General features: G+C 41.3%; 59 protein-coding genes and 1 riboswitch (2 of these 60 cut by a window edge). Of the genes, 20 read left to right on the forward strand and 39 right to left on the reverse strand.

Annotated elements, in window-relative coordinates; translation table 11 throughout:
• The 4 genes from ABD930_RS00200 to ABD930_RS00215 form a co-directional block, all read left to right on the forward strand.
• Positions 1-639, forward strand: partial view of a BNR-4 repeat-containing protein gene (locus ABD930_RS00200; RefSeq protein WP_345229649.1) — the end only. 834 nt of this gene lie to the left of the window's left edge; only the last 639 of its 1,473 coding nucleotides appear in the window; its start codon lies off the left edge, out of view; its stop codon occupies positions 637-639.
• Positions 636-2,249, forward strand: a complete 1,614-nt coding sequence (locus tag ABD930_RS00205; protein ID WP_345229650.1) for an L-lactate permease — start codon at positions 636-638, stop codon at positions 2,247-2,249. The genes ABD930_RS00200 and ABD930_RS00205 overlap by 4 nt, the downstream gene beginning before the upstream one ends.
• Positions 2,250-2,359: 110 nt before the next feature.
• A complete protein-coding gene (locus ABD930_RS00210; RefSeq protein ID WP_345229651.1) occupies positions 2,360-2,728 on the forward strand; it encodes a response regulator in 369 nt (122 codons plus the stop codon).
• Between the two features lie 175 nt (positions 2,729-2,903).
• A complete protein-coding gene (locus ABD930_RS00215; RefSeq protein ID WP_345229652.1) occupies positions 2,904-3,056 on the forward strand; it encodes a lmo0937 family membrane protein in 153 nt (50 codons plus the stop codon).
• A gap of 63 nt (positions 3,057-3,119) precedes the next feature.
• Here the strand turns inward: ABD930_RS00215 and ABD930_RS00220 are convergent, their stop codons facing one another.
• The gene (locus tag ABD930_RS00220; protein ID WP_345229653.1) at positions 3,120-3,569 is read right to left on the reverse strand and encodes a ferritin-like domain-containing protein; all 450 of its coding nucleotides are present in this window, start codon (positions 3,567-3,569) and stop codon (positions 3,120-3,122) included.
• Positions 3,570-3,801: 232 nt separating this feature from the next.
• Here ABD930_RS00220 and ABD930_RS00225 point away from each other — a divergent pair, with 232 nt between their 5' ends.
• A complete protein-coding gene (locus ABD930_RS00225; RefSeq protein ID WP_345229654.1) occupies positions 3,802-5,331 on the forward strand; it encodes a PAS domain-containing protein in 1,530 nt (509 codons plus the stop codon).
• Positions 5,332-5,337: 6 nt separating this feature from the next.
• Positions 5,338-5,700, forward strand: a complete 363-nt coding sequence (locus ABD930_RS00230) for a response regulator (RefSeq protein WP_345229655.1) — start codon at positions 5,338-5,340, stop codon at positions 5,698-5,700.
• Positions 5,701-5,915: 215 nt separating this feature from the next.
• On the opposite strand, the gene ABD930_RS00235 is transcribed toward ABD930_RS00230, so the two are convergent.
• From ABD930_RS00235 to ABD930_RS00280, 10 genes are all read right to left on the reverse strand, one after another.
• Positions 5,916-6,143 carry a hypothetical protein gene (locus ABD930_RS00235; protein WP_345229656.1) on the reverse strand — a complete coding sequence of 76 codons (228 nt, stop codon included), beginning with the start codon at positions 6,141-6,143 and terminating at the stop codon, positions 5,916-5,918.
• Between the two features lie 54 nt (positions 6,144-6,197).
• The gene (locus ABD930_RS00240) at positions 6,198-6,428 is read right to left on the reverse strand and encodes a hypothetical protein (protein WP_345229657.1); all 231 of its coding nucleotides are present in this window, start codon (positions 6,426-6,428) and stop codon (positions 6,198-6,200) included.
• A gap of 25 nt (positions 6,429-6,453) precedes the next feature.
• Positions 6,454-6,897, reverse strand: coding sequence for a DUF5675 family protein (locus ABD930_RS00245; protein ID WP_345229658.1), 444 nt, complete (start codon positions 6,895-6,897; stop codon positions 6,454-6,456).
• 3 nt (positions 6,898-6,900) lie between these two features.
• Positions 6,901-7,539: a DUF6266 family protein gene (locus ABD930_RS00250; protein ID WP_345229659.1), complete on the reverse strand. Its 639-nt coding sequence runs from the start codon at positions 7,537-7,539 to the stop codon at positions 6,901-6,903.
• 76 nt (positions 7,540-7,615) lie between these two features.
• Positions 7,616-8,254: a DUF6266 family protein gene (locus ABD930_RS00255; RefSeq protein WP_345229660.1), complete on the reverse strand. Its 639-nt coding sequence runs from the start codon at positions 8,252-8,254 to the stop codon at positions 7,616-7,618.
• A gap of 414 nt (positions 8,255-8,668) precedes the next feature.
• Entirely contained in the window at positions 8,669-8,998 is a 330-nt protein-coding gene (locus ABD930_RS00260; protein ID WP_345229661.1) for a helix-turn-helix domain-containing protein, read from the reverse strand.
• Positions 8,999-9,069: 71 nt separating this feature from the next.
• A complete protein-coding gene (locus tag ABD930_RS00265; RefSeq protein ID WP_345229662.1) occupies positions 9,070-9,792 on the reverse strand; it encodes a LytR/AlgR family response regulator transcription factor in 723 nt (240 codons plus the stop codon).
• A 23-nt stretch (positions 9,793-9,815) separates the two neighbouring features.
• The gene (locus ABD930_RS00270) at positions 9,816-10,877 is read right to left on the reverse strand and encodes a histidine kinase (RefSeq protein ID WP_345229663.1); all 1,062 of its coding nucleotides are present in this window, start codon (positions 10,875-10,877) and stop codon (positions 9,816-9,818) included.
• A 71-nt stretch (positions 10,878-10,948) separates the two neighbouring features.
• Positions 10,949-11,983: an LpxL/LpxP family acyltransferase gene (locus ABD930_RS00275; protein WP_345229664.1), complete on the reverse strand. Its 1,035-nt coding sequence runs from the start codon at positions 11,981-11,983 to the stop codon at positions 10,949-10,951.
• A gap of 321 nt (positions 11,984-12,304) precedes the next feature.
• Positions 12,305-12,436 (reverse strand): hypothetical protein, encoded by a 132-nt coding sequence (locus ABD930_RS00280; RefSeq protein ID WP_345229665.1) that lies wholly within the window; start codon positions 12,434-12,436, stop codon positions 12,305-12,307.
• A gap of 382 nt (positions 12,437-12,818) precedes the next feature.
• On the opposite strand from ABD930_RS00280, the gene ABD930_RS00285 reads away from it, so the two are divergent.
• The 3 genes from ABD930_RS00285 (at position 12,819) to ABD930_RS00295 (ending at position 15,708) form a co-directional block, all read left to right on the forward strand.
• A complete protein-coding gene (locus tag ABD930_RS00285) occupies positions 12,819-13,364 on the forward strand; it encodes a cyclic nucleotide-binding domain-containing protein (protein WP_345229666.1) in 546 nt (181 codons plus the stop codon).
• Positions 13,365-13,447: 83 nt separating this feature from the next.
• The gene (locus ABD930_RS00290; protein WP_345229667.1) at positions 13,448-14,617 is read left to right on the forward strand and encodes an ATP-binding protein; all 1,170 of its coding nucleotides are present in this window, start codon (positions 13,448-13,450) and stop codon (positions 14,615-14,617) included.
• Between the two features lie 176 nt (positions 14,618-14,793).
• Complete coding sequence (locus tag ABD930_RS00295; RefSeq protein ID WP_345229668.1) at positions 14,794-15,708, forward strand: pirin family protein; 915 nt, start codon at positions 14,794-14,796, stop codon at positions 15,706-15,708.
• Between the two features lie 50 nt (positions 15,709-15,758).
• Here ABD930_RS00295 and ABD930_RS00300 read toward each other — a convergent pair whose 3' ends face one another.
• Positions 15,759-17,210 (reverse strand): ATP-binding protein, encoded by a 1,452-nt coding sequence (locus ABD930_RS00300; RefSeq protein WP_345229669.1) that lies wholly within the window; start codon positions 17,208-17,210, stop codon positions 15,759-15,761.
• A 563-nt stretch (positions 17,211-17,773) separates the two neighbouring features.
• Here ABD930_RS00300 and ABD930_RS00305 point away from each other — a divergent pair.
• The gene (locus ABD930_RS00305; RefSeq protein WP_345229670.1) at positions 17,774-18,145 is read left to right on the forward strand and encodes a hypothetical protein; all 372 of its coding nucleotides are present in this window, start codon (positions 17,774-17,776) and stop codon (positions 18,143-18,145) included.
• A gap of 29 nt (positions 18,146-18,174) precedes the next feature.
• Here ABD930_RS00305 and ABD930_RS00310 read toward each other — a convergent pair whose 3' ends face one another.
• The 3 genes from ABD930_RS00310 to ABD930_RS00320 are packed head-to-tail and all read right to left on the reverse strand — an operon-like array spanning position 18,175 to position 24,218.
• The gene (locus tag ABD930_RS00310; RefSeq protein ID WP_345229671.1) at positions 18,175-19,662 is read right to left on the reverse strand and encodes a TlpA family protein disulfide reductase; all 1,488 of its coding nucleotides are present in this window, start codon (positions 19,660-19,662) and stop codon (positions 18,175-18,177) included.
• 25 nt (positions 19,663-19,687) lie between these two features.
• On the reverse strand, positions 19,688-21,094 hold the full coding sequence (locus ABD930_RS00315; RefSeq protein ID WP_345229672.1) for a RagB/SusD family nutrient uptake outer membrane protein: 1,407 nt from the start codon (positions 21,092-21,094) through the stop codon (positions 19,688-19,690).
• A gap of 10 nt (positions 21,095-21,104) precedes the next feature.
• Positions 21,105-24,218, reverse strand: a complete 3,114-nt coding sequence (locus ABD930_RS00320; protein ID WP_345229673.1) for a SusC/RagA family TonB-linked outer membrane protein — start codon at positions 24,216-24,218, stop codon at positions 21,105-21,107.
• Positions 24,219-25,011: 793 nt separating this feature from the next.
• Here ABD930_RS00320 and ABD930_RS00325 point away from each other — a divergent pair.
• Both ABD930_RS00325 and ABD930_RS00330 read left to right on the forward strand, forming a co-directional pair.
• A complete protein-coding gene (locus tag ABD930_RS00325) occupies positions 25,012-25,563 on the forward strand; it encodes a hypothetical protein (RefSeq protein WP_345229674.1) in 552 nt (183 codons plus the stop codon).
• A gap of 138 nt (positions 25,564-25,701) precedes the next feature.
• Entirely contained in the window at positions 25,702-25,830 is a 129-nt protein-coding gene (locus ABD930_RS00330) for a hypothetical protein (protein WP_345229675.1), read from the forward strand.
• 64 nt (positions 25,831-25,894) lie between these two features.
• On the opposite strand, the gene ABD930_RS00335 is transcribed toward ABD930_RS00330, so the two are convergent.
• Complete coding sequence (locus ABD930_RS00335; RefSeq protein WP_345229677.1) at positions 25,895-26,188, reverse strand: hypothetical protein; 294 nt, start codon at positions 26,186-26,188, stop codon at positions 25,895-25,897.
• A 267-nt stretch (positions 26,189-26,455) separates the two neighbouring features.
• On the opposite strand from ABD930_RS00335, the gene ABD930_RS00340 reads away from it, so the two are divergent.
• Both ABD930_RS00340 and ABD930_RS00345 read left to right on the forward strand, forming a co-directional pair.
• Entirely contained in the window at positions 26,456-26,776 is a 321-nt protein-coding gene (locus ABD930_RS00340) for a DUF2975 domain-containing protein (protein ID WP_345229757.1), read from the forward strand.
• Positions 26,777-26,779: 3 nt separating this feature from the next.
• On the forward strand, positions 26,780-27,010 hold the full coding sequence (locus ABD930_RS00345; RefSeq protein ID WP_345229678.1) for a helix-turn-helix domain-containing protein: 231 nt from the start codon (positions 26,780-26,782) through the stop codon (positions 27,008-27,010).
• Here the strand turns inward: ABD930_RS00345 and ABD930_RS00350 are convergent.
• The 3 genes from ABD930_RS00350 to ABD930_RS00360 form a co-directional block, all read right to left on the reverse strand.
• The gene (locus ABD930_RS00350; protein ID WP_345229679.1) at positions 27,004-27,879 is read right to left on the reverse strand and encodes a TraB/GumN family protein; all 876 of its coding nucleotides are present in this window, start codon (positions 27,877-27,879) and stop codon (positions 27,004-27,006) included. The genes ABD930_RS00345 and ABD930_RS00350 overlap by 7 nt on opposite strands.
• A gap of 80 nt (positions 27,880-27,959) precedes the next feature.
• Positions 27,960-28,151 carry a carboxymuconolactone decarboxylase family protein gene (locus tag ABD930_RS00355; protein WP_345229680.1) on the reverse strand — a complete coding sequence of 64 codons (192 nt, stop codon included), beginning with the start codon at positions 28,149-28,151 and terminating at the stop codon, positions 27,960-27,962.
• A 27-nt stretch (positions 28,152-28,178) separates the two neighbouring features.
• On the reverse strand, positions 28,179-28,607 hold the full coding sequence (locus ABD930_RS00360; RefSeq protein WP_345229681.1) for a VOC family protein: 429 nt from the start codon (positions 28,605-28,607) through the stop codon (positions 28,179-28,181).
• Positions 28,608-28,851: 244 nt separating this feature from the next.
• Between ABD930_RS00360 and ABD930_RS00365 the strand changes: the two genes are divergently transcribed.
• Together ABD930_RS00365 and ABD930_RS00370 are read left to right on the forward strand one after the other, a co-directional pair.
• Positions 28,852-29,073: a hypothetical protein gene (locus tag ABD930_RS00365; RefSeq protein WP_345229682.1), complete on the forward strand. Its 222-nt coding sequence runs from the start codon at positions 28,852-28,854 to the stop codon at positions 29,071-29,073.
• Entirely contained in the window at positions 29,063-29,401 is a 339-nt protein-coding gene (locus ABD930_RS00370) for a type II toxin-antitoxin system RelE/ParE family toxin (RefSeq protein ID WP_345229683.1), read from the forward strand. Before ABD930_RS00365 ends, ABD930_RS00370 begins: the two co-directional genes overlap by 11 nt.
• Before the next feature lie 116 nt (positions 29,402-29,517).
• Here the strand turns inward: ABD930_RS00370 and ABD930_RS00375 are convergent, their stop codons facing one another.
• From ABD930_RS00375 to ABD930_RS00440, 14 genes are all read right to left on the reverse strand, one after another.
• Positions 29,518-30,645 (reverse strand): PKD domain-containing protein, encoded by a 1,128-nt coding sequence (locus tag ABD930_RS00375; protein ID WP_345229684.1) that lies wholly within the window; start codon positions 30,643-30,645, stop codon positions 29,518-29,520.
• Positions 30,646-30,673: 28 nt separating this feature from the next.
• A complete protein-coding gene (locus ABD930_RS00380) occupies positions 30,674-31,519 on the reverse strand; it encodes a cyanophycinase (RefSeq protein WP_345229685.1) in 846 nt (281 codons plus the stop codon).
• Positions 31,519-32,568 carry an isoaspartyl peptidase/L-asparaginase family protein gene (locus ABD930_RS00385; RefSeq protein WP_345229686.1) on the reverse strand — a complete coding sequence of 350 codons (1,050 nt, stop codon included), beginning with the start codon at positions 32,566-32,568 and terminating at the stop codon, positions 31,519-31,521. Before ABD930_RS00385 ends, ABD930_RS00380 begins: the two co-directional genes overlap by 1 nt.
• 204 nt (positions 32,569-32,772) lie before the next feature.
• Positions 32,773-33,828 (reverse strand): cyanophycinase, encoded by a 1,056-nt coding sequence (locus tag ABD930_RS00390; RefSeq protein WP_345229687.1) that lies wholly within the window; start codon positions 33,826-33,828, stop codon positions 32,773-32,775.
• Positions 33,829-33,836: 8 nt separating this feature from the next.
• A complete protein-coding gene (locus tag ABD930_RS00395; RefSeq protein ID WP_345229688.1) occupies positions 33,837-35,270 on the reverse strand; it encodes a RagB/SusD family nutrient uptake outer membrane protein in 1,434 nt (477 codons plus the stop codon).
• A 27-nt stretch (positions 35,271-35,297) separates the two neighbouring features.
• Positions 35,298-38,717, reverse strand: coding sequence for a SusC/RagA family TonB-linked outer membrane protein (locus ABD930_RS00400; protein WP_345229689.1), 3,420 nt, complete (start codon positions 38,715-38,717; stop codon positions 35,298-35,300).
• Between the two features lie 91 nt (positions 38,718-38,808).
• Complete coding sequence (locus tag ABD930_RS00405) at positions 38,809-39,957, reverse strand: FecR family protein (RefSeq protein WP_345229690.1); 1,149 nt, start codon at positions 39,955-39,957, stop codon at positions 38,809-38,811.
• 450 nt (positions 39,958-40,407) lie between these two features.
• Positions 40,408-41,028 carry an RNA polymerase sigma factor gene (locus ABD930_RS00410; protein ID WP_345229691.1) on the reverse strand — a complete coding sequence of 207 codons (621 nt, stop codon included), beginning with the start codon at positions 41,026-41,028 and terminating at the stop codon, positions 40,408-40,410.
• Positions 41,029-41,120: 92 nt separating this feature from the next.
• Entirely contained in the window at positions 41,121-42,155 is a 1,035-nt protein-coding gene (locus ABD930_RS00415) for a cytochrome-c peroxidase (RefSeq protein WP_345229692.1), read from the reverse strand.
• A gap of 84 nt (positions 42,156-42,239) precedes the next feature.
• Positions 42,240-43,106 carry an MbnP family protein gene (locus ABD930_RS00420; protein WP_345229693.1) on the reverse strand — a complete coding sequence of 289 codons (867 nt, stop codon included), beginning with the start codon at positions 43,104-43,106 and terminating at the stop codon, positions 42,240-42,242.
• Positions 43,107-43,140: 34 nt separating this feature from the next.
• Entirely contained in the window at positions 43,141-45,126 is a 1,986-nt protein-coding gene (locus tag ABD930_RS00425; RefSeq protein ID WP_345229694.1) for a TonB-dependent receptor plug domain-containing protein, read from the reverse strand.
• Position 45,127: 1 nt separating this feature from the next.
• Entirely contained in the window at positions 45,128-46,048 is a 921-nt protein-coding gene (locus tag ABD930_RS00430; RefSeq protein WP_345229695.1) for a hypothetical protein, read from the reverse strand.
• A gap of 167 nt (positions 46,049-46,215) precedes the next feature.
• On the reverse strand, positions 46,216-46,530 hold the full coding sequence (locus ABD930_RS00435; RefSeq protein ID WP_345229696.1) for a hypothetical protein: 315 nt from the start codon (positions 46,528-46,530) through the stop codon (positions 46,216-46,218).
• A 144-nt stretch (positions 46,531-46,674) separates the two neighbouring features.
• A complete protein-coding gene (locus tag ABD930_RS00440; protein ID WP_345229697.1) occupies positions 46,675-48,798 on the reverse strand; it encodes an alpha-L-fucosidase in 2,124 nt (707 codons plus the stop codon).
• 510 nt (positions 48,799-49,308) lie between these two features.
• Between ABD930_RS00440 and ABD930_RS00445 the strand changes: the two genes are divergently transcribed.
• The gene (locus tag ABD930_RS00445; protein ID WP_345229698.1) at positions 49,309-49,977 is read left to right on the forward strand and encodes an FAD-binding oxidoreductase; all 669 of its coding nucleotides are present in this window, start codon (positions 49,309-49,311) and stop codon (positions 49,975-49,977) included.
• A 1-nt stretch (position 49,978) separates the two neighbouring features.
• On the opposite strand, the gene ABD930_RS00450 is transcribed toward ABD930_RS00445, so the two are convergent.
• Positions 49,979-50,422 carry a YybH family protein gene (locus ABD930_RS00450; RefSeq protein ID WP_345229699.1) on the reverse strand — a complete coding sequence of 148 codons (444 nt, stop codon included), beginning with the start codon at positions 50,420-50,422 and terminating at the stop codon, positions 49,979-49,981.
• Between ABD930_RS00450 and ABD930_RS00455 the strand changes: the two genes are divergently transcribed.
• Entirely contained in the window at positions 50,421-50,570 is a 150-nt protein-coding gene (locus ABD930_RS00455; RefSeq protein WP_345229700.1) for a hypothetical protein, read from the forward strand. The two genes, ABD930_RS00450 and ABD930_RS00455, sit on opposite strands and share 2 nt — an antisense overlap.
• An 18-nt stretch (positions 50,571-50,588) precedes the next feature.
• Here ABD930_RS00455 and ABD930_RS00460 read toward each other — a convergent pair whose 3' ends face one another.
• The 5 genes from ABD930_RS00460 to ABD930_RS00480 form a co-directional block, all read right to left on the reverse strand.
• Positions 50,589-51,296, reverse strand: a complete 708-nt coding sequence (locus ABD930_RS00460) for a RagB/SusD family nutrient uptake outer membrane protein (RefSeq protein ID WP_345229758.1) — start codon at positions 51,294-51,296, stop codon at positions 50,589-50,591.
• Positions 51,297-51,336: 40 nt separating this feature from the next.
• Complete coding sequence (locus ABD930_RS00465) at positions 51,337-51,798, reverse strand: TlpA family protein disulfide reductase (protein ID WP_345229702.1); 462 nt, start codon at positions 51,796-51,798, stop codon at positions 51,337-51,339.
• A gap of 78 nt (positions 51,799-51,876) precedes the next feature.
• On the reverse strand, positions 51,877-52,803 hold the full coding sequence (locus ABD930_RS00470) for a hypothetical protein (protein ID WP_345229703.1): 927 nt from the start codon (positions 52,801-52,803) through the stop codon (positions 51,877-51,879).
• Positions 52,804-52,916: 113 nt separating this feature from the next.
• Entirely contained in the window at positions 52,917-53,288 is a 372-nt protein-coding gene (locus tag ABD930_RS00475; protein WP_345229705.1) for a hypothetical protein, read from the reverse strand.
• Positions 53,289-54,110: 822 nt separating this feature from the next.
• Complete coding sequence (locus tag ABD930_RS00480) at positions 54,111-54,572, reverse strand: Lrp/AsnC family transcriptional regulator (RefSeq protein WP_345229707.1); 462 nt, start codon at positions 54,570-54,572, stop codon at positions 54,111-54,113.
• Between the two features lie 214 nt (positions 54,573-54,786).
• Positions 54,787-55,035, forward strand: a riboswitch (cobalamin riboswitch).
• 151 nt (positions 55,036-55,186) lie between these two features.
• Here ABD930_RS00480 and metE point away from each other — a divergent pair.
• A complete protein-coding gene (gene metE, locus ABD930_RS00485) occupies positions 55,187-57,493 on the forward strand; it encodes a 5-methyltetrahydropteroyltriglutamate--homocysteine S-methyltransferase (protein WP_345229708.1) in 2,307 nt (768 codons plus the stop codon).
• 121 nt (positions 57,494-57,614) lie between these two features.
• On the forward strand, positions 57,615-57,671 hold the start of the coding sequence (locus ABD930_RS00490; RefSeq protein ID WP_425571084.1) for an epoxyqueuosine reductase QueH. The gene runs 618 nt beyond the window's last position; the window shows 57 of its 675 coding nt (coding positions 1-57); its start codon is at positions 57,615-57,617; its stop codon lies beyond the right edge, outside the window.

Raw genomic sequence — 57,671 nt, forward strand, 5'->3', positions numbered from 1 at the left:
ACCTCCGATTTTGGGAAGACCTGGACAACCGCCTCGGGAAACCCGGTTAGCCTTCCCCTTGAGGAAAAACAAAATGCCGCATTGGTACATGATTATAGCCATCCGCGCCTCAATAGTTATCTCTTAGACATTGATTTAAACGAACAAGGGAAACCCTTTATCCTCACCATCACCAGCAAAGGTTATGAAGCCGGCCCTAAAAATGCACCCCGCAATTGGACACTTTCTACATTTGACGGGCAGCAATGGACCGCCAACATCGTGACCCAGTCCGACAGTAATTACGATATGGGCTCTATCTACCTTAATGATGAAGATATCACCATTATCGGACCAACCGTAGACGGCCCACAGGCGTATAATCCCGGAGGAGAAATTGCCATTTGGCGGAGTACCGATATCGGTAAAAGCTGGACCATGGTAAAACAAGTGACCGAACACAGCGAGATGAATCATAGCTATGTTCGGAAACCGCGCAACGCACAGCCTGATTTTTACGCCATCTGGGCCGACGGCAATGCGCGAAAGCCCTCTATTTCGCACCTATATTACCTGGATAAAAACGAAACCGTCTATCAGATGCCCCGCGTCTTTAACAAAAAGCTAGTTAAGGCATCGTCAATAAACAAAGCGCCATGATCTGTAGTGTTTCCACGAACGATAATGCCTGGGACCTCGTACACGTGGGTGCCGCAACGCTGCCCATTTTAGCGATCTTTTGGGCGCTCGTATTTGCTAAATGGAAAGGGCACTGGGCCAGTCTATTCGCCCTTGGAATTGCCAGCATCGTAGCCTATTCCGTTTTTCATATACCCGTTCAAGCAATTACGTTTTCAAGTATCCGGGGTATGTTATATGGACTATTTCCGGTATCTTGGATTGTCATCAATACCTTGTTTCTTTTTAATCTAAGCGTAGAAAGTGGTCAGTTCAACATAATTAAACAGCACATTGCCGCCATTACACCTGATCCACGTTTGCAGGTGCTACTGGTGGCCTTCTCTTTCGGCGCCTTTCTAGAGGGGACCGCAGGATATGGAGCGCCAGTAGCGATTACAGCAGCCATGTTAGTAGGCTTGGGTTTTCAACCCCTTCAAGCGGCAGGTATTTGCCTGATTGCCAATACTGCACCAGTTGCCTTTGGTGCCGTAGGTATCCCCATTACCGTTTTAGCCGATATTTCTGGTTTACCGGAAATGGCTATTTCCCAGACCGTCGGGCGTACATTACCCTTCTTATCTTTGATGATGCCGATGTATCTCATTGTTCTCCTCGCTGGCTGGAAGCGAATGATAGAAATTCTTCCCGCCTTGATCATTTCGGGCGGCTCCTTTGCCTTGCTACAGGGATTCTCGGCAAACTTTATCGGTCCTACACTGCCGGATATTATAGCTGGGCTCGGTTCTTTGCTTGCTTTATGGGGCTATTTACGTATCCGCAATGCGTCAGCAGCAAAAAAACAGGCACAGGGTACTGTCCTGCGTGCCTTCAGTCCGTTCTTACTATTAACGGTATTTATTATCCTCTGGGGCATACCCATCGTCAAACAAATGCTCGATCAATGGGCACAAGTCCGAATCAACATTGGTTCAAAAGCGATGATCATCCCCTATCTTTCGACACCTGGTACGGCCATTTTGTTAGCCTCACTATGTTCGATTCCCCTTACCGGGCTCTCCTTCCGCCGTGTGATCAGTATTTATGGAATAACCTTAAAACAACTGCGCTATGCCCTACTCACCATTGCGACAATTATGGGTTTTGCCTACCTCCTTAACGATTCCGGTATCACGTTCACCCTTGCCATTGCCATGGCGAATACAGGGGTACTCTATCCGCTTTTTGCGCCGATACTCGGATGGCTCGGTGTATTTATAACCGGCTCAGACACCTCTTCCAATGCGCTGTTTGGCAAATTACAATACCAAACCGCCCAGCGCATTGGGCTCAATCCCCTTACTATGGTGGCCGCTAATGCCTCGGGAGGAGTCTTAGGAAAAATGATTTCGCCACAATCCATCGCCGTGGCAGCGGCCGGTAGTGGCTTAACAGGCAAGGAATCCAATTTACTACGCTATACGCTCAAACACAGCTTTATACTCCTAGGAATTATCTGCATCATTGTCTTATTGCAAGCCTACCTTTTGGAAAGCATCATACCCGACACGTCGCAGATTCAGGATCTTATAAAGATACATCATAAACCTTACGCTACCCAACAAGAAGCTAGCCGAGCGATGTTCGGCTAGCTTTTTTTGCATTCCTATACCCATCTTCTATTGACTATTAAAGATCTGTAAGCGTATTTCACCTATTTCAGCTTAGCACGGTTATTGTAAATTAAGAGAAAATACCATTCATGAACAAAACAATCTTATATGTCGACGATGACGATACTGTCTTAGCCGTTATGAAAGATATTCTACACTGCGAAGGATTTAATATCATTGTGGACGACGGAAACTCACTTTTTAAAATACTCCATAAAGAACAAATTGGGTTGATTTTTATGGATGAGAGGCTAAAAAAAGGTTATGGCAGTGATCTTTGCAAACACATAAAAGCCTCCAAAAGCTTTAACAATATCCCGGTAATCATGGTTTCTGGCCAGTGGGCTATTCCAGAAATTGCCCATGAATGCGGGGCCAGCGGTTTCATCCGGAAGCCTTTTGATATGTACGATGTTATATCCCTAATTAATCTTCATTATACTCACCGCCAAAAGTAGATCCGCTAACGTATGTAAAACTAGACAAGCAAAGCGTTCCTTATACAAAGAATAGGACATTAAATCTCACTCAACCATCAAAACATATAACAATAACTAAAAAAATAAATCAAAACAATTGTTTAAGATTTTCATTATTTACAAAATAAACAATTAATTAAAACTAATAAACGTTATGGGAAATTTACTTTATATTATTGCAGTAGTATTGGTCATCATTTGGGCCATTAGTTTTTTCGGAGGTTATGTAGACGGTGGCATTATACACGTATTGTTGGTCATTGCTATCATTGCCATTTTACTTCGTGTTATCAGAGGTGCTGCATAGCCTATGCAGTAAAATCAACATGAGCAAGTGGTGTTTACTATTGCCACTTGCTCGTGTTTACTGTTAGGCACTATCGCGTAAAGCCTTGATTTTATCATGTGCCCTCTTAATTTCGGCAGCCTGTTGGGTGATCAGGGAAGTAGCTTCTACCGGGAAGGTACCTTCTTTAAGGGCATCATTATAAGCCTTTTTTATAGCGTCTTCGCCGCGTTCGGCCTCTTCAAGAATGCTTTTGCGATCACTACCTCCAAACAATGATTTAATGTCTATCCAAGCCCTGTGTAAGTTGCCCGCAGCGCTGGTACCCGTTTCTACGTCGTCCGTATAACGGCTCGCGAGCGAGGTAAGCTCTTGGCTAAATTTACGGCTTTGCGAACTAAATTCTTGAAATAGAGTTTTGAGATCCAGATTCTCGTCTTTAATATCGGCCATTGCCTTTTCGAACCCTGCTACGCGATCATTATTGATTTCAATCAAATCATTGAGCGTTGATACTACATTTGATGTTTCCATAAGTATATTTTTTTGATGTCTTAACTAAACGTACAAATAAGAAATAAGTTTTCTTGTCTACCCCACGATAGTCAAATGTTACGGATATACCGTCAATATTTCCGGATATTCATTACTTATAAATTAAAAAATACAGTCAGAAGAAAAATAATTTTCCAAAATAAACAAACATATCCTCTTATGGGAGCGTTGATAAGAGAAGCTGCACGACTACAGCCTTAAATCATCGTTAATGGATAAAAAATATTTGAAAAACACGAATTCCATACCAATCAGCTATGACCTGATTGTTCAGGCCATCGATACCGGTATCAACGGTGTAGTCATCACCGACAACAATTTACCGGATCATCCCATAATTTATTGCAATGCTGCTTTCGAAAACTTAACAGGATATCAACGATCAGAAATTATCGGGCATAACTGCCGTTTTCTTCAGGGAAAAGACAGGCAGCAGCAAGAAAGAAAACGTATACGTGAAGCAATAGAAAAAGGTGAGAGCTGTAAAGTGGAGATCCGCAATTATAAAAAAAACGGCGACCTATTCTGGAATGACTTGACAATATCTCCTTTGAAAACACAAGATGGCCAGATTACACATTTTATTGGTATACAGCATGATATTAGCGATCAGCGCGCATTATACGACGACCTGGAACGGGAAAGGCAAAAGCTGGAACAGCGGATAGAGGAACGTACCGAGATATTACAAAATGAGCGCGAGTTTGCCGACAGTATTTTGGAAACCATCCGCGAAAGTCTTCTAGTAATGAATGCTGACTTGAAGGTTATTAGTGTTAACCAGCACTTTTTAAGAACGTTTAAAGTATCGAAGGCCGACACGGAAAACCAAAAACTCTACGACTTAGGTAATGGCCAGTGGGATATTCCACAATTGAGAATTCTCTTAGAGCAGGTTTTACCCACCAATAATCCTGTACTTGACTTCGAAGTGGAGCATGATTTTCCGCATATTGGAAAAAAAATCATGTTATTGAATGCGCACCGTGTAGAACTTGCCGGCAGTTATAAAAATCGCATCCTCTTGGCCATTGAAGATATTACAGAACGTAAAGTAATTGAAGAACGCAAAGACGACTTTCTAACTATTGCCAGCCATGAACTGAAAACCCCATTAACAGCCATTAGTGGTTACATACAGATCATGACCAGAAACATTCCTTCAGATGCCGGTGTGCAATTTCGTTCTGCACTGGCAAAGGCAGAACAAAACCTATCTCGCTTAAACAGCTTAATCGGTGAACTATTGGATGTATCAAAGATTCAGAGTGGCAATATCAAACTGCATATGGAAATGTTCGATTTTGATAAGATGATGGTCGAAATTGTTGATGCCATGCGATGTACGACCACCTCGCATACCATTACCTTGACGGGTGATGTAAGTCGCACGGTATATGGTGACGAAGTCAACCTTTCTCAGGTTGTTTCGAATCTCATATCCAATGCCATTAAATATTCTCCCAACGCACGGGAGGTAGGTGTATTTGTAGGCACGGTTAGCGACTATGTAAAAGTGTCTATCAGTGATACCGGCATCGGCATTAGTCCAAATGAACAAGGTCGGATTTTTGACCGTTTTTATCGGATTGATCAAACACAGAAGAAATTTCCCGGCATGGGGATTGGTTTATATGTTTGCAATCAAATTGTAAAGAACCACCAGGGCACTCTTTGGGTGGAAAGCGAAAATGGAAAAGGATCAGTATTTAGTTTTACAATTCCACTAGGAAAAAAGTGATAAGTGATGAAGCCAACAATTGTAATATGTGATGATGACCAAGCAATTCTGGAAATGCTTGAAATGGTTTTAGATGACGGCACAAAAAATATTATATTGGTATCTAACAGTACCGACATTTTTAATGTTCTCGCGTATAGTCGTCCATGTGCGGTATTACTTGATCTTTGGATGCCTATTCTTTCCGGAGATCAAATATTGAAAAAACTTCGAGCAACAAAAGAATATGCGCAACTACCGATTATCGTTATTTCTGCTAGTAGAGAAGGCGAATCTGTTGCCAGAGAAGCTGGTGCAACCGCTTTTTTAGCAAAACCTTTCGACATATCTCAACTTTGTGAAACGGTGGAGGCCTATATCACGTCATAACAACACGGCATGACTAGAAAACAAGATGATGAACCCAACGAAAAACAATGGTTCATTAGGTTTAGAGCCTGTTTAAATGCTAAAATGATTAAGGGGATATTTCAAAATTTATTGAATATCGTCGATACATGCGGTATTGGCAATAAAATTCCATTCCCTAGAAATTGGGATCGATAAATTTCGAAACACCCCCCTCTATATAGCATATCGCTTTTTTATGGATTAGGCTCCTTTTCCTGTCCTTCCTTAGCCGCCGTAGCAACAGCCGACGCCATGATACCTGCGGTGGCAAGGTAACCTGCTATGCTAAGTACCGTAGGCGGTAAGGTAATGGGAGCAGTCAACAGCGCGCCGCCAATGGCACCCAAGGTTAAACCGATCGTTCGTATTTTTTTAAAAAATTTCGGTGTGGGTGCCTGCACCCTTTCTATGATTTCTTTCATGTTTTTAGCTATGAGATGTGAGACATTAGAGGTGAGATTTGAGATGGTTAGCGACTATTCGTTTCTACGCTCTTCCAGAAACTCCATGCGCTGCCGCAACAAATTGTAATTCGTTTTGAGCGCTGCTTTTATTAATTGTATACTGGCTTTCATTCGTGCCATATCTTGCTCTACTTTTCTGAAATTGCCATGCAATTGCTTTAGAAAATAAGCAATAATGGATAATAAAATGCTGATAATCGCACCTAATAGCGTCATCCATTCCGTGTTCGTTAATACATTCATTTTTTGTTATTTATTAGGAGGTAACTCAGAGCGCACCATTTACAACGGATAACATGCGACCCTCTTCGGCAGCGGTTGCCAAGAGTGGATAGACCCGTTTATAGGCTGCCGCCGAGTGCAATACCCGGTAATCACCATCGATAAATTGATAATAACTGCCCGTAAGCAGGCAACCACTCGTGTCGGTATGGTAATTACCGACGTGGAAGAAAACCAAATTGAAATTAGGAATACCCCGTATTTCCACCATTCCTCGGTGCATCAGGTTGTAACGGCTACGGTAACGATTATTCATACTAGCTGTGCCATTCAAACACAAGGGATATTCGCCTTGGGGGATAGCGGTCATGCCGGGAATCTTTTCATCCCTAACCTGATCCTCTAGGATGTAACAGGCAAAAAGCCCGTTGATATATAACTGACCGAGGGTCGTGTTTAGGCCCTCGGCAATTCTTAGTAGTTTGATCATAAGTTATGCGGTTAAGATTATTTTTCCTATAAACTGACTGTTGGCGAACCGTTTACCTTCCCTGGTGCTCACGCAAGCGTATACTAACCATTCGCTACCTATAGGTTCTGCACTTAAATCGATCGTAACATTTGCATGTATACGTTCAGCCAGCGCACCGAGCACGATCTTTTCTCCCACATGGTAGGCCACCACGTAAACGGTGTCGTCAGCAAAAGCAGGAAAGACAGTCAATCCAGACAGCCATTTTACCTCTACTATCTTATGGGTTACCGACATAGAAAGCTCTAACAGTTTGCAGAGAGATCCTCTGCTCAGCTGTATCTTCTCGGGGTTAATTTTTAAATCCGGAAAAGATCCTTCTACAGCGACACTCACGGTTAAGGAAACTGCTCTGTTCATTGCAGCCGTTTTGCATTTAGGGCCCGAAGGCATAGCCCAGCCACGGTAAACGATTTCCTTCAGCGGCGCTAAAAAACGTATAGCTAAGGCCAATTTAGCGCGCCATTCCACCTGTCCCGGACTAGGTTTTCTCTTTTTCCTTTTCGGTCGGCTGCGAATATAAAACCCGAAAGGTCCGTTGCATCCGACAACATCACCCACTACTCCGGAAAAAGCATGCATGTGATAAAATTTTGCCATGTTATCTTGGGATTAGTACTATTGAAAAAATAGACAAGGAACTGTGCCTGTGAAGACACAGTTCCCGGCTAATTACCTATTCTAGGGTATGCGAACCAGCATATACGGTTGGTGATATGAGCTTCCCATCCCTGCTCATTGCGAATAGCCATACCTCTCCTGTATGTCCTACCGACTCTGCATCCAATGGAATCTCCACCTGACCTTCTCCACGGGTTACAACGGTATCTGCCGTATAGAAAAGCTGCTGTTCCTGATCGTAGAGTAAGGTATAGACCTCGTCATCTGCCTTTCCATTAAAAGGTGTCGTCTGTGGATTCCACGACAGGGTTAGGATGCCTGAAGCTAAAGCAACTGATACCCCTCTGGGCTGCAACAAAGATCCATTGCTAAACTGTAATTGGCTATAGTTGATACTAAAATCTGGATACTCGCCTTCCACAGCGGGGAGGTTACGAGCCATCACCAAATTGAACAGTGTGGCATGAGATGTATCCAGATTTGCGAAGCCTATTTCCATTAAACCACGTAACGGTAACAGCAAGCGTCCCATTAAGCTAAACCGTAATTGCTGGGCAATTTGACCTTCCGAAAAAGGTTTTGTCCGCTTTTTACTAAGCCCACGCATGTAATGAATACTTCGCCAGCTGCTGCCGATAACACTTCCTACCTTCCCTGAAAAGGTGCCGTTCGCACCATTGACAAATTTTGCCATGTTTTTCTCTTTTTTTTGTTAAAAAATAAACCCCAGCGCTTCTTTGTAATACCGGTATTTTACGCTGACAGAACAAACATAAGCAGCTATTCATCAACATCCTATAGCACATAACAGCTTGTCTATCAAAAGTCTATATAAAACATATTTTTGTCTTATACCTGTCTATTAAGTGTCTGGAAACTCATCAAAATTTAGTCAGTAATCAAGAAAGGGGCACGCATAACTATTCACCTCATTGTGCTGAAACACTAACGGGTAAAGCTTGGGTGCTTCGTGCACATTGGTAACGAACTAAAAGTAGACAGCCATTCCTTTTTTCCATTGGAGTCTCGTTCAAAACCAATACGAGTCCCATTCCAGCTAGCATGCAGTACCCAAGCCAACTCCAGAGGTATCCGAAGCGTGGCACCGTTATCCTTCGCCTCGGTAGTATCGTCTACAACGTTCGATATCGCTTAAACGAAATTGCCTTTTTCGGCGCTTCACCGCTACAACGGGGAGATCACCGCGTTGTGTCAAGCGGCCAATCGTTTTGTCAGACACTCCAATACGGTCTGCTGCATATTTAGCATTGTATAATACTTCATCTGAGAGCGTTTTAGGCATCCCCTCTTGAGCAAGTAATGAAGCGTTGAGAAATTCTGTTTTTTTTTCGCTTTTTTGCGGATCATGCATCGCGTCTAATAACGCATGTATACTTTTTACGGTTTCTAATAATTGGTCAAATTTGTTAAGCATCATAAAAATTAGTCGATGTGGGTCATAAGAAATCAGGTTAATGGTTTAAAAATTGTCTTCAGCATATATATATATCAAAGCGCATATTCTGACAGCCAGTACTGAAAATCTCTGGACATATTTTTACCACCCACTGTAAGTGGGTTTTTCACATAACGCAGTTTCACTTTACCATCGTGGTAATGTTGATAATAATCGGTAGAAATAACAAAACTATAGGAAATGCGTACAAATTGATTTTTGGGTAACAGACAATATACATCTTTCAATGCATGCTGAATAAACAATTTCGATTCTGCCATGATGAGGTTAACACCCCCATCTTTTGCTTCCAGGTAAATGATATCCTCGAAATTTACTTTTACATTCTTTTGGCCGTTCATTTCACTGACAATAAAATAGTCATGCCCCGTCATCACGCCATTTAAGACCGCATGATGGTTATGCTTGCGCAGATCGCTAATCACTTCTACAAAGCGGCCTTTTGAAAAAGGTTTCAGTAAAAAGTTGGCTACCTTTTGTTCAAAACCATCATAAGCATAGTTACGATGTGCACTGCATAACACCACCCGCGTAACTGGATTTACTTGTTTGAGCACTTCTAAGCCGCTCATTTCCGGTATCTCTACGTCTAATATCAGCACATCAGGTGTAATTTTCATCAATTTATTAACCGCCTCCATCCCGTTTTGTGCAGTCAGTACCACCCGAATACCACTCACTTGTTCAGCCAGTTCGCGCAAAAAGCGCAAGGTTTCTGGATCGTCTTCAACGATTCCGATTTTTAAAATTTCCATGATTATTTGTTAAAGTTGATGTATTAATTAACGTTTACGATTAAAAGGAAGACAAAAATGCCTTCTTCTTCCCAATGAAGCAGCTTTGCCTGTTGGTTATACTGATGATTCAATCTTTTACCCAAGTTTTTCAGTCCCATACCTTTACCTACAGTATGCTCTTGGTTAACCGAAATACGGTTAACACCTGTTATGACCAAAGTATCCCGATTGGCCCCTATCCGGATAACCGACCCTTGCTTTTTAGGGTTGCGTATGCCATATTTCACCATGTTTTCAAAACAGGTAATCAAAGTGAAGGAAGGAACGCGAAAACCTTTAATAGCACCAAAGCAGAAGCAACTGATTGGTGAAGCATGGATGTCCCGACCATAATAGGCATAGGCCAGTTGATGGACGTGTTCCAATTCGCTTTTTAAGGTTACACTACGAAGTCCGGCGGTATTATAGTCGTCCAAGGTATAATTAAGTGCCTCCGAAAGGTAGAGTAAACGTTCTGCAGCCACGTGATTAACTACCCTGACATAAAGGTAACAACGATGAAAAGCATTCATCAAAAAATGCGGGGCAACCATGCCTTTGATTTCCTGGTGCTGATAGTTCTTCACCCTCCGCCAAAGCTCATTAACCTGTTGTCTGCCTTTTCGAAATACCTTTTTTGCTTTAAACAGCTTGTAGCAGACCCAATAGATACCTGCATATTTACCCATTTCTTTTAATACACGGCAAGCGTTGTAACAAAATTGCCGATACGTAAAGGGTACCTCTTCCACATATAACTGTATACCCATTTTAGGCATCCAAGCATATACAAGGTAATAGGCCAGCAAGGGAAGCATGACCAGCAATAATATAGCAGCACACAGCATTTTGATTACTTTCCATCGATGGAATAAACAGAAAAAGCAGGTTAACTCAGCATAAAAAGCCATCGCCATTAACAGCACCAAGAACACGATGCGGCCAACAGAGGCATTTGGATAATTGTTTACGTTGTAAACGTACATGGCGATGCCGTAGCACGTCCATCCTACAACATGCCCCATAACCATGCGCCCAGATAATTCAGGTAAACGTTTTGCCATCCATTCTTATTTTGGTTTACGTTTGCTGGAAATCGTGTCAAGGTGTGGTCATTTCCAGTAAAAAGATCGGGTTAAAGGTAACAGCTTTTTAATGCATTAACAAATACATGGTAGGCTGTTTCGGTAATGACATAGCTATTCAGCTGTTTCGTATCCAATAAGTAGCAATGCCGATTCGTCCGATAGGGAAGCGATGTGGTTAGCACGTCTCCATTTAACAATTGGGCATTTTCCTTCTGTTCTGCGTATTGGTTTTCCCGCCATTTAGGTGGGATTAACCAATTTTCCCATTGCCAGTGACGTTTTCTTACCTGTTGCTCCAAAAAATTAAACAGCGCTTGCATGCATTGTTGTGCATACGCATTACGCGATGCGGCTTGGTCAGGCCAAATGGGTTCGTCTATTTGTAGAAAGGGCACCTCGGCATCCGTACGCGGTACTAAAACCGGATAGACCGGTTTCTTTGTCAAAAAGGAAATAGACGCCAATCCGTGATGCACCGGCAAACATCGCTCAAAAAAGGTAATCTCCGTTGTGCCTTGTTGTTTCGGTTTGGGTAAGCAACCCGAATCTCCATCGGCATAAATGAACACGTAATAGCCTTTTTTCAGGAAATCGATCAGTTTTTTAAGCACCATACGATCTTCTGCCACCAGCAATTGAAAGTCGGCACCACCACCTGCCGGCCGTAACCGCTGATAAATCTGATTAAACAACAACGCTTGTTGACTATATACCTCCTGAGATACCAATAGTACAAAGGGTATACCTTGGCGCATGAACCACTGGTTCAACAAACGATACGAGCCCAAATGAAACGTAGCGATCACTCCGGGCTCTTTCCATTGGTTCAATAGACCAGACCATCTTTCGGTATTTACGGCCTTTAATGCCATCTGGCATTCCTGATCATGAATAGCCAATAGCTGGTTTACGCGTGCCCGTTGATAGAGGTGCAATAGGGTTGATTTGGTAAAGTTTAGTCCAAAATAGTGGAAGTTAGCGACAAAGAATGCGAACGATCGGATATGACGATCGTTGTTCAGCATATCCGATAGCTGAACCTTTTTCGCAAGTGCTTGTATGGTTTGTTGATACTTTTTCATCTGTTTATAATTATTTATATGTGTATATGTTCAACGGCATAAATGAGCTCGTTTCACTCGGTTTGTTTTTTAGTGGTCAGATGGAGCCTTTGATGATTAAACCCCGAAAGGGTTCATGAACACAAAAGCAACATTTAAAATCTGTGAATAAATAATCATTGCCCTAGGGGTTTAATGATTATTTTTAATCATGTCGGGTTCATTTATTGTTTTTAGGAGGATATGCAGAAAAACTCATGGCTAGTCGCTGCGGCTTTTCCGCATATCCTCGATTAGCATTTCATGACGGCAGCCTTGCAAAGCAAGGCCAAACCTCTTAGCCTAAAGAATATCAAAAGGGCATTTGTTCTCTTTAGGATCTACTTCATCACGTTCCAACAACTGTTGGAAACGAAGGGGTTGCTTACCTTGGGGTAACAACCGGTTAACGAGTTCAATCGATAATGTGGACATCTTTTTTATTTTTTGGTTATCACAAAACCCTGGTTGCGGATCAGGGTACTATCCGACTTCCTACATTGGCCAAAGAAGATTGTTGATGATCATGCCGTAAAGATGGCTTTCCTGAACATGCTGTCAAAAATTTTCCAGCACTTAGCCCAAAACGCCTATTAGAAATTCGGGAAAACCTTTTTTTAGCTATTCTATCTTCGTTTTCTTTAAATCTATTGAGTAAAAACGGCTATCTAATATTCTATTCCCTACAATTGAACGATTTTTTGCATTTTGTCTGATCGAAAACCAGTATTATCGATTAGCTTATTTACTATTCGTGAGCTATAAACCAATAGGATGCATTTCAACGCATTTATGGTTGAATGATTAAATCAAATGTATGCTATCGACTTTGCCGCTTAAGGAATTATTGCTTCGTTTAGGTTCCCTGCGCGAAGAAGCCTGGCAAGAGTTGACCATGCGTGTTCAGCAACGGATATATAAACCCTATAAATCTATTATCTTACCCCCAACCGGTGTCATTTATGTTCAGGAAGGTTTATTGAAACAGTACCAGCGTAGCGAAAGAGAGGCTGCCGCCATTACCCGTTTCATTACCACCAACCAGCATATTTTTATTCCCACCCAGCCCGATAACCTTTACATCAAAACCATTTTAGAAAGTACCTTATGGTATTGGGAAGGCGAAGCGGTACACTCGCTATTATTATGTTATCCAGAACTTTATGCGCTATACCAGCAGCTGCGCGACCGTTACGATGCCTTGTTGGATATTCGTATGCGCATTTTGGAAAGCAAACACATCCAGAAGCTACAGCTATTTCAGGAACATTTTCACAAGATACGGCCTTATTTGCGTGCGAAGGATATCGCCAATTACATTGGCGTACATCCCAATTACATCAGCAAGTTGTATAAGACATAATACTGCACTATAATAGTGCGTTTTTTATTAAACATTGCACTATCACAGTGCAGTATTATATCTTTGTAAAAAATTCATTGTTCATGAAAAAATTATTGGAGTACTTTCATAAGCTTCTGACGGAAACAGCAACCACGTTTCTTCGTTATAGTTATGCCGAAATAAATTGGGAAGCCAGAATGATTGGGCTTACGGGGCCAAGGGGAGTGGGGAAAACTACGCTCATTCTTCAATATATCAAGAAAAACCTAAATCCGGCAGAAACGCTTTACGTAACCGCCGAAGATTTTTATTTCGCTGACCATAAATTGATCGATTTAGCAGATGCTTTTATGAAACAGGGTGGGAGATACCTCTTCATAGATGAAATCCATAAATACAAGAACTGGGCGAAAGAGCTCAAATTGATTTATGATTACTATGCGGAATTACACCTTGTCTTTACGGGTTCCTCAATATTGGATATTAATAAAGGCGCTTCCGATCTAAGTCGAAGGGCTGTGATGTATCATATGCAAGGTTTGTCGTTCAGGGAATATTTACAATTGTTTCACCAGCTTACAGCAGAAACGTACACACTAGAAGATATTTTAACACATCAGGTAAAAATTCCGGATTTAAAGCATCCATTGAAATATTTTGCCGATTATCTGAAAAGAGGCTATTATCCCTTTTCCTTAGAGGGCGACTTTGAAATACGTTTGCAACAGATCATCAATCAAACGCTAGAATCAGACATTCCGTTATTTGCCGACATGAATGTAACAACCGGAAGAAAATTAAAGCAACTTTTGGCCATCATTTCCAAAAGCGTTCCCTTCAAGCCTAATTTTTCCAATATTGCCACCATGCTCTCGGCTAGCAGAAACAATATTGCAGACTATTGCTTATATATAGAAGAAGCAGGAATGATCGCACAATTAAGGGATGACACAGGAGGAATAAGAGGGCTGGGAAAAGTCAACAAGATTTATTTGGATAACCCGAATTTAGTATACGGATTGGCTGAAAGCAGCCCCAATATTGGTAATGTGCGTGAAACATTTTTCTTGAATCAGCTACGTGTTAAACATACAGTCAGGGCTTCAACAATGGCCGATTTCCAGATAGATGATATGACTTTCGAAATAGGGGAAAAAACAAAGGGCCGGAAACAAATACAAGACATCGAGAAAGCCTATGTGGTAAAAGATAATATTGAAACTGGTTTTCTGAACACCATCCCCTTGTGGCAATTCGGGATGACTTATTAAGGATATCCCCTATTTTATTTGAGCATGGTGGAGCAAGCGGTGTTGCTTTAGCTTGGGAATTACAATTGCTAGCAACTCCTGTACTTCAAGAAAATCAGTAATCTAAAGATACCGATCTTACCCTGTGTAAGATCGCTTATAGGATAACAAATTTAAACGTTAACTGTATTATTATTATGCTTGATATCGTTATAGAAGCCAGAAAGGCTGAAATTTCCTCAGGTTTTGCCGTTAAACGCATCCTTCCCTATCAACTTCGTAGAATGGTTGGGCCCTTTATTTTTATGGATCATGGCGGCCCTGTACATATACCGAAAGCGACTACAAATTCCCTTGACGTATTACCGCATCCACATATCGGTTTATCCACGGTCAGTTATCTGTTTAGTGGGCGTGTAACCCACAGGGATAGCCTTGGTGTGCAACAGGTAATAAAGCCTGGCGAAGTTAACTGGATGACTGCAGGGAAAGGTATTGCGCACAGTGAACGTTTCGAAGATCCGGCGATGCTGGCCGGAGGAGAACTGGAAATGATACAAACATGGGTAGCACTTCCTGAAAAGGATGAAGAAAGCGATCCAACCTTTGATAACTATAAACCCGATCAACTACCCATTTTTACAGAGAAGGGTGTTTGGATGCGCTTGATTGCAGGAGAAGCATATGGCCTGAAAAATAAGGTTAGGACACATTCTCCGTTATTCTACGTACATGTCCTGTTAGATCAAGGTACTCATTTCGGCTTACCCATTGGGCATAGTGAGAGAGGGGCCTACATTGTCAACGGTAGCGTGGAAGTGAATGGGAACACCTACATCGCAGGACAGCTGTTGGTATTCACCAAAGGGGTTGACCCCTTGATTATAGCCAAAGAACAAACCACGTTAATGATGCTTGGCGGTGAACATCTGGGAGAACGGTACATCTGGTGGAACTTTGTCTCCAGTAGAAAAGATAGGATTGAACAAGCCAAAGAGGATTGGAAACAAGGGCGTATTGATCTACCTCCTATGGATAATGAAGAATATGTTCCCCTACCCGAAGGAAAAAGCAAACCTGCGGGAGGCCCTCCCCCCAATGCCCTTTCTTGACGATATATACCGAAACCTATTATCCGGGCTATATTGAAATATGGACTTGGTTAGTAATTCGCCGTTTTCATTTTTAACGTATTTTCTCCGACATTGTATGCATAAACAGATGCCGGCAAAAATGTAAAGTTTAATTCGCTCACCTTTTTCGCTCCTATTTTGTCAATGGTTGTTATCAAGGCGCTAGAGAATTGGTTAGCCTTGCAGAATTTTATTAAGCTTAACAAATCTTGTGGCATATTAAAGTATCGGTTGCTCCATTTTATTTCAACTCCCCATACCGGTTTAAACTTTTTATCGTCTACCAGCACCAAATCCACCTCGCCTTCTTTTCTGCCATCTTTCCACCTGGCGTAGGTCAGGTCTAAATGTTCACGATGCATCCATTGCGATAAAATGGCTGTTTCTACCATATTGCCCATTTCTCCGTCTGTTTCTTTAATGGGCGAAAACAATGCTGTTCTTAGCGATGGGTTTGTTAGATATACTTTAAAACTTGTTACGCGCTTTAATCTTTTTGCGTTGATATCTACTTTATTCAATACCTTGATCAAAAAGGCCGCCTCTAGATACTCCAAATATTTCTTCAACGTTTCTTTCTGTATCCCACTGTCTTTAGACATCGCTTCATAGGAAAATTCGTTACCCGTATTATAAGCAATATAAGTAAAGAATCGATTCAATTCCTGCACATCTTTAATGCCATATAAACTTGGCAAATCTCTTAAAAGCACTTTATCAACAATGTCATTCTTCACATAGCGCCCCATGTCTTTCTGTATCTTCTCCGATAATACAACTTCGGGATAGCCACCAAAATTCAAATATTGCAAAAACTCCACATTCAGGGCGTCGATATTGTGCGTAATGCAATACGAAATCTCTTTGTCTGCATAAGGAATAGTTCCTTTTTTGATAAGATGATCCATTTTTTTTAGGTGAATAAATTCCTGAAAGGTCAATGGAGGAAGCATAAAATCGGTCAGTCTTCCTGCACCACTTTCTGTACTATGCCATTTTAAAGCAGCAGCAGCCGATCCGGATACAATGAATTTGGTTTCGGAATAAGAATCTACCAGTATTTTGAGATGACGTTCCCAATCTTTTAAGTACTGTATTTCATCAAAAAAAACATAGCAACCTTCCAAGCTTTTAAGTTGCAATGCTTCTTTACAAAGATTTAAAATCTCTTCCAGACTTAAGTGTATATATATGGGATTGTCTATACCAACAAAAAAAATGCGTTGTGGATTAACGTCTTCTTTAATTAGCTGCTCAATGGTATGGAACATCATAACGGTTTTTCCTACCCGCCTGGGCCCCATCAATACGACAGCGCGACGAATATCACGTTCTGTCACAAAGGGATAAAACAACGTAAAATACAAACGTTTTGACATTCCCTGATATACTGTAGGAATCTCTTTGCTAACCCACCAGGGATTTTCATATTGTAACCGCTCAATAATTTTCTCTGTAGGAATAAGACCGGAAATATTCATATTGACCTTTATTTATTACAATAATAGCAAAATAAACACATTTAAACAATTCTATTTATACAAAAATGTATTAAATAACATAAACATGTATTGTAAAATTATCTATTTGAACGATTGGCATGCTTCACTGTCCATAAATCTTTTACCATTTACAATTATTTAGGAGTTTTTGTTAGTACAAACTATCCATCTTCACAATAGGTAAATGATAAAGCTAAAACTTGACTGGTTCTTTCTAACACGACAATCGATTTCACGCCGCGGAGTATAGCGAAAATCGCTATACATTAACATTTCTTACGAAATAACGTAAGAAACCTGAGTTTTTCGTGTGCAATTGTGCTTTAAATTTATGGGTAAGAAAACAATATAAACAAGAGTTATGAAAGCGCACATTATTCACACGAGAAAATTCGCTCTCTTTCGGCAAGGCCGTATCCTAATCATTAGCGATCGGAGTGTTTTGGAAGCACCACATCGCGTATTTCAGATTTATAAACAAATAATTATTTATTCACTAAAGTTTTTGGAGCCCTTTTTTGATGTATAAAAAGTTCATTGTTATGCGTAATGCAAAAATAAAATTAGCAGGTATCTTAGCTATTGCACTCATTGGTACTACATTAAGCGTAAAGGCTTTTATGGAAAAAGACCCAACTGAAGCAAGCGCTGCCAAGGTTAAACGAGTTTCATTTCCCCACGAATTCATGGTACAAACCTCAAATGGAAATTTTGAAGGTAGCGATGATGATTCGGGTATCTGTACCGGTTCTGCCACATTGAACTGTAAGTATCGGGTTACGGAAGCGGGACAGGAAAATATTGATGCGAGCGAAGCACCATTTGACGACAGCGAGATCAATACTTTCTTGGATCCAGCTAACCAGTACCTTGAACCGATCAGTGGCACTGGCCCTGGAGTGTACCAGCCATAAATCCGAGGTGATGAGCAATGAATAGTTTATCATTGCTCATCACCATTTTCAATAGCCAAATCAATTAAATCAAAGAGCTTCTTTTGACTCTCACCTGTTTGCGGCATTGGGGGATTGGAAGATAGAATATTACCTCGCTGATCTAAAATAACCAATGTGGGAAATGCAAAGACGTCTAAACTTTTAATCAACTGGTGGTCTTTACCGCGTCCTTCGGTATATAACGGGATACTATTTTTGTGCGTATACAGACCGCTTTTTACGCTTTTTAACCATTGGACTCTATTTTTATCAACACATACATTTATAAAAACCACATCTTCATTGTGCTCGTAATAATGATACACCTTGTCCATCTCTTTATTGAGATGGATACAGGCAGTACAGCCAGTAAACCAAAAATCCAGCACTACAACTTTTCCTTTAAAGCGCTTTTCTGTTACTTCTTTTCCAGCTGTGTCAAGCAATGTAAAGGTCGCAGGTTTTCCCTTTGTTAGATGCTGCTTTAAGAGCAAAATTATTTCAGCATCTTCTTCCCCCTTTATCCGTTGCAAAGCATCATCGTAGTGCCAGGTGGTTGCCCCGCCTCTACGATGATAATCAATAAACAGCGTTGCCAATAACCTACCCAAGACCTTATTGTCATCAAATTTATCGGTAATATAGGTGTATATTTGGCCAAATGTCGGTCTGAGTTGTCCATCAACGGCCTTCATAACGATCCCCAGATCAGTCAGGTACTTTAGATATAGAAAATAGGCATGTGATCTGGAAAAAAATTTTTCATCCGAGAAATCGGTATCATAAACACCATACAGAAAATAATCAGTATAAAATTTGATTGTTTCCTTATTCCGTTGCGTCCATTTACTATTGCTTTGCACGGATAAGGCCTTTAACAATTTTATTTCATTATCTGCTTTGTAATCATACTGGAGTATTTTATATGCCCTATCAGAAACCTTTCCTCTAAAAGAATCCAATACGTTCAGCTGTGCCTTCAGCACGCTGTCTCCATATTCCTTTTGTTCTTTTAGACGGAGATAATATGAATCTTTATTGTATTTGGGATGTTTTTTAACAAATACCAGTGATCGCATGTTATACTGGCATGCAAAAAGGTCGGCCTTCCGGCCATGAATTTCACAATGATTATCTGCAAGTCCCAATTCAATATCGCTGTTCTTTTCCAAAAGAAATATCCCCAGATTAATCGTATGCCACGGGAGCTGCTCAACCATTCGTATATCGCCATATGTTAACTGTATATAAAACTCGTCAGGGGTATTTGCTAGATGAAAAGCAAACTTTCCGTTTTTAACTTTTGTAGTAAAAGATTGGCCACGCAGGGCGGGCTCTGAAACAGCGTAATAACCCGGGCAGTAATATAACGTTATCTCCATCCCCTCATAAAGCTTATTTTCAAATTTCCCATTGATGATAGAAACATTTTTTTCTCCACCAAAAAGGTGTAAAACACCAAACATAAATAATGTCCAAACAATAAGTCGCTTCATTTTCTACAAGTTAATTTTCTAAAAATTATCTGGGGTTTTGCGCAATACCGCTCAACCTAATCTCATCATCCGGAATAGGGAATATGTATTTATTATCCTTTGGCGACAAAGTATAGGTCTTTCCGTTCAACTCACGTTGTATGGTTATATGGGCACCTTCCATATTGAGGCGTTTGATATCATCCCAACGCAGGGTTCGCCATATCAACTCCTTTCTACGTTCCATCCAAATAATATCCAATGCCTCACTGGCAGTAGAAGCTATTTCTTCGGTAAATTCTTCTTTTTTATAACGGAACGACAGTAAAAAATTCAATTTTCCCATTGCCTCCTCCACGTTTCCTCTTCTGGCTAGGCACTCGGCTTTAATGAGGTAAAGCTCATCTGCCGCTAAACCGCTAAAAGCATATCCGCCATACCCCTCATATCCCCTTTTGAGAAAAAAATTACCGAGTGAATTCTGTTCAAAAAAAAGCACCTTACGCAAATCATTCTCTTTGTACTCGTCAAATAAGGCCGACGAAATCTTTACCGCTGTATTGAACGAGGCTTTATAGCTAACGTTATAGGCCTGTACCGCAGTAACATTGAAAATACATTCTAGGTGATTTTTTGGAAAGGGGGTAGCTGTGGCAACATCAACGGTATTGTAATCAATCAGTTTATTATTAATTGATAAAGCGCTGTCTACATAGTTTTCTGCACTGTCGTAATCGCGCATGTTTAAATAAATACGTGCTAAAAGTGCATAAGCGGCGCATACAGAAGGGTTATTTGTATTTGTATTCTTTTCCGCAAATTTTAGCAGCCAACTACTGCTTTTGGTATCAGTTACGATCTGTTGATAGGTTTCTTCTAAACTTGACCGTTTCAGCACCTGATCGACACTTGCATGTAAGCGCAGCGGTATGCCCATCGCCATTTTTGCGTTAGCCGCATCATAGGACTGCGCGAAATTCCTTGCCAATTCAAAAAAAGTGAACGCTCTAAAGAACAGCGCTTTCCCCTTAACTGTATTATATCGCTTTTCGTTAAGGTCTGTTACCTGTATTTTCTCTAAAGCTTCCAATATGCTGTTGCAGTAAAATATAGCCTGATAAGGCCAATTCCAGTCCCGGATATTCTCCTGTCCTTCGTATAAATCAGATTTCCAGATATAAGCATTCCTTTCGACTGCGGTTGCTGTTGCCTGCCAATTTTCGTAATCGATGAATTCGTATTCATCCGCAGACAGCAATGGTAAAGCCGGAGAAACCGTATTCAGCACATTGGCATTTTCCAAAAGACCTTCCAGGTCTTCCAGGGTAGATGGCGTTACAATATCGCTGTTGGGTTTAGCATCTAAAAATTTATCCGAACAGGCGCCTGTAAATAGCAAAAGCAGCAGGCAACCAACCGCTTGATTTATCTTGATTGTTAAACGATTCTTCATATTTTTATTATTAAAAATTAGCCTTTAGGCCAAAGGCATAGGTTGTAGGATTGGGTATATTATTGGCATTATCCGGATCTGTCTTTATATGGGTTGCTTTCCAGAGTATCGCCAAGTTTGAGGCATATGCATAGACCTGTAAATTAGAAATAGGCAGTTGGCGATTTTCTTTTTGCGTAAATGTATAACTGATTTTTATATCCTGTAGGCGAATATGATCGCCCTTTTCTACCAACACCTCAGAATACATGTATAGATTATTTCGGTAACTATTTACTGGATATACCAGTGCAGGAATGTTGGTTTTATTCTCATCACCTGGCTTTTGCCAGCGCAAATCATAGTCTGGCATTTGATAGGTCCCGCTACCATAATTACCACTGTACAATGCCGCACCATCTAATGAACTCCGTCTAAAGTAATAATCAAACTTATAGGTGATATTGAAAGAAAGCTCTGCTCCTTTCCAGTTAAAGGTATTCCTCAACGCCCCAAAATATATCGGAACTGCCGAACCGGTATAAACCAGATCGTCCAGCTTATTATTATTGAAGATGCTACTGTAATCCTTACTTGGTTCACCGTTCAATTGGCCAATCGGGTTACCCTCTTCATCCAAGCCGTGGTAAGCATAGCTAAAAAGGGCATAGTATGGATAGCCTTCAACTGGGTTATTATAACCTATTAATATAACGTCCCAATTGCTCACCGGTAATCCCCTATAAGATGTTACCTTACCTTTCTGGTAATTAAACAACAGATTGGTATGCCATTGAAAGTTGGTATTCGCAATATTGGTACTGGTTAAGTTGACATCCACTCCCCTACTGAGCACGTCCGCTGTATTCCCTCTATAGGTAGTTATACCAGTCTGCGGACTAATGGCGCTATTGCCAATCAGATCCTGTCCGTTTTTTACCCAGTATTCCAGAGAACCAGACAGTATATTCTTTTTAAGAGAAAAATCCAGCCCCCAGTTGATGTTTTTGACTTTCTCCCAGCGCAGTGATGCGTTTGGCGGATTACCCACCACTAAGTACCTGCTGCCCCATTGGTTTGCGGAGGGCCAGACCTCAGCTGTTAGGTAAGCCGAGGTAGATTTATCCACATTGCCGTTATAGCCGTAAGTCATGCGCAGTTTTAAATAGGGCAGCCAGCCCAAATTGTAAAACCCTTCCTTAAAAATATCCCAGGCGATACCGGTTGACCATAATGGTACACCTTTTTGGTTGGCATTTACGCCAAAAAGGTTCGATTCATCTTTTCTTGCACTTGCCGAAAGCGTATATCTATTGGCATAAGTATAAGATGCATTTGCATATACCGATCGGTACCGATCTATCTGAAAGCTATTATTGATAACCGCAGGTATCTTCGAACTGCTTGAACTGTAGTAGTAGGCATGATCTTCGTTAAAATTAATAGCGCTGTTCAGGTTGGTGGCCGTCTGCGGATCGTATCCATATAATGCAACGGTTCCATATTTACGTTGGTAATCCTTCAGCTCATATCCGGCCAGTATATTGACGTGATGCAGATTATCCCATATTTTATCGAAGTTTAACTGGCCTCTAAAATAATGCGCCCGATAATCGGTATTGGCGTCATATCTTATTCCACCGTAAGGCAATGGCCTTACCAAAGCACCATCATCGTTCATGTAGGAATATCGGTTTATCAGATCCCGGGTATAATACGTGTCTACACCATGAAGCTCTTCTGATCTGGTCATACCACGCTGGTATGTATAATTCAATCCTGCCGTAAGCGCAGGTAAAATTTTGTAATTAATCCCCAAATTCATCCGGTAATCGTTGAGGGAAGTGTGCCCTGCACCATTATCGGAACGCAGCTCATCCAGTGGCCGGTAATGCCAGTCTAACAATTTTCCAGCACCAACGGTATCTACATAACCTGCGCGCAGCGTTCTTGCAACGCTAAGCGCTTCGCCAGCATCTCCTGCAATACGCTCATAAGGATAACGCGGTGTAAAATTAGCCAGGTTATTATCTGTTGTATTGATGGAAAACACAAGCCCGGTTTGTAGCGTCAACCTATCATTCAGCAACGATAATGTGTTATTGGTATTGATAGTCAACCGGTCATCGCTTGTGGTAACCTGATTGGGTAAGTTCTTATCGTAACCCAGTGAAATGTAATATCGATTACCTTTGCTACCACCACTGATATTGAATTGGTATTGCTGTTGTGTACCTACCCGATAATAATACTTCTCCAGATCACTTCTTACATCGTAATCTCCAATTGATGCCAGCATATTGTTCATATCTGCGTCGGCTATGGAACCGTTACGGTGCTGCAACAACACTTCAACCACCGGAGAGAGTACCGCCCATCCATTATTGATGGTGGAATTGAACTTACCTTTATCAAACAGGAACTTTTCGATTTCAATATATTGTTGATTTGTTAATTGTGGCAGATAATATAAGTCAGGTTTTCCGGTAACGGTCAGATTAGTATTTACACTTACTTGCGGTTTCTGGTTAAATTCACCTTTCCGGGTGGTGATCACGATCACGCCATTTCCAGCACGTGCACCCCATATGGAAGCTGCTGCTGCATCTTTCAATATGGTAATAGACGCCACATCCTGCGGGTTTAGGTTGTCTATGTCTCCATCGTACGGAAAATTATCAACAACAATCAAGGGTTCAGCATTTCCGAAGATTGTCGATCGGCCCCTGATGGTTAATCGCGGCCCCTTATTGTTTGTTTTTCCGATCAGGCCACTGGTTATCCCGTCCAGACGATCGATTACGTTCCTTGACACAGTTCTATTAAATAGTGCGCTGTCTATCTGCACGAAACTGCCCGTAGCCCGTTCTCTGGGGAGTACCTGATAGCCTGTATTCACCTCAACCGCTTGTAATTGAAATACTGTATCTTTTAGTATAGTTGGTTCCTTGTTTTTCAGCGTATCTTGCAAAGCCACACCCATAGTCCCGGTTTCCCGGGACTGGGCGTGAGCCAAACAAACACAGAACAAAAGAATGGTGAGCGGAAAGCTCAAAGCAAAAAGCTTTAAAGCTGTGGCCCTACTATTTTTATATTGGTTTCGGAGAGGGCATAGCGCTCCCCTTAAGCGTAAATTTTGCTTCATTGTGGTTGATTAATGGTGTTTTATGCTTGTTTATTTAAATCCACCGACTGGGCCAGAGCCAAAAGAAAAATGATATGAATATTTGCAGGAATTAGGAAAAGCTACTACCTTTAGATAATTGCTAAAAAACCAAAAGATGAGTACCTATTTCATAACCTAAGCAAACCATACGTTTTCTTAAGGCAATGGAGTCGGGCAACAGACTAGAATATGGGCTTTGTTATGGCCTATACTCAGCCTATTTTATCTTTTGGTACGCTTAAGCGGGCGAAGCGATGACGTTCTTTAGTATGGATTGAAAGGTTCGGGTACATACCCGTGCCTGGCCAAGGTTTGCGGTGAATTGCGCAAGAGATTTGTGGCTTGGGCAAGTGGTTGGTTTGGTTTTGTTCGTTTTCATAATTTTTCTGGTTATGAAACGATGTCGCTCGGATCAGAAAAGAGAAGAAAACGCTGGCTATTAAATGCCAAAAGGGCGTCCTCATAGCTCTTGTTCGTGGTTCCGCCAGAAACCTCCTTTAATCCCGAAAGACTAAAGGTTGCCCCAAAAGTTTACGAGGAACGCCCTACTGGATATATACAAAGATATAACAATTCCAGTACAAAGGGCGAACACTCGGTCACCTCGTGGCAATCTGGCGGATTTCGAACGAGTGACATCTTTCAATGAAGCATTTACCATGCTCCAAATTGTTGTCGCTATTAATACAAAAACAAAGATAAGAAACACTTTCTATTTTTTCAAATATAAAATCAAAAGAAAGTGAATAAGCAAAAACAAGTATAATCTTATATGGATTGGAAAGAAAATCTGAAAGCTTATTTAGACAAAAGTGGCAAGACCGATATCGAGATACACTCTTTTACGAATATTCCACCGAGCACACTCAGTAAAATAAGGAATAAAAAAACAGAAAAATTATCTGCACGCCATTTTCATCTCCTCAAACTCTTTTTCGGAGAAAAACACTTAGATTTTTTGAATACGATCTTTGATATAAATAGTTTTGATATAAAAGAGAAAGTGTCTGATGGAATTACAAGAACATCCTTGGGAAAGATGCTTCACGATAATTACCATTTAGAGAAATTGACTCTCAGCAGTCTTGCAGAAGCGAGCGAAGTTAAGCGAGAAAGGGTTAAATACTTAAATTATAATGATGATTCTTCTATATCTACAGAGGAGTTAACTAAGATAGAATTAGCTCTCGGCGAAAAACCAGGCACACTGTTTAAAAAAGTTTTTAAATCTGTCAAACTTAATTCAGTTTCTAAAGCAAATAAGCTAGTAGAAGAGGCAAGAGCATACAATGCCAAGAGTAACGATAGACGGAAAACACGATAGATATTCCTGTTCATGATCATCATAGTATGAAGCAATTCCCTTCATATCATAAAATCTTGGCTCTTTTTTGAACCCGAATATTTTAAGGTAAGCCAAGTTATTACAATCCCATACGGTTTGACAAAAGGTATCCACAGTATGGACAAACAGACCCTCAAACTGATCGATGATATCGAGGAGCTGGAACCTTCCGTAAAGGACAAGCTGCTGTTCCTTGCCAATGCCGTCATAAGGGATGCCAAGACCGGCAAGGCCTATGCGCAATAAAAAAGCCTGATACCATTTAAAAAAACAATATCAGGCTTTAGCTTTAGCATAAAGACTATTTTCTTTATATCTTCTCTTTTCTCATAAAAGCACTGGAAAAGTAATCAATCTTAGTTTCTTCCGACACTTCGCTCTTTAACATACGGGCTATGTCCCTTCCTTCAGAATCAAGTGCATTTATCAATTTTATATCCTGAAACGAATTGTAATGCTCAGTTTCATATCGATTCAACCATGTCCTAATCCTCTGTACAAGGCCATCGCTCAAACCTAATGCACTAGGATCAATATAACCTCCAGCATAGTAATCTCTGATTCCAGTACCGTGCAAAGATGCATCAACGACTATATATTTCATAATTTTTTCTATTTTGTTGGTCTGAAAAAACGATGGTCATAATGTGCAGGTTTTGTTTACATGGCTACTTTATAGACTGCGACGGTTTATAACACAATCTGTTGGGTCTGAACATGGAAAATACCAATAGCTAAGCAGCACCGAGTTCAAAGTTGACATGTTTTATAAAATAAAAATTTAATAAATAAGTAGTTGAGCCTTCGGCCCCATGAGGCTGTTTTCAAGACGGATAGCATGTAGCGCAAGCTTAAAAATTTTTATGCTTATATCCAAAAATTTTACACCAAACCTCTCGTTTCTTACACGAAATTCAAAAAATATCCAAAGGCTGAAATCGTATTCTCTTTAAACGCTGTTAAGACATTAAAGAGCATAAAATATTGTGCAATCGTACTCAGTATTTTAATTGTGATGGCAGGACTTTACATCAAAATATTCCATAGTAAAGAAGACGACCCTGCTGGTTTTCTTGCCATTTGTATCGTGACTACTTTTGTTTCCATCGTAGTTGCAACTGCTGCGGCAATAGTTGAAAAAATCCTACAAAATGCCGTAGATATGAAATCTGAAAATGACTTGACAATTTAAGCTATGGCAATTGTTGTAAACGTAGATGTGATGATGGCAAAGCGAAAAATTTCGCTCAATGAACTTTCTGAAAGAGTTGATTTGACCTTGTCTAACCTTTCTATCCTAAAGACAGGGAAAGCGAAAGCAATTCGTTTTAGCACTTTAGAGGCAATCTGTAAAGCGTTAGACTGCCAACCAGGTGATATTTTGGAATATATAGATGACCAAAAAAGTACAACGGACCGCTATTGACTATTTTTTTGAATAGGGACAGGAGATACTTTATAACCTTGCCTGCGTAGATCGCTGATGATTCCGCAATCACCAAATAGGTGCAATAAACCTACGGCAACAAACGCATTATTGCTTTTTATTGTCTCATGAATTTTTGGCAGCCAATTCCTATTCCTATTGATCAACATGGGATCGTCTTCGGCGCACTCGACCTCAAATTGGTAGTCAAAATTCATATCACCCATATAGGTCCTGGCAATACGACAGGATTGATTCTTATTTCTTTTCTCTTGTAAATTTTTAATTCTGGTATCAATATCTTCTTTAGCCTCGTTCCAATCGAAAATCTGGTTAGCATTGATGGCTTTGAATTGATCAGCATTTGTTTCCAATCCTTCATTTCTAATACCATTTTTTACCGCTAACGAGAGGAGATAATCATCCAGGTGGTTCCAAACATCCCCAGGTTTTGTTGTTTCACACACATTTAACACATACAATTGCTCCAATTTCGCCGCAAGTTCGGCAGGCGTTAACTTACAAACAGGTACTGTCCAATCTGCTGACAACGATTCGAGAAACTGCACATCTTTCTTGTCAAGTTTATCCCGATATGAAAAATCATCAGGCCTTCCGTTCATAACGTCAATGATCGTCTTCTTTTTATCCTCCACCGATTCAAAAACGGCAATGTCTGATTGCAGCAACAATTCTTTAATCTTAGGTCTTTCATCAATAAAGGAATTTCCAACTTGATGCATCGTTCCAAACAAATAAGAGCTATTGCTTGCACCTTCTTTTTCTACTTTCCAAAGGATTGTTTTTTGAGCATAGGAATAGGATAGCTGTAAAAACAGCATGACTAGCAATAGCGTTTGTGATTTCATTTATAAAGCCTTTTCATTTAGGTATTTGTATTCAAACTTAGCTAAATAACCTTTTTTTCACAAGTGTTTATTGCCTATAATCACCGGGGATCTTCATCAAGCTCCGGTGCACGTGGAAAATCAATGGGTACCTGCAACATTTTTGCCATGAGGTTACTGATATAATTTTCACCCATAGCTTGAACGAGGTCTATCAAGTGTTCATCCGAGTATCCTATACCAAAAAAAGCGTTCAGTTCGTCTGCTATCGCATTAACTCGGTTTTCTACCATCGCTTTAACAAGCTGTGTCAGCGCATCCTAATTGGGATCAAATTCAACTTTTCTACTTTCAAATTTTTTGATTGCTTCTGGTGTTTGCGGAGTAAACAAGTTTACTAAATTGCCGTCAGGGTCACGGAATAAAAGCGATTTGTTTCCCCAAGGCATTGTTGTTGGCTTCTGAACAAGATAGGGTTGTAAAAAATCAGCCAATCTTTCATAATCTTTTTCTACATCATCTACCAAAAACTCAATAATGATACTCCGGTTTTGTGATGCCTGTGCAATCTGATCACCACCGAAAAATTGCAATGTTCTTGTGCTTCCAATAGCTAAGGTGGCTATTTTTGTTTGTAATTCGGCAAAGTCGGGTGTGTATTGTACTATCGGCATTCCTGTTACTTTCTTATAAAATTTTACCAAGCCGTCTATATCGGCAGTAATGATACGAATGGATACTAAATTCATTTTTTAACGATTTAAATTACAAGGTAAAAGTGATTTCGGATTATGACAACAGTATGTCAAGAGCTTTGAATTTATGTGTGGATTGAATTTTTAGCCCATAAAACCAGCCGAAGGAAATAAGGGACAAAGCAACAGAAATTACCAATGAGGTTTAAAAACCACCTGAAATGAAGGCGAAGCGATTGCAACAGGTTTGAAACATAAATCCATTGGTAATTAGAATAATATTCTATAATTTTGCGCTATGGCTTTATTAACAATCAAAGTTCCGCAAAACGCCAAATCTCGTATTACTAAGTTCGTTAAGGAACTTGGAGGTGAGGTGATTTCCGTAAAACGGGAGTCATCAAACACCAAGAAGGAAGTATTGTTGAAGGAAATAGAGCAAGGCCTAAGCGAGGTAAAGCAGATACGTTTGGGAAAAATCAAATCCTATACAATCTCTGACCTATTACGTGAAAAATAAAGTATTTCTAACGCCTTTCTTCCACAAAAAAGCAAAACGCTTGCTAAAAAAATATAAGACGCTCGGCGAAAGCCTTGCTGCCTTAGAGGATGACTTACTCGCAAACCCGCAGATTGGGAATAGCTATGGTGCCAACATCTATAAAATCCGGATAGCCGATACATCCAAAGGTACTGGAAAAAGCGGAGGGTTCAGAGTAATTACCTATTTGGTAAAAGAATCAGAAGATGGCACCGATATTTACTTGATTACCATCTTTGACAAATCGGAAGAAGCTTCTATAAAAAAGGAAGAAGTTTTGAAGATCGTTAGATCATTGGATATATAAGTTAATGTTATCATTACCCACTATCCAAGAAAAAAACCGCTCCTAATATGGAGCGGTAATTCGGTTTACTAATTTGAGACAAAGTGCCGTAATAATACTTCTAAAGCAAAAAGCTATCACTTCATAAACATACCCCTCGGATTGTTTACACCAGATAGCACTGTTTCAATTTCGGAGCCATCCAAGTTAGCACGTTTTACATTTCCGTTGTTTGTCTCGGCCCAATAGATTTTGTTCGTGCTATAATCAATTGCTATACCAGAACCTCCCCTGTTTCCGGAAAAAGATGCAATTTTCACTTTGCCCGAACCACTCAAGTCTGCCTGCATCAGGCCTCCTTCATTTCGGTCATCGTAATAGATCTTTTCGTTTTCTTCATCGATATACATACCATAGCCATAAGCACCCTCAATAATTGGTGCGACGCCCGTGCCGTCAGTCTTAGCTACATACAAATTCTCGTCATTAACTTCATAGAAGTAAATCAGGTTTGTTTTGCTATTGAAGCCTATAGCCCGCATCGCACCACCGGATATGGTGATAAACTCCTTTTCAAAACCGCTTCCGTCTAAGTTGGCTCTTGACACATTGGCACCATCTGCAATGTACATTTTCCCCTCGGCCAGATTGATCGCTACGCCATAAGGTGAACCCAATCCGGAAAGAACTTCCTCCATTTCGCTACCATCCAGATTCATGCGCCAGATTTTTCCGGCATTGGTGTTTTGAAAATCACAATAGTAGATTTTTTCATTCACAGCATCGTAGGCCATACCATGCGCTTCTTTACCGGTCATATCCACCACGGTCTCGGCGGTTGAACCCGGTACGAGTGAAATTTTACGGACAAGCTTGCTGCCATACTCGATGAAATAAAGCTCTTTGTCTGTGTCTACAGTGGCATCAGGGTCGATGACAACCAAATCGCTCGTGTAATTGCCTGTGCCACCCGGTCCCACAGCCGTTAATTTAACCGTATAGGTACCCGGATTGGTATAGGTTTTGGTTGGATTTTGCTCGGTAGACTGTGTTCCATCACCAAAATCCCAGGTATAGGTTTCTGCATTTTCCGATTCATTGGTGAATGGTATGGCCTCATTTATATGCAGTTCTGTGGCACCGATCGAAAAGAAACTCTTTACGGTGTCTGGTAAAGCGTCAAAGTTATACTTATCATCCTTACAGCCGACCATGACGATCAGTGCCAATATAAAACCGGGTAATGCGCGTTTTACTATATTCATCGTTTTAAGCATTTAGGTGATTGTGAATTTATTTCAATTTAAAGTGCTGGCCGTTTGTGTACAGGGAGAGCTTAGCATTTTTAAAGGTCACTTTATTTTTATCCGAAATTTGTACCTTTTTGGGGCCGGATACCACCACAACCTGACTGTCGCCAGTCACCCTAACCTGTTTACCCTTTACCACAATGGCTGTAGCCTCGTCTATGCCGATCACCATTTTATCTGGATGATCAGCCTGTGCACTTAAGAGCCTGTTGTATCGGCCACGAATGATAAAATGCTGGTCGATGATTGCACGGGTCAGAAACCCCATTCCCTCGGACGTGACAACATTATTCGTTTCGATTTCACTGAAACGATCGGTTTCCCTTTTGCCTTTTTGTGCACCGGTAATCATGATCTGTGACATGACTGCGGCACCGGCACTGGTACCGGAGACCGTTGCCCCATTACGATAAGCCTCATGCATAGCATCGTATAACTTTGTGCCACGGACTACCTCCATAAATTTATTCTGATCGCCGCCAGTAATATAAATCAACCGCGCATTTTTTACGGAATCGATCCAGGTTTGCTTGTCGTTTGCCTGCGCTTTGGTAAAGTTAAAGCTCGTAATGGGATTCTTACAGTGCTCCGACAGCTGTCCGCTGATATAGGCAATCGACTCTTCCGGAATACTTGTCGCCATCGGAAGAATAACAATATAGTCGCTTGGTCGGAGGTCGGCTGTTTGAACCAGATCTTCCATTAGGGCAGCAGAACGGTCGCCACCCCCAATGATGAACAAACTACCCTTGTGCTGTCCAAAGGCGTATAAGCCGACACAGACAAATGCCCAAATTAAGGCGTATTTTTTTAAATGCTCTTTCTTCATTATTTATAGATATAAACTGCTATTTTACCGTTTTCATCCACTGTACCGCGATACATACCCGAAGTATTGAACTCCATAGCTATTTTTCCGGATTTATCCAAACCGATGATGCCGCCATCGCCACCCATTTTTCCGATTTCGTCGATGACCTGTTTGGCAGCATCTACTACCGAAAGTTTCTGAAGTTCGATCAGGGCAGACATCCGGTTGGCCGCCACTTCGCGGATATAGTATTCACCCCAGCCCGTACAGGAAATACCTGCCGTTGCATTGTTACAGTAGGTACCAGCGCCAATGATCGGCGAATCGCCCACCCTTCCGTACCGTTTATTGGTCATACCTCCGGTGGAGGTTCCGGCAGCTAGGTTGCCACTTTTATCTAATGCCACCGCACCAACGGTTCCAAATTTCTTATCGGCATCGGAAATACCGGAAATCCTGCTTTTGCGAATGTCTTCTACCCGAAACGCAGCCCGGTTGCCTTCTTCATCCTGGATGGTTCTTTGTAACTGATCCCAGCGCTCCTGTGTAAAAAAATAGGACGGCGGAACGGTATCACATCCATTTGCCGCAGCAAATTGCTCCGCCCCTCTACCTACCATCATCACATGTTCGGATTTTTCCATTACTGCCCGAGCCGCATTGATAGGGTTCTTGATGGTGCTTACACTTGCTACCGCACCCGCGCTCAAGGTTTTTCCATCCATGATGGAGGCGTCCAATTCATTTTTACCGTCGTGGGTAAACACAGCGCCTTTTCCGGCATTGAACAAGGGAGAGTCTTCCAGCACATTGATAGCGGCTTGCACCGCATCTATGGAAGATTTACCTGCTTGAAGCTGATCATAGCCTTTTTGAAGAGCCTCTGCCAATGCTTCGGTATAGGCCTTCTCTTTTTCAGGCGTCATAAATTGCTTTTCGATGGTGCCGGCACCGCCATGGATGACCATGACATATTTCGGCGTATTGCTATCCGCAGGCTGATTATTGCAGGAAAAAAGGACACTGCAGCTCAACGCTAACATGAGCATTTTAACAATGGTTTTCATCTATTTTAAATTTATTATGATTATCTGCTTTAATACCTAAAACCGTTATTTTTAATTTTCGTTAATCCGCATGACGCTTTAGGCTTTAAGCAATAAGCATTTGCCGATTTTATGGCCTTCTAAATTGCAAATAGCTTACCGCATATGGCTTATTGCCTATTGCTGAATTTAGATTAACGAATAGTTATTCCCTAGCCATTCATACTATAGACGAACACCCTGGCCCCAGTTTCCGGAAATAATGGACCACCAAAATTTCTCCAATCCAGTGGTATTTTCGGGTTCAAAGGTGTTTATATTAAATTTGTTGTTACTTCCGGCTGTGATGGCCGAAACCTGTATGGCTTTGCCTTCCCGGTTCCAGGTAACGGCTTTATTCGCTTCGAAGGTTTCCGGTTTCTTAGTGGCATCTGTTTTGATGAAAAAGGCCTTGTTGGTGCCAACGACCTCTGCCATGCCGGCTTCATCGATACACACGGCGGTCTTTTCGTCCACAGCAATACCATAAGGTGTTTTATTCCAATCCTGCATGATTCTACCCAAAAAAACAGCTGTACGACCCTGCCGCTCCCGTTGGGAAAAATGCTGATCGGTGATGACATTTTGCAGGAAAGGTGCTTTTAGAAAATCGTCTTTACCTAATACCACGGCTTGTGCATAGGGATTGGCAAGCGCTTCGGGTGAGTCTACCCCGCCTCTTTCGGCACTAAAATAATAGTTGCCCAAAATGGCCGCCCCGGCACTGGTACCGCCTACCGGCACTTTCTTTTCGGTCAGCAAATAATTAATGGCAGCCATCACTTTCGTATCTTTCCAATAACCGACATAATCGGCTTGGTCGCCACCAGCGATGAACAGCATTTCTGCATTCCGGATAATTTGGGCAACACCCTCATCATCTGCCAATTTACGGGAATCTATTTTCAAGGTCTCCACGGAATTGACTGTCCCCAATCCGTTTACATAAGGGTTGTAAGCATCTGTACCCGTTGCCCGGATGATGACCACATCACCGCCACCACTCCGCGCGATCATCCATCGAAACGCCGCATCTACATCTGTTCCACCACCCATAATGACCAGTCCGCCTTTCGTGCTTGTCTGTACATCGGTTGTATCGCCAACGATCCCAATAGAAGCCGAACGGCTTGCCGGCCCCGTTGGTTTGGGTGCATTGGGATCAAATGGGTTGGGTGTCTCGTTCTTGCTACAAGAAGCGACGAAGACGGCCGCAAGCAACAAGGCGCAAAATCGCTTCATAAAAATACTCATTTTTGTTCCGCTCCGTAATGTGGATTTTGATCCATATTTTTATTGACAAATAGTTCATCTTCCGGAATCGGAAAGCAATATTGGGCAGCCGTTGTTTCTAACTTCACAGCCCCGGATGTATTGATAGCATCCTGCGTCCATCGTTCTACCGGTAAATTTCTACGTTTAAGATCGAAGAAGCGATGTCCTTCAAAGGCGAGCTCTTTATAGCGTTCGTTCAGGATCGCGTTGATCAACGTTTGCTTATCGGGAAATGCCACGTTTACATAATTGTATATCCGTGCTGTTCTCAAGGCATTCAAATCTTGCGTAGCTGCAGTGATACCCGCACTATTATCTTTCTCTAAAGATGCTTCTGCCCGGATGAGATACATTTCGCCCGTACGGAATAATTTAACTGATGTCAGTCCGGGAGCGTTTGGAACAATGCCGTGCGCATATTTGTTGACTAGATAGGCCGATTTTGCACCACTTGCACCCCGTGCCGGGTCATACTTAATATAGCTCGCAAAACGGACATCATCATCTCGTTGTGTGGTTGTACCAAACCCGTCAATCAGCTTGAATGCCGGTGCATACAATACAATCTCGCCGGTTTCTCGGAAGAAAGCCGCGCCAATACGGGAATCACCGGCCACTCTGGCAAGTTTCCAAACAACCTCTGCCTCACTTTCATCTGCCCATATTTTCGCGAAATCATTTTTAGGTGCCAAGGGTTCCGCAGCGATTACTTCTGATGCGTAGGTAATGGCATCGTCCCACTTTTTTGCATATAGCGCTACCCTTGCTTGAATAGCCGATACAGCGGTTTTGGTAATACGGGTATTGTCATTGAAGCCGTCGGGAATCAGCTCTTTTGCTGCGTTCAGATCGGCATTGATCTCATCAAAATTGGACTGTACCGTCGGTCTTGCCGGATAGATAACGGCATGTTCTTTCATGTACGGCACACCCATACCATCGGGCTCATACGATGAGGCATAGGCCCGCAATAGTTCGAAATGGCAATAGGCGCGCAAGGCCAACAGCTCGCCTTCATACTGGTTCATCGAAGGTTGCATACTACCATCAGTCGGAATATTCGGAATCGCCGCCAACACTTGATTGGCACGATCTATGGTCACATAGTACTCATAAAAAGCAGCTGTTACCGACCCAGAAGAAGAGTTATACAACCAGCGGTGGCTCGACGTATTGGATACCGTATTTTCGGTTGGGAGCATGACTTCGTCTGATACAATGGCCGCAGCTTCTATCACGCTCGTGGTCATCGGTGCATAGGCGCCCAATACCCCCATATTCACATCTTCCAGGTTACGGAATGCCTTGGTTGCATCGATCGCATCCGATGGTGGCAAATCCAATTGCTTACAAGCGTGCAACGTGAAGCCGATAAAGGCACATAAAACTCCTATTTTCTTTATGTTCATAACGTTCAAAATTATCGAGGTGAGCGGTTAAAAATCAACTTGTATACCTGCCGTATACTTCCGCGCATTCGGATACTCAAACCGACCATACTGGCGGTTGTTTTCTGGATCAAGGCCTCTCCAGCTTGTCCAGGTTAACAGATTTTGCCCTTGCACAAAAATATTGGCGGTTTTAAGAAATGTCTTTCTAAGCCAAGCCGTAGGAATACTATAATTGAGCTGTACGTTTCGCAAACGTAGAAAAGAAGCATCCTGAATATCTTTGGACGTATAGTTTCTGGGTACATCAATGCGTTGCAAAAGCGCTACATCACCCGGTTTTTTCCAACGATCATACAGCATTCTTTTGCTTTGATTACTGGTCATGTACCGTTCGGTCTCGATATAAAAATCGATGTTGTTCCAGCGCTGTACATCGGTCACGAAAGAAAACAGGGCACTTAAGGTAAGGTCTTTCCAACGCCACGAACTGCTGATACCGCCGGTAAACTTAGGATACATATTTGCCGAAAGTGGGACAGACTGTTCCTCCGCATTGTACACATTCGTGATCGATCCATCCCGGTTGTAATACAGCGCATCACCATTATCCGGATTGACACCTGCCCATACCGGTCCATAGTAGGTACCGTAAGGAAGGCCCACTTTGATGATCCGGGTATCCCCATCGGCCAGTTCATCCGTAATATCATTGACACGTAGAATTTTATTTTGATTGTACGCACCATTGATACCGACATTCCAGTTAAAATCCCGATTTTGAATAATGTCGCCACTCAGACTAAATTCAATACCCTTATTACCCATTTTTCCGGTGCTTAACGGAATGGTACCCCCAGATCCGCCTCCAGCTGTTGCAGAAGGTGTCTGGTCTAAGAACATATTCATGGTAACCTTGTTGTACCAATCCGCTACCAGTTTGATGCGTTGAGTATGGAACAGCGAGAGGTCGACTCCGATATTGAATTCATCCACATATTCCCAATCATAGTCGGGATTAACCAAGTTGCTGGGCCGAATGGCCGGCTGACCATTATAGGTGGTGTTGACGGCGTATAAGGACAGGTGCGTGAAGCTGCTACCAATCGGGCTCGCTGTTTGCCCATAGCTGGCGCGCAGCCGCAAGACGGAAACAAGATCAACCGACTTTAGAAAATCTTCCTGCTTGGCATCCCAAGCGGCACCGAAAGAGTAAAACCCGTGCCAACGGTTCTTGGTCGGCACAGACGACAAGGAAGCCCCATCGTATCGGTAGCTTGCTGTAGCCGTATATTTATTATCGTATGTATAACGACCGATACCCATATAAGATAGCATGGCACTTGCTGAACGGCTACCAGCCAAACTGGGGAGGTAATCGCCGCTCACGGTAATGGCATTTGGGTTTTCGGGAAGCCTGTCATCCAAACCGTATCCTCTGTAGCTAAAGGCTTTATAATTGCTTTGCAGGTACTCAAAGAATCCGGACACTTCCAGTTCGTGCTTATCAATGGTTTTGTTGTAGGTGATACCCGACGTAGAAATCAGGTTGTAATTTCGCCTATAACCTTCTTCGAATGATCCCTTTTTACCCGACTGATTTTGTCCGATATACGAAAGCGGATTGATAAACACCTGATCGACGGAATTCCTAAAATCTATTCCGGCACGGGTGGTGATTTTTAATCCATCCAAGATCTCATAGGCCATGTTTAATCCCAGTATCGTTTTAAACTGCTCGGTTTTGTCGGACGTACCATATAATACATCAATACCCCGGCTTCCTTCCCGGGTATCATAGAAAGGCATATCTGCATCTGTGGCGTGGAAAGCACCGTCTGCGGTATAGGGATATTCGTAAGGCAGGGCATAATAAACCGAAGCCATAGGCGAACCAACCCCTGTACCGCCTTCATTATAGGTAAATCTCGAATTGGAATAACCCAAATTGAGGTTAATGCCCGCTGTGAATTTGCCATAGTTCATGTTGGTATTACTACGGAGAGAATACCTGTTCAATCCCGTCTCCTTGACAATACCATCTTCATTCCATAAGCTGATGGCATTGTAGGTCTGTACATTTTCGTTTCCGCCACTTAAGCTCAGCTGTTGCTCCATAAAACGTCCGTCTTGGAAGAAGAGGTCACGCCAATCCGTATTCATACCGCTCAAACTATCTAACACATGGTCGGCATTTTGTTGCCATGCGGTCGATTGGTTTGCGTAGTTAGGGTTTTTAGGTGAAAGTGCCCAGCCTGGACCAATATCACGTCCGGTTTCCAGGCCGACCTCTTCTTCAAAGCGTAAGCGTTCACGCGAATCCATCATCTCAAATGTGGGTTGTGTCAATGTTGAAAAACCATATTGTGAGCTATAATTGACATTTAACCGGCCCTTTTTACCTTTTTTCGTGGTAATGACAATAACCCCGTTAGAACCTCTCGAACCGTAAAGGGCTTTAGCGGATGCATCTTTCAATACATTGACCGTTTCTATGTCTTCCGGATTGATGGTTTGGAAATAAGCCCCTTCGATCGGAACACCGTCCATCACATACAGCGGAGCAGTCGTTCCATTGACAGACCCTATACCCCTGATAACGACCGATGCGCTTTGTCCAGGTTGCCCCGAACTAGAAATAACGTTCATACCCGGTACTTTCCCTTGCAATATTTGGTCTAGCGAGCTCATGGGTACACGGTTAATATCTTTTGCATTGACCTGTGCTGTAGCACTGGGACTTTTACTTCTTACATAATCGGTATAACCGGTTACGACAACCTCATCAATCAGATTTTCTTTCTCCTGCAGCACAATGGTTAAGGAACTTTCTGATCCGGTGGTAACTGTTTTGGAAAAATAAGCCACATGGGAAAATAGCAATTGATCGCCTTTGTTTGCGTTAATCGTGAAGGTACCAGCATCTGTTGTCGTCACAACGGCCGCCATAGGCTTCCCGGTTCCATCCAAAACATGAATGGTCACACCGCTCAAAGGTTCGCCTTGTGCATTGACCACTCGTCCTCGGATAGCCTGCTGCACTTTCGCATTGGACCGCTGATTTTCCATTGATGAGGTTTGGGTTGCCAACGCTGTGGCCGATATGATTTTCCCGCTAACGGAATAGCCAAAGGGTTGGTCGTGAAACAGCAAAGGAAGTACATCCAACACCTCACGATTTTGAATATCCAAGGTTACCGGTTTCGCCTGCTTGAATAGCTCATCTCGGATGATAAAGGAATAGCCCGTCTGCCGTTGCACTTGTTGCACGACGGACTTAAAAGAGGTGTTTTGTACACGGAGGCTGACCTCTTGGGCCAATACGGCTGCAAAGGCACTCCAAGTAAAAAACACGGTCAAAAAGAAAATTAACTTCATCAGGAAGATTGTTTTCAATGAAACCCTACCTATACGCCGAAGGGTATTTTGTGTGCTTTCCTTTGCGTAGGCATCGTTATCTATATGCATAAATTATGATTATCGGTTGTGCAATATTTTGCCTAAGGTTGTATTGCTAGGTTAAAAAATTGAATGACAAAAAAAACGAACGTAAATATCCTTATTCTATAACAAGTACCCTCCTTCCTTCTATTTTAAAATTGACTTGATAGTTTGAAGCTAGCGCGTCTAATACCTCCGACAAGTTGGCTTCTCTATTTAACGCAATATATGCTTTGATTAACGGTTTCGCCCTGATCTCGAAGCGGACGTCATACCAACGCTCCAATTGCGGCACGACCTCCTGCAACGTAGCTCCAGTCATGATAATATAGCCGTTTTTCCAAGCCACAACATCCTCCACATCCGTTACTGTACGGATGGATGTCTTTGCCGCAGACACCAAGGATTGCTGGCCCGGATCCAATCGCTGGGTTTGACGCGTATAGGTATTCTCCACTTCCACCCGGCCGTGTATTAACGTGGTAATCCCGACGGCTTGTCCGGCATAATGGTTAATATTAAACTCCGTTCCCAATACCTTGACTTTCTGACCTGCCGACGATACGACAAAGGGTTTATCCCCTTGATGCTTCACCTCGAAATACGCTTCACCTGTCAGTTCCACTTCACGTGTATCACCTTGAAATACGGTCGGATAACGAAGGGATGAGGCAGCGTTCAACCATACTTCTGTACTGTCGGGCAAAGTGAGGCGATACTGTCCGCCATTGGGTGTATGCAGCGTAGCAAAGGATGAAGGGTTTGTCTCGATGGATGTGCCATCGTTATAAGCCAGTCCATCGGATACCACGACTCCTTCTTTGTCTTCGCTGAGCGCAATGCTCGTGCCATCGTCTAAGGTAATCGTCGCACGATTGCCCCCAGGCAATACATCGTTTCCATATTTACTGAGTTGCACCGTCCCGGTCGTTTCCTGCCGTGCAACATAGTAATAAATCGCTCCTCCTGTCAACAATAATAAGAGTACTGCCGCAGCTATCCGGCGGAATATCCTTAATCGTTTTGTCGCTATAGGCCGTTCGATCTTTTGGAGCAAGCGCGTCCCTATTGTATCCGCCAGTTGCTGAACCTCCGGGTGCTGCACGACATCGACATCCTGGTCCAAATGCTGTAGAATAAGATCTGTCAATAATTCAGATGCTGCAGGCAATTGAAAATAGGCCAATAAAGCCTCCAATTCCTCTTCGGTATATTCCCCTGCGAGGTATTTTTGGAAAAGAGCCTGTATGTTCGCCTGTTGGTCCATATAAGGGTGTTTAACTGCTAGTACACGCCATATGGAAAAAGTAAGTAGGAAATTTTGAAAAAAATCACAAAACACTGATATACAATTAAATATTTTTTAGTTTTTTTTATAAACTGAAAACATCTAATGGAGCAAATTCTATGAGATAACTCATCGTCATCTTTATTTTATTGCTGACTGTCAAGTAAATAGAACCTTTTTCTTAATCAACTTTTCTTGATAAAAGTTGAGCAAAACCGAAGAGCGGAGCGATGAGTTCATGAACACCTTTGAAACAAACAATAGTGAATAATCAAGGCTGCATGATCTTAACGCTTATCTCATGAGGCCATTTTCGTGTTTCGGAATGGCTTATGCATTATGCTGATAGTAGCACGCATAGCATGAGTAGCATAAGTCCCATGGGTTTGTGGGATGGTGGAACGGCCTTGAACTTTTGTTACTTTTCTTTTAAGAGAAAAGTAAACGCACGCAGCCGTTGCTGCAAATAAAGGTTCCTATAACAACCCAAAGAAGCTTCAAGTCTTTCTGAGCTAACTCCCGTAGTATTTGATTGGAATTACGAATATGGGTATTGACGGTTGTTTCGCTAATGCCCAAGAGTTTGGCAATTTCCTTATAACTTCTACCATCCAACTTGCATAAAGTGTAGACGGTGCATTGTTGTGGAGACAGTTTATTCAACAGTGCATCAAGCAATTGTTTATCATTCTGCTGCGTTAATAATTGTTCGATAGGGTTGTAATCTTCCTTCCAGTGCGGCAATAAATAGTTTCTAAACTTTTGTTCACTGGCTGCTTTCCGAAAAATATTTTTAGCTTTATTGGCGACACTTTGAAAAAGATAAGGTTTGATTGATCGTTCCGGATCGATATGATGTCGATTTTCCCAAATGCCCAGAAAAACATCCTGTAACACATCTTCTACCAACTCTGAAGATTTTACGATACGCAATAGATTTGCCGTGAGCCTGATCTTGTATTGGTTGTACAATTCCTCAAATGCCAACGTGTCTCCATCCCGCAGCCGTAGCAGCAGCTCCTGTTCGTTATATTCTACCTTGCCGGACATGAACGTTGACACTTGGTTGATACTACAAGTATATTAAATTTTGTTTAAAATATAGCTTATAACTTATTTAACATACTAATTTATTGCAAAATTTACTTTCCAACAAACGTATGGTCACTTAACGTATTAAGAAAGGTAATAATGGCTTGTTTTTCCTGTTCGGTTAATGATATCCGATTTTCATTTTCTTTTAACATAGGGTCCAGGTTATCAGCAGCTAAAACGCCCTTGTCAAAATAATCTAAAACGGCTTTCAGTGTTGGAAACTGGCCGAAACTTCCATAGGGAGCGGTATATTCAATGTTACGTAAAGACGGAACACGAAAGCGCATATAATCGTCAGGATCTCCGGTCACCCGAGCTCGCCCAACTTCATCGCGATTGGGGTTTAACGGAAAACCGACGTTTCTGAAACTTTGGTCAGTAAATAGTGCTGTGGCATGACAGCTTGCACATTTCTCTTGGAAGATTTGATAACCTTCAGCTTCGATTGCTGAGAAACTTTCGCCTTCATTTCGTTTTACGCGATCATACTTACTATTGGCAGAAACTAAGGTATATGCGTATTGTGTAATACTCTTGTATATCCGGTCTGGCGTAATTTGCTCATCGCCAAACGCTTTAGTAAAGAGCTCTTTATAATCGGCATCACCACCTATTTTGCCTACTACCTCCAAAATGGAAGAGTTCATTTCTTCATGGGTGATAATGGGTACCAATGGTTGTTTCTCCAACTGCAGGATATTGCCGTCCCAATTATAAAAGGTCATGAAAGCCATATTCTGGATGGGAGGCACATTCCGAAGCCCAACCCGACCATAGACCCCTACAGCCTTTGTATGCTGATCGGCAAAAGCATGAGATGGTTGATGGCAACTGGCACACGAAATGGTGTTATCTTCACTAAACCTTTCTTCATTAAACAATTTTTCTCCTAATGCCACGCCATACAACGTAGGTTTATTCGCATTTACTGAACTGTTCATTGCCGGAAAACCCGGCGGAATAAGTAAAGGAACTTCCGGATTGTCAACAGCAGCAATGGGCTCGATAACGTCATCTCTTTTACAAGACAAGAACAGCAGCATGACAGCAAAAATTCTGAATATTTTCTTATGGCATCTCATATAGGTTTCATCTCAAACATATAGGAAGCATATTTTAAAAAGAGCTGCCATGATCTGTGGATTTCCGGCAGCCCTTCTAGGCGTTTAGTTTTCTACACTACCGATAGCAAACATGCCAGTTAGGTCGCTTGAGCCATTTCCACCTAAATTATCAACAAACTTTACCATCTGATCGGCCGTGTGAATATTTGGTGTAGCATTGTCATTCATACCATCTCCTGTTGACAACGTAATGGTATTGGTTTTGCCACTTAACAGCTTGTCAAAGTCTGCATTGATGGTAATCTTAGGAGCATGGCTACCAACCATAGCATGCGTAGAAAGATCTAAAGTAATATCCCGATAAGCATCCACGCCTTGCGTAGGGACATCTGCACTTCCCGCTACAGTACTTCCCGTGTGAATGGACAGTTCCTTGTTATCGCTATCGTAAAATCCTTCCAGTTTGGTAAAACGATATCCTGAACCCCATTCCCACATCATTTCGGTATCATTGGCACCGGCAGCCGCATAAAAGGCTGGGAACTTCACCTGATCCAAGTTGTTCAGCTCCTCTTTAACACCCAGACCAAATTTCAGCTGCTTGTAATCGCCGACAGGGATATTGGTTAGCAGAAAGTCTAAGGTCTGGCTTTTTGACTGGTCTACCACTGTAGCTCCCTTATCCAGATCATTCACATTGTAGGGAAATTCGCTGCCATCCGCTTTTATAAGCCGGATATTGCTGATGACGTATTTTAGTTCTGAAAAATGATGAACCTGTCCTTCGGCAGAAGTGTTTACCGTAGCTTTAGATGAAGTGGCGTCTCCCAGAATGATGGTAGTATTTTTAAAGGTGTTATTAAAATGTAAGGTGATATCGTTAGCAACAGGATTGTCATCGCTCTTGCTACAAGACATCAAAGCCACAGAAAAGGCTGATAGTAATAGATAGTTGGTTAACTTTTTCATTTTTTTATTTTTTAATGTTGACGTTTGATTTATGCTAAAAATTGATTTTTACAGACGTGAATATATTACGTCCCATCCTCGGGATATTGCCCCAATCTGCATAAGTGCTGTAATATGCATTCAATACGTTCTCTGCACCAACCTGCAAAACGGCTTTTACCTTTTTGAAGTTGCATGTATAATCCGCAGAGATATTCCAAATGGTATAGGCAGGTGTTTGGTCTTCCCCATACTGCGGACTGTAATTGATCTGTGCGAAATCTCCATTCAGCGAAGTCTGAAAACCGATTTTCTCATGCACAAAATGAAGGGATGTTTGATAGCTGAATGGCCGGATAAATGGCAGGTTCCCATCATGATCATCCGTTGCCCGGGCATAAGTGAACATACCCTCCCAATGTAATTGTGGTAGGATATGATAATGGGCATTTAAAGATAGATTGAAAATCTGGGCATGATCTAAAGAGGTATAACCTTTTACACCTACCGACTGATAATTCATCGGACTTCCTAAGCTCAAAATCCTACCGATGATGTAGTTCTGTATATAGAAATAGTTTACTTTGGCGGCTATTCCCATCTGATCATTTGTAAATCCTGCACTTGCATTGACTTCATAAGAGATTTCATTCTTCAGATCGGGATTTCCAATATAATCATACCGGTCAAAACTATTGTAGATATAATATCCGTAACCCTCCGAAACAGAAGGCGCACGGTGCCCATAACCGATTCCACCAGAAAAATTAAACGATTGAATGTTCAGTTGGTAACCCGCATGCAGACTAGGCAGAATTCTGGTTTTTTCCTGCGGCGCTCCGGGATGAAAAATCCAGTTGAACTCTACATATTTGGAATGATTGTAGTTCAAACCTAATGATCCGCCCAGATTTACTTGGCTTCTTTCTGAAATGTCCCAGAAGTTATTCATGGAAAGTCCCGCGAAGCGGGTGGTAACCCAAGGCCAGCTATAGGCAAACATGGTTCGCTTGCCCCGATCCTGTGGATACATCCGCATTTCGGCAATGGATACATTGTTATAAGCATTCAGTTGGATTTCGGAAGTGTAATTATCTTTTTTCAGGTTTACTTCAGAAACCAGTCCGTAAGTGGTGCTCCACCCCGGCATATCCATATGAACCAAGTTTTCAGGCCGCTTGGTATCATCCATATAATGTTCTATAGCATTGAAATATATTTTTGTATCCCAGACCCTCATCAAACCGTCTTCAAATAATTGTTTATAGGCAGCCGATGTGATGATAGCCCGTGAGAGCCATAAATCCATTGGTAGCGCCGGAAAACCGACATCCTTAGCCATATCGAATAGGGCATCCACCCTTACTGAAGATAAGGGGCTTGTTTTATAGGCCATAGCCAGGGAGGTATTGAATTTGTTATACTGCGAATGCTTTACCTCATTATTATTGCCATCAGTGTAATTACCCGCTTTCCGGAAGGAAATACTTCCGTCTACAACAAACTTATCGCCTGAATAGGACACATTTCCCAAGTTAAAAAATTGTTGGTTATTAAACTCAAAACCAGTTTGGTAAGCGCCGCTCCATTTTTTTCCAAGGCCGAAGGGCGTAGTTCTCCTTTTCAGATCAATACTTCCGGCAACTGTGGCACCATGTAAGCTACCTTCCTGACCCGATTTGATATCGATGGTGGAGAGGTTGTTACTTTCTACATACGACGTAACCGGATCCATTTTGTCTGTACACGCCCCAAAAATGTGCATGCCGTCTATCGTCACGGTAGATCGCTCAGTACTCATATTATTGAGCAATGGTTCCCACGCATAGGCACCGCGTTTAATAAAACTGATATGGTCTGAAGACGCCAGGAACTCATCCACAGAAACCGCCATTTTCATGTCGGTTTCAATCTTTTTGTTGAGCACTCCAATTACATTTACCTCATCCAAGGTTTTGGTGCTGTCACGTTGCAAGAGCATATTCTGGGCATGAACAAATATTCCTAAACAAAGTATGGGTATGGTTAACAGTTTCCGCATATCAGAATAGAATATCAATGTAAAGTTCACTTTTCGCGCCCTCTACACCCGGCGTAAAATCGGTAGGCACCTCCGTTCCCTTCACTATTTTGCCCTTTTGGTCCAATAGAATAAAATTCAGCGTCCAGTTTCCCGTCATCGTATAGTTAACTACCCCATGGTATAGGCCATCATCTCCCTGTATTAAATCTTTGTTGTTGATAGATGAATGATTTCCCATAGAAGGTTCGGGCATCCGCGGATCTAATTGTAAGGTATAGTCGTTTACCTCGGAATAGGAAAACTGCGCAGGATCGGGAAAGGTTCCGGCAGGCTTGGTTGGTTTATAGTACTGATAAATTCCAGCAACCAAATCGTTCTCGGCAACTTTCGGCCTTTGCGGGGATACTAGTGCAATGATGTATTGCTCATCATCTTTTCCAGTAAATGAGGTCATATTCAGGTTTTTGTTGGTTTGTTCTTCAACGGTGATGCCTTGCGTTACCGTATATCGCTGGCCGTTAACAGTAAAGCCGAGGTAAATTTTCCAGTTTCCCTTATCACTTTCATCGGTAAATACAGCATATCCTGAGAAATAGTTGTCATCCTGCTGGTAAACTAAATCATAGCGATGCGGACAGGAAATTTTATCTCCCTTTTCCTTAGTTAGGATCGGTAAAAATGTTGCCGCAGAAGCCCTTACGTTTTCATTGGTCTGATTATCCATCACTTTCAATCGGATTTCATTGTAACCTTTGTAGAACGTTCCATTCAATGCTTCAATACTAATGTTGTAAACTCCAATACTAATGGCAATAGCTTCCTTAAATTCATAGTGTTCCGGAACAACAGTGCTGATTTCTGCTTCGTAATCTGTTTTATCCTTTGTACAAGACACAACTGAAAAGCACACTGCTATCAGAAAAAACAGTACTTTTTTCATTATCGATGAATGTGTGGTAAAAAATTAAGAATAGCACACCGATACCCAAACAGTATAAGACAAACTTCCCGGAAAGCTATGCTATGCACGGTCATTCATTTAAGCCTTGTCCAATTTGGCTATCAAAGGTGATCGTATAATCCACTAAATCTTCCGTTAGCGTTAAATCACGCTTTACAGGTGAGGATTACATTGGGCGGATGAAATGGTGAGGTGTGGTAGGTAAAAGTATAATGGATGAAATAAGGTAAAACCAGATCTTCGCGGTTTTCTTCATACTGCTGACACATGGAGAAGGTAGTGTATTCCCTGTGCACGTAAAGGGAGCTGTATTCATAAGCCGCCAGATTTTTCTTTTGCTCCCGCTCTTCACTTTCCCTTATTTTCTTCATCAACACACACTGCCCATTACAATGAAGTTGGGGCCGATCTTTGTTGATGCATTTTGCTAAATAATCAGGTAAATGTATTTGGTATTCCATTGTCATGATACTGCGATAAAAAGATTGCAGTGTCAGGGCAATTAGTAGAATATATGTACAAACGCGTCTCAAAACCTGTTTATCTAAATCAGTCTGCGCCAAAGATACGTAAAGAATAGCTCAAAAAATAGCAGGCACCTTCTTTTATTTTATTGCTAAAGCCAAATTTGGCATATTCATCGTCTCATGTATCGTAGTGGGTGCATGCAACTTCCAGCTTATTGTGGTCACCTGTCCCTTTTTCAGGCTCATATCTGCTAATTTTTTGCAGTAAACCCGCTGGGGAATATCCCGTTCAACTTTCAACACGGCAGCATCTCCAAAAAGATTGTTTGTTTTGACCAACAGCCGGTTCTCTCCTTTATGAAGGGGTAGCAGCACATAATCCGTCTTTGTTCCTCCCCTTTCGGGATTATTATGCAGCAGCAGTGTATTACCATTTAGGGCTAGCGAAATACCGTCTCCAGAAGTTACTTTTATAAGCACTTTTGCAGCTTCCTGGGATATGATCGTTTGCGCATAAACAAAAGCCTGTCTTCTCTCCATCGGCACCCGAAGAGCGATAAACTCATTGCTAGTTGTAACTTTCCGATAATTACGCTCATTGGCCTCAAGATTCACTTCTTGGGTAAATTCGTCGATGCCGCTCCAGAAAGGCTCGCTGATGTAAGGGGACTCCCATTTTATATTTGCTTGTTCATTATTCAACGCCATTTCCTGCCCCTGATCTAAGCTCACAGTAAGTGGTACATCATTGATCTGCATATCGATCTTCTTTCCTTTTTCCTGATCTGAATACCATAATACTGGGCGGTACTTTTGAGAAGCGGCCGCTAAGAGATTCCAAGACTCCTTCACCGTGCTCTTGAAACGGCTATTGTAATCGATCCCTGAATTACTAAAATAGTGGAATGCATTGCTGTGATTCAATACCACTTGCTGATTGGCGATCTGTATCAATCGGGAAGGTGTTATGGTATAAGCCTCTTTAAAGCGTAATGCAATAACCTTAAATCCATCAGACCAGTTAAAAGTAGCCGGCAGATGCACCTGCAGCTCATTTCCAATTACCGCTGTCTTTAGCCGGATATTCGGACTACCTAATACGTCGATTTCCGCTACCTTGCCGGTGATCCTCGGAAGCGTAATACGATTCCCCTCAGGCTTAGCCGTTAAAATAAGGTATATTTCTTTATCGGTAGCCGTTACTGCACCCCAAGGAAAGTCTTCGCGAAACGGATCGGGTGCAGTACCGTATATAGCCTCGTGATTGATCGCAAGCCAATCTCCTATTTGGATCAGGATGTCGCGCTCATAAGACACAACAGAGCCGTCTCCCTTGGGGCCAATGTTGAGCAAGTACTTCCCTCCCCGGGCGGCAACTTTGATCAGACTGGTCAATTTTTCCCTGAACTTCTCTTCCTTGGGCACATGTTGCTGCCAAGATCGATAACCCCAGGTTTCATCGAAGAATGAGGCAGGCGACTGCCAAGGAACACCAATCTCGTAGTCGGGCTGCTGGTTGTCTGACATGACCGTAAAATCCCCCATATCGTTACCTAACCTACTTCCAATCATACAATGTGGCTGTAAACGGTGAACCAATTCACGCATCTCTTTACTCTGCTGGAGTGTATTAGATCCCATATCAAACCATAGCTCCGTAATCTCACCATAATTGGTCAAAAGTTCTTTGATCTGTGCCATGTTATACGCGTGATGTAGTGGGGGTATGGAATCAGAATTGTGACTCGATATAGGCGAAGCCTCTGGAAAATGCCAATCGATATTGGAAAAGTATAACCCGAACTTCAATCCCCGGCGCTTACAAGCGTCTGCTAACTCTTTCACTACATCCCTTTTAAAGGGAGTCGCTTTCACCACGTTGAAATTTGTTGTTTTGGTATCCCACATACAAAAACCGTCGTGATGTTTGGAAGTGAAAACAATTGCCTTCATCCCAGCCCGCACAGCCAATGCAGCAATCGAATCGGCATTCCACTTTTCAGGGTTAAAGTGCCTAGCCACTGCAGCGTACGAATCGCTATAAATACCCGCATGAGATTGAATTTGCTCGCTAAGTCCTTTATCGATGTGCTTCCCCTCCCAAACACCCCCCAAAACGGAATAGATCCCTCCCCAATGGATGAACATATTGTATCGTTCATCCTCCCATTTTTTCAACCCTTCTCGTGTTGGTTGAGCGTTGATTATAGTTGCCCAAAATAGACAGAAAATCGTAAAAAATACCCTGTTATTGTTGTTCATATTTGATTTTCCTTTTTATAGCCATCAATCAACCGCCTGCTATCTAAAATTTGCCTCCGTATTTACATACAACCAACGGCTCACCATAGCTGTATTCATCATTTGTCTGTTCGCTTGTAAATGTAAGAAAAGTACACAAGACTATTTGGTAAAGGAAAAAATAGCGGATTTTTATACCCCTGGATGTCTAAAAAGCATACTACCATTATTCCGATCGAAATGACAACTTTTTAGCCCCCCTTGATTGAAACGTACCAGCAATCTTCCTAATCCCTATCACTAAAATTTCAAGGTAAAATTGGCCATGAAACTACGGGGCGGATTCCGGTTAACGGTGACCCATCCATTGTAATATAAGGCATCTGTGAGGTTGTCAGGCTTAAGGCCAACCCGGCATGCCTGTTTATGAAGTTAAAATTCCCTGTTTTATCCCTAAGCAAAACTAAATCAACACTCGATTGTCTAACGAGTATAAACTACCATTAATGTTAAATCCTTTAACCATGTGCTATGGCTAACTACCGAGTAAAAATACGCAAGATCGAACCAGTGACGCATAATGTACATGCATTTACCGTTGATAAGCCGGCTGGATTTTCCTATGTACCGGGACAAGCAACTGATCTCTCAATCTGGAAAGAGGGATGGAAAGCAGAAAAACGTCCTTTTACCTTCACTTCACTTCCTGAAAATGAAACACTTGAATTCACTATAAAATCTTATACTGATCATGACGGTGTAACCAATCAGTTAGCCTTCCTTAAACCGGGCGATTTGTTGGAAATCAGCGATGCTTGGGGAGCCATTGCCTATGAAGGGATAGGTGTTTTTTTGGCTGGGGGAGCCGGGGTAACACCTTTTATTGCCATTCTTCGGAATTTATATGCACAAGGTAAAATTGGTGGCAACCGATTGTTTTTTTCCAACCGAACAACCAAGGATATCATAGGGGAGGCCGAATTTAAAAAAATGCTAGGTGAAAATTTCTTCAACTTGATCACAGACGAACCGGCACCCGGTTTTTACCAGGGTAGAATTGATAAAAGTTTCCTGCAACAGCATATCGATCATTTCGATCAACCATTTTATGTCTGCGGTCCGGATGCGTTCACTTCATCCACGCTGGAGGCGTTAAAAGCGTTGGGTGCGAAACCTGAAGCTTTGGTTTTTGAAAAATAGCCTATTTCTTCTTTAATAGCCATTTTGCAAACCATCCTAAAGGTTTAATTCGGCAATTATGAAAAGAGGTCATTTTCCAAACACCCTTTATATCTTTTACCCATACCGATGTATTGATGGACTGTCGACTTTTAGGAGCTCTCTTTTGCCAGCGAAATTTAATTGCACCACGGGCAATAACAATGGCTGTTTTTTCATTAGCAAAACGGATATCTGTAATATTTCCTTCCAAGGTCGCTCCTCTGAACATAAAATTATTCATTAATTCCTTATGAGATCGGATATACGCCGCTCGTCCCACCAGGTGCATGCCATTAAACGTGATATAATCACAATCTTCTGTAAGATGTGCTCCTGCTGATTTAAAGTCTAGCGTTTCAAAAGCTTGATAAAGCTCCCTGTTGGCGTCTTGAATCGCTACGATGTCTTCATCTTTTTCCTTCATGATCTTACGGTATAATAGGTTACCTGTATCAAAAATAGCATCTATTATTACGGCTACCATCTACGATTCGGTAGCTATTCCTAAAAAATCGGTAGCCACCCCCTTTTTATCGGTAAACGAAATCAAAGCCCTCCGCATCTTGGAGTAGTTGCAGAGGGCTAATTAGTTATTTCCAATTTGGATTCTGCTCCAAATTAGGGTTGAGCTCTAACTCTTGAACAGGTAATGGATATAGATAGTCTCTAGATTCGTCAAACACTTTGTTAATATTCGGATTGACAATCACATTGCCGCTTTTGCCATTTTCAAGTAAAATTTCCGAACCTAGTTTCAGTATCTGTAGACCAGGAGCAGTTGGTTTTGTGCCTTCATAAATCCAAATATCGTCTTTGCCATCGCCATCCAAGTCAAATTTTCCTGTTCCAGGAAAATACATGCCTTTGAATTGACGGGTAACCAATTGGCCAGCTTTCCAACGGAGGATATCATCCCAGCGAAAAGATTCCATAACCAATTCGATGCGCCGTTCCCTACGGATTTCTAAAATGATCCCTTTGTTATCGCCGGATACATTGGTATAATCCTTTGCTAAATACGGGTCAGGTTTGGCCTTAGCTTCCTGAAAATTCAGGTTGGGCATCTCTACTCGATCGCGTAAAAGCTTGATGGATATATCGATATCTGCCTGTGATAAGGTGCCCAACTCGGCCTTGGCCTCGGCATAGTTCAACAATACCTCAGCATAACGGAAAATTGGCATATCATTTTCTGAGCGATTATAGTTATCGTATTTAACATCGCCCACAAATTTGATCAACTGATAGCCGGTGACACTATTACCAAAATTTGGTGCTACCGGTTGTGCGTCACCAATCCAGAGTTCTAATAATTTTTATAGATTGTTTTTGAACTATTTAATTTACGTCCTGCTTTAAAACTAGAGTAGTTATTTTTTTTTCCAAATCAACCAACTTCTTTTTCTCATTATAACCTTCTTGTTTAAAGACGACCTGTCCTTTATCAAGGATCATATTTGTTGGATACAATTTTATTTTATAATAATTGATCCAGTTAGAGTTTTTCGGAATTAATTCATAACCAAAATCTTTATATTTTCGAAACATCTCTAATTGTTCACTATCATCCATCGATGAAATGGCTATAAAAATAATGTGATTGTTTTTCCCATATCTCTCCTGCAAGCTTTTCAGATCGCTCATTTCTCGAAGACAAGGCCCACATGTCATAAACCAAAAATTCAAAACCACAATTTTGGATTCCATTTCCTTTTTAGTGATTTGTCTTTCGTTGGATGTAATAAGACTAGATGGTATAGTTTGCGCTGATGCATATTGTCCATCGGCAACTACAAACATCCAAATGACGTGGAATAGAATGACAATTAGAGATCGGTTTATCATAACACCTTTACCTTTGCATGCTGGTTGTTGAACCTATTTGTTAGTAATAAAAAGTTGGTTATCGATAAATTGTTTGATGGACAGACCTATTTCTCTGTTGATTTCCAAAGGCTTTATTTGCTGATCGAATTCGTTCGATAAAACAAGTTTTTTGGATAACCTTTGGGGTATTAACGTGTTCACTTCGCCCGCCATAGCACCGTAGTCAAATAGAAACACTAGTTTACCTTCTTCATCTTTAGAAACTTTTATATTCATAAAATAGTCAGTTTTTAAGGGATGGTCTTTTAAAAAATTAGGCACAAAGTTAATCTTACTTTTTTCGTCTCTTTCCAACCAATCTTTTTGCCATAAGACTCCTGAGTTATTTATCAGTCGCTTTAAATAACAAATCTCTGCATCATCAAAGGCCCCAGAGATCGTTACTGTATCAATTGACACGTTTACATTCGCTGAAGTATCAGGTAAAGGTGGGAGTAATTCTCCAACGTAAGTTAAGTTTTTAAGTCGGCCTACATTGACTAGAAATTGAATTTCCTTGTAATTATATACTCTTTGAATATCCTTAGGATAAACAGCAATGTCTTGGAATCCATTCTCCACCATCATATGCTGATTCTGTTTTTTAGTTACATTTCTAATATATTTTACATAATACTTTTCAGCAGCTTTTATTCTCCTATCCAAATTTTTTTTTATTCCTATCTCCATAGTGTACATGTTCTGGGTGTCGTCGTATTTATTCGTATCAACCACCACAATAGGATACTGACGGTTTATCGAATCAATAATTTTAAGATAGTTATGCGTGAACGATTCGAGGGCTTTTGTATAACCCTTATAGTTTTTTTGTTCAATGTGATTAACCAATATAGGAGAGAACCATAAATCGTCGGCATGTTGTTGATCTTTGCAGGATAATAATGCTAGAAACATCCATATAAAAATAAATCGAGGCATATTTAGTGGTTTAAAAATAAGATACGTAAGAATCAGTTCATTCTACTATCTAATTAGGTGGACATTTTAAAATAAAAGGGAACATTGATTAAGCAATATTCCCTTTTTGCTTTTTACTGAAATTGCCAACACCCTCCACAATAATTAAAATGAGAACACGCCTCAACACATTGAGCCATAGTACCCCAGCATTCATAAACACCCAACACATCATTTTCGCATTTTATAGTAGCACCACTTCCTCCACTACCACCAGAACCACCATAAACTTGTTTTAATTGTTCCCTGGTTAACAATTGATCGATGTTAAACAGATTGAGCTTTTTTAAATTTTTCATAATGTTTAAATCATGATTTATGAATTTTTGTACCCTAATGAATGGAGTTATCATTTTAGTCTTAGTTGATAAAGCCGAAACAGGACTAACAACTTGAATACTTCCACTTCGATCACCTTTCTTTTTTCTGAAATATTTTTTATTCACATTTTCACATTGCTCTTATATTTCATATTTAGTGCAGTTTTATTAAAAAAAAATTCAAAAATATGTTACTCAGTTTTATAGTTTTTGTTTCTATGTTCATTTAAATCTAGGTCAGCTGTAAAATCATTATTATGGATTACAAAACTTTCGTACTTTCAGAAATGCTTGTGCCATTATACTGGCTTTTGAATTTATCTAAATAAAGTAAGTTCTTTATTTAGATAAATTGGTGTTTTTACGTAGACAAATATACCTATTTCCGATATAAATAGATATTACTGGTGATTACAAATTTGGTATAATAATGAAATAAAAATTACTTAAAAATAATTCATTTTTCGATAGATTTTTATTTGGTGGCAAAAAAAAGTGTTTTAATATGGATTAATTATTAAGTGTTTGTTATGAAATCGAAAACATCAGCTGCTGATTCGATAGGCACCTCATGTTTATAGTGATGGAACCGATTTCATGTATAAGCAGGTTTCACATTGATTTCAGCTTATATCTGGCATAAACAAACATACTGGATGATCGTATTATGGAGGAATCCATTTACGGATATAAAAAAGCATAATTTTAGTATTATAAATAGGAAAACCATTTACAATTGGCGATATTACATCACGCTAATGTGGCATGAAAAAGCAAAATTAATGCCATTACTTACGTGTTTATAACAAATTATTGCATTAACACTCAAAATATATGAAATCCATTCCTAGGCAATACGCTACCAAACTGTGGAAGTTCGGCTATTCAAGTATCGATTAACGAAAATTGAGATGAGCGGGATAAGCCGGTAGTGATGGAAAAGGGATTTTAAAAAATAATATTATAGGAATTCTTGTTTTCATGCATCACAAATGTACTGTATGTGCTGCCAATACTTTTTACCGAACCTAATTTGTTAAATACAAAATCTTGATAATGCTTCATATCTTTCGCATAAACTTTCAACAGAAAATCATAATCGCCGGAGATATTATAGCATTCTACCACTTCATTCAACCGCATAATGTCAGTCACAAACTCTCGCCCGATGCTTTTATCATGCTGTTTAAGTTTGATATTGCAAAAAATAATCAATCCGTAATGGAGCTTTTCGGCATCAATCAAGGCAATGTACTTCTTTATATAGCCGCTTGTTTCCAATCGTTTTACGCGTTCAAAAACAGGTGACGGCGAAAGGTTTACCTTAGCCGCTAATTCTTTAATGGTCACTTTGGAGTCTTCTCCTAACAACCTGAGCAACTGTAAATCAGTCTGATCTAGTTCTTCCATAGAATAATTTCCTTTTAGGACATTGTTTAGAACACTACTTAAGTGTAATATTCTAAAAAAGTAAACAAAAATAGATTTTTATTCGGAAATACACCTTAAAATCTAGCAAGTAAAACTTTATCTTTAAATTTGTCCAGAATTTCGTCCTTAGACAAATTCATAAATAGTCGTTCTTTTCTTTACTTAATCGATCGGAAAAGGTTTTCGATGAAAATCGAAATTAAACCTAGAAGCTGCATTAGCTCACGAGCCAACGCAACATCCAGGTGAAAAGGGAATCATGTGAAAATCATGAACTGTCGCGCAACTGTAAGTAACATCAAAAGTTTCTGCCAACAATGCCCACTGTCTGGCTTGCCAGATGGGAAGGGCGGCTGAAATGTTAAAACCTGAATTTGATTATGCAAAAATAATTTGAATTTAGGTTGTAAGTCAGGAGACCTGCCTTTTACCGAATAGACAATGCTTTCGCGGAATAAAGCAAATGGTCTGATCTGATATCTCCTTGGCTGGCTAGTTGTCTGCTCATAAGAATTGGTATGCCCTTTTCCCAACAAAGTGTTGCAAAGTTTAGCAAAGACAATGTTAATCGTTTTATTAAATTCATAAAAGAAATGCTAACGCAAAACTTAGGCTACCCGCGAATTGGCGGCCAAAGACAACTAAAGAAAGCTTGTGAACAGTATTGGGCAGGCAAAATTGACTTGAGCGAACTAAATAAGGTTGCCCGCAAGATCAAGGAAGAGAATTGGCAAACACAATTGGATGCGGGGATTGATCTTATTCCTTGCAATGATTTCAGTTTTTATGACCAAGTGCTAGACATGAGCCTGCTGCTGGGCGTTATCCCACAGCGCTACGCACCGGTATTATCTGAAGTAAAAGCGAATAAGGAAATCGACCTTTATTTCGCCATGGCCCGTGGTTACCAAAAAGATGGACTGGATATTACCGCCATGGAAATGACCAAATGGCTAGACACGAACTATCATTATATTGTACCTGAATTCACGGCTAATCAGGAGTTCCGTCTCTTTTATGAAAATGTATTTGGCGAACACCATGCCGCGAAACAATTGCTTAGCGAAAAGGCAAAACCTGTATTATTAGGGCCGGTAAGCTATCTTTTGTTAGGTAAAGAAAAAGAAACGGGCTTTGAGCGCATCGATCTCATCAAAAAGCTGGTTCCGATTTATGTGGAGATCATTAACCGACTTAAGCAACAGGGTGCAGTATGGATACAGTTAGATGAACCTTGCCTCGCACTTGATCTCTCCAAAAAGGAAAAAGAAGCATTTGACTTTGCTTACCGAAGTATTGCCAACCGTGTAAGTGGTGTTAACCTTTTAATTGCTACCTATTTTGATGCTTTATTAGACAATACCCAATTAGCCGTGAACCTACCGGTTACCGCCTTACATGTCGATCTGGTACGTGCCCCTGAACAATTGGATGAAGTATTGGCCTTAATTCCCCAGCACCTCCAACTTTCCCTAGGTGTAGTTGACGGACGTAATGTATGGAAGAACGATTATGAAAACTCACTGAACATCCTGAATAAAGCGGTAACTGCATTAGGTGCCGATCGCGTAATCATCGCACCCTCTTGCTCATTGTTGCATAGCCCGATCGACCTTGATCAGGAAACGGCCCTCGATCCGGAAATTAAAAACTGGATGGCCTTTGCCAAACAAAAACTACAAGAGATCGCCGAATTAAAACAGCTAGCTGAAGGAGATAATCACCTTTTAGAAGCCAACAAACAGGCCATTGAAAGTCGACGCGCTTCGTCAAAAGTACACCAGCACGCCGTAAAAGACCGTATTGCAGCCATTACCGATGCAGATGCTACTCGGAAAAATCCCTTCCCGGTACGCCAGCAAGTGCAGCATGAACGTTTTCAGCTACCCGTATTTCCAACAACAACCATTGGTTCTTTCCCTCAAACGGATGATATCCGTCAATTACGTGCAAAATTCAAGAAGGGCGAACTGAATGTCGAACAATATGAAAAGGCTATTGAACAGGCCACTATCGATGCCATACGCTGGCAGGAAGAGATCGATATTGATGTATTGGTACACGGTGAATTTGAGCGAAACGATATGGTCGAATATTTTGGTGAGCAACTGGATGGTTTTCTGTTTACCAAAAATGGATGGGTACAAAGCTATGGTAGCCGTTGCGTAAAACCTCCGGTTATTTATGGAGATGTGAGTCGACCGAACGATATGACCGTTCGTTGGAGCCGTTTTGCCGCAGCACAAACCGACCGACCAATGAAAGGGATGCTGACAGGCCCCGTTACCATTTTGCAATGGTCATTCGTACGTGATGATCAATCACGTGAAATCACCACGAACCAAATTGCCTTGGCCATACGCGATGAAGTAGTAGCACTTGAACAAGCGGGGATTGGAGTGGTACAGATCGATGAACCTGCTATCCGTGAAGGCCTCCCCCTACGTAAAGCCAAACGCCCTCACTACTTAGACTGGGCAGTAAAAGCTTTCCGCATTTCAGCGAGTGGTGTTCAAGATCAAACGCAGATCCACACACACATGTGTTACAGCGAATTTAACGATATCATTGAACATATTGCCGCTATGGACGCCGATGTGATCACCATCGAAACGTCACGCTCACAGATGGAATTATTGCAAGCGTTTAGCCATTTCGAATACCCGAATGAGATCGGACCTGGGGTATATGATATTCACTCACCACGTGTGCCCAGTACGGAAGAAATGGTAGCTCTCTTGGCCAAAGCCGCCGAATTATTGCCTGCCCGTAACCTGTGGGTAAATCCGGACTGTGGACTGAAAACCCGTAAATGGCCTGAAACCAAAGCTGCTCTGGAAAATATGGTGGCCGCCGCGAAACAAGCGCGCCAACAGATCAAAGTAGCAGACGTAATTTAATCCATAAGGACTGCAGGGTAAATCTCAACGATAACCTGCAGTCCTTTTAATGGCAATTAGTTTGTCTAAAAAATACTTTCTTTTGTCTTAATAAGGTGGCGAAAATAAATTATTAAGCTATTTGGAGCGTAAAATAGGGAGATACCATTTAATGTTTGAAAGAGAAAAATTAGCATTG

Source organism: Olivibacter ginsenosidimutans, assembly GCF_039542865.1.
GTDB classification, from domain to species: Bacteria; Bacteroidota; Bacteroidia; order Sphingobacteriales; family Sphingobacteriaceae; genus Olivibacter; species Olivibacter ginsenosidimutans.

Coding starts and splice junctions, on each gene's coding strand:
- ABD930_RS00205 (WP_345229650.1), top strand. CDS start 636: ATGATCTGTAGTGTTTCCACGAACGATAATGCCTGGGACCTCGTACAC.
- ABD930_RS00210 (WP_345229651.1), top strand. CDS start 2,360: ATGAACAAAACAATCTTATATGTCGACGATGACGATACTGTCTTAGCC.
- ABD930_RS00215 (WP_345229652.1), top strand. CDS start 2,904: ATGGGAAATTTACTTTATATTATTGCAGTAGTATTGGTCATCATTTGG.
- ABD930_RS00220 (WP_345229653.1), bottom strand. CDS start 3,569: ATGGAAACATCAAATGTAGTATCAACGCTCAATGATTTGATTGAAATC.
- ABD930_RS00225 (WP_345229654.1), top strand. CDS start 3,802: ATGGATAAAAAATATTTGAAAAACACGAATTCCATACCAATCAGCTAT.
- ABD930_RS00230 (WP_345229655.1), top strand. CDS start 5,338: ATGAAGCCAACAATTGTAATATGTGATGATGACCAAGCAATTCTGGAA.
- ABD930_RS00235 (WP_345229656.1), bottom strand. CDS start 6,143: ATGAAAGAAATCATAGAAAGGGTGCAGGCACCCACACCGAAATTTTTT.
- ABD930_RS00240 (WP_345229657.1), bottom strand. CDS start 6,428: ATGAATGTATTAACGAACACGGAATGGATGACGCTATTAGGTGCGATT.
- ABD930_RS00245 (WP_345229658.1), bottom strand. CDS start 6,897: ATGATCAAACTACTAAGAATTGCCGAGGGCCTAAACACGACCCTCGGT.
- ABD930_RS00250 (WP_345229659.1), bottom strand. CDS start 7,539: ATGGCAAAATTTTATCACATGCATGCTTTTTCCGGAGTAGTGGGTGAT.
- ABD930_RS00255 (WP_345229660.1), bottom strand. CDS start 8,254: ATGGCAAAATTTGTCAATGGTGCGAACGGCACCTTTTCAGGGAAGGTA.
- ABD930_RS00260 (WP_345229661.1), bottom strand. CDS start 8,998: ATGATGCTTAACAAATTTGACCAATTATTAGAAACCGTAAAAAGTATA.
- ABD930_RS00265 (WP_345229662.1), bottom strand. CDS start 9,792: ATGGAAATTTTAAAAATCGGAATCGTTGAAGACGATCCAGAAACCTTG.
- ABD930_RS00270 (WP_345229663.1), bottom strand. CDS start 10,877: ATGGCAAAACGTTTACCTGAATTATCTGGGCGCATGGTTATGGGGCAT.
- ABD930_RS00275 (WP_345229664.1), bottom strand. CDS start 11,983: ATGAAAAAGTATCAACAAACCATACAAGCACTTGCGAAAAAGGTTCAG.
- ABD930_RS00280 (WP_345229665.1), bottom strand. CDS start 12,436: ATGTCCACATTATCGATTGAACTCGTTAACCGGTTGTTACCCCAAGGT.
- ABD930_RS00285 (WP_345229666.1), top strand. CDS start 12,819: ATGCTATCGACTTTGCCGCTTAAGGAATTATTGCTTCGTTTAGGTTCC.
- ABD930_RS00290 (WP_345229667.1), top strand. CDS start 13,448: ATGAAAAAATTATTGGAGTACTTTCATAAGCTTCTGACGGAAACAGCA.
- ABD930_RS00295 (WP_345229668.1), top strand. CDS start 14,794: ATGCTTGATATCGTTATAGAAGCCAGAAAGGCTGAAATTTCCTCAGGT.
- ABD930_RS00300 (WP_345229669.1), bottom strand. CDS start 17,210: ATGAATATTTCCGGTCTTATTCCTACAGAGAAAATTATTGAGCGGTTA.
- ABD930_RS00305 (WP_345229670.1), top strand. CDS start 17,774: ATGCGTAATGCAAAAATAAAATTAGCAGGTATCTTAGCTATTGCACTC.
- ABD930_RS00310 (WP_345229671.1), bottom strand. CDS start 19,662: ATGAAGCGACTTATTGTTTGGACATTATTTATGTTTGGTGTTTTACAC.
- ABD930_RS00315 (WP_345229672.1), bottom strand. CDS start 21,094: ATGAAGAATCGTTTAACAATCAAGATAAATCAAGCGGTTGGTTGCCTG.
- ABD930_RS00320 (WP_345229673.1), bottom strand. CDS start 24,218: ATGAAGCAAAATTTACGCTTAAGGGGAGCGCTATGCCCTCTCCGAAAC.
- ABD930_RS00325 (WP_345229674.1), top strand. CDS start 25,012: ATGGATTGGAAAGAAAATCTGAAAGCTTATTTAGACAAAAGTGGCAAG.
- ABD930_RS00330 (WP_345229675.1), top strand. CDS start 25,702: ATGGACAAACAGACCCTCAAACTGATCGATGATATCGAGGAGCTGGAA.
- ABD930_RS00335 (WP_345229677.1), bottom strand. CDS start 26,188: ATGAAATATATAGTCGTTGATGCATCTTTGCACGGTACTGGAATCAGA.
- ABD930_RS00345 (WP_345229678.1), top strand. CDS start 26,780: ATGGCAATTGTTGTAAACGTAGATGTGATGATGGCAAAGCGAAAAATT.
- ABD930_RS00350 (WP_345229679.1), bottom strand. CDS start 27,879: ATGAAATCACAAACGCTATTGCTAGTCATGCTGTTTTTACAGCTATCC.
- ABD930_RS00355 (WP_345229680.1), bottom strand. CDS start 28,151: ATGGTAGAAAACCGAGTTAATGCGATAGCAGACGAACTGAACGCTTTT.
- ABD930_RS00360 (WP_345229681.1), bottom strand. CDS start 28,607: ATGAATTTAGTATCCATTCGTATCATTACTGCCGATATAGACGGCTTG.
- ABD930_RS00365 (WP_345229682.1), top strand. CDS start 28,852: ATGGCTTTATTAACAATCAAAGTTCCGCAAAACGCCAAATCTCGTATT.
- ABD930_RS00375 (WP_345229684.1), bottom strand. CDS start 30,645: ATGAATATAGTAAAACGCGCATTACCCGGTTTTATATTGGCACTGATC.
- ABD930_RS00380 (WP_345229685.1), bottom strand. CDS start 31,519: ATGAAGAAAGAGCATTTAAAAAAATACGCCTTAATTTGGGCATTTGTC.
- ABD930_RS00385 (WP_345229686.1), bottom strand. CDS start 32,568: ATGAAAACCATTGTTAAAATGCTCATGTTAGCGTTGAGCTGCAGTGTC.
- ABD930_RS00390 (WP_345229687.1), bottom strand. CDS start 33,828: ATGAAGCGATTTTGCGCCTTGTTGCTTGCGGCCGTCTTCGTCGCTTCT.
- ABD930_RS00395 (WP_345229688.1), bottom strand. CDS start 35,270: ATGAACATAAAGAAAATAGGAGTTTTATGTGCCTTTATCGGCTTCACG.
- ABD930_RS00400 (WP_345229689.1), bottom strand. CDS start 38,717: ATGCATATAGATAACGATGCCTACGCAAAGGAAAGCACACAAAATACC.
- ABD930_RS00405 (WP_345229690.1), bottom strand. CDS start 39,957: ATGGACCAACAGGCGAACATACAGGCTCTTTTCCAAAAATACCTCGCA.
- ABD930_RS00410 (WP_345229691.1), bottom strand. CDS start 41,028: ATGTCCGGCAAGGTAGAATATAACGAACAGGAGCTGCTGCTACGGCTG.
- ABD930_RS00415 (WP_345229692.1), bottom strand. CDS start 42,155: ATGAGATGCCATAAGAAAATATTCAGAATTTTTGCTGTCATGCTGCTG.
- ABD930_RS00420 (WP_345229693.1), bottom strand. CDS start 43,106: ATGAAAAAGTTAACCAACTATCTATTACTATCAGCCTTTTCTGTGGCT.
- ABD930_RS00425 (WP_345229694.1), bottom strand. CDS start 45,126: ATGCGGAAACTGTTAACCATACCCATACTTTGTTTAGGAATATTTGTT.
- ABD930_RS00430 (WP_345229695.1), bottom strand. CDS start 46,048: ATGAAAAAAGTACTGTTTTTTCTGATAGCAGTGTGCTTTTCAGTTGTG.
- ABD930_RS00435 (WP_345229696.1), bottom strand. CDS start 46,530: ATGGAATACCAAATACATTTACCTGATTATTTAGCAAAATGCATCAAC.
- ABD930_RS00440 (WP_345229697.1), bottom strand. CDS start 48,798: ATGAACAACAATAACAGGGTATTTTTTACGATTTTCTGTCTATTTTGG.
- ABD930_RS00445 (WP_345229698.1), top strand. CDS start 49,309: ATGGCTAACTACCGAGTAAAAATACGCAAGATCGAACCAGTGACGCAT.
- ABD930_RS00455 (WP_345229700.1), top strand. CDS start 50,421: ATGATCTTACGGTATAATAGGTTACCTGTATCAAAAATAGCATCTATT.
- ABD930_RS00450 (WP_345229699.1), bottom strand. CDS start 50,422: ATGAAGGAAAAAGATGAAGACATCGTAGCGATTCAAGACGCCAACAGG.
- ABD930_RS00465 (WP_345229702.1), bottom strand. CDS start 51,798: ATGTTTGTAGTTGCCGATGGACAATATGCATCAGCGCAAACTATACCA.
- ABD930_RS00470 (WP_345229703.1), bottom strand. CDS start 52,803: ATGCCTCGATTTATTTTTATATGGATGTTTCTAGCATTATTATCCTGC.
- ABD930_RS00480 (WP_345229707.1), bottom strand. CDS start 54,572: ATGGAAGAACTAGATCAGACTGATTTACAGTTGCTCAGGTTGTTAGGA.
- metE (WP_345229708.1), top strand. CDS start 55,187: ATGCTAACGCAAAACTTAGGCTACCCGCGAATTGGCGGCCAAAGACAA.